This is a genomic window from Streptomyces sp. Ru72, assembly GCF_002920635.1.
Classification (GTDB): domain Bacteria; phylum Actinomycetota; class Actinomycetes; order Streptomycetales; family Streptomycetaceae; genus Streptomyces.
Map to the genome: position 1 here is coordinate 1 of NZ_PQSR01000062.1, position 47,320 is coordinate 47,320.

Genomic DNA, 47,320 nt, shown 5'->3' on the forward strand with positions numbered 1-47,320 from the left:
GTCACCACGAGGGTGCGCCCGCCGTGGCGGGCCGCGGCCACGAGGGTGTTGCCCGCGTGGCTGGTGTAGCCGTTCTTGATGCCGATCAGCCCCGGGTAACGCTCGACACCGTCGGCGCCGGTCAGCAACCGGTTGGTGTTGCGGATCCCGTACGACCCGCCGTCGCCGGGGAACGTCGACTCCGCCAGGGAGCAGTACCGGGCGAAGTCGGGATTGCGCAGCCCTGCCCTCCCGAACACCGCGAGGTCGTAAGCCGACGACACCTGCCCGGGGGCGTCGTAGCCGTCCGGCGACACGACCTGGGTGTCGTAGGCGCCCAGTTGCCGCGCCTTGGCCTGCATCCGGCGGACCGTGGTCTGCACGCCGCCGTTGAGCGCGGCCAGCACATGCACCGCGTCGTTGCCGGAGTGCAGGAAGACCCCCTTCCACAGATCGCTCACCCGGTAGGTGAGCCCCTCTCTGACCCCGACGAGGCTGCTGCCCGGCCCGATGTCCGCCAGCTCCCGCTCGGTGACGGTGTGCCGGGTGCCGGCGGGCAGCGCCGGCAGCACGGTGAGCGCGAACAGGGTCTTGAGTGTGCTCGCGGGCGGCAGCGGACGGTGCGCGTCGTGCGCGGCGAGCACGTCACCGGTGTCGGCGTCGGCAACCAGCCACGACAGCGCCGAGACAGAGGGGACCTCGGGGGCTCCCGCGCGCGGCCGCACCTGAGTGCCGGGCCCGTACAGGAGCGGCGAATACGACGCGGCGGGCCCGGGAGCGCCCGAGCCGGTGCCCGTCAGAGCGGCGGCGGGCAGCGGCGTGAGGGCCGACATGCCGACCGCGCCGAGTGCGCAGCAGGAGAGGAGGGCGCGAGTGGAGAATCCGATGGTCATACCGTTCACCGTAGGAACGGTGAGCGGGCCTCCGCCCGGTCGGCGTGAGCCGAGTGGGGGCATCGTGCACCCGGATGCCTGACGCCGGGACGTGTTCGGCCGGCCGGATCAGCCGGACGGCAGCGTGGGCTGGACCTGACGCAGGAACGCCGCGTTGTCGGGCGTCGCCCGCAACCGCTCCAGCAGGGTCTCGACGGCGGGCTGCCCCTGGGACTGCAGCGCGCGGCGCAGCCCTCGTACGGTTGCCAACTCGCCCGGAGCCAGCAGGAGTTCCTCTCGGCGGGTACCGGACGCGGCGATGTCGACGGCCGGGTGGATACGGCGGGCGGCCAGGGCGCGATCGAGGCGCAGCTCCATGTTGCCGGTGCTCTTCAGCTCCTCGAAGAAGAACTCGTCGGCCCGGGAGCCGGTCTCGACCAGGGCGGTGGCCAGGATCGTGAGCGAGCCGCCCTCCTCGGCCAGACGGGCGGCGCCGAAGAAGCGCTTCGGGCCGTGCAGGGCGGATGCGTCGACGCCGCCGCTGAGGGTGCGGCCACCGGAGGCGGCCGCGTTGTTGTGGGCCCGGCACAGCCGGGTCAGAGAGTCCAGCAGGACGACGACGTCCCGGCCCTGCTCGACCAGTCGCTTGGCGCGCTCGACGACGGTTTCGGCGAGCGCGATGTGCTGCTTCGGCGTGCGGTCGAACGTGGAGGCGTACACATCACCCCGCACCGAGCGCCGCATGTCGGTGACTTCCTCGGGCCGCTCGTCGAGCAGCACGACCATCAGGTGGCACTCGGGGTGGTTCCCTGCGACGGCCGCGGCGATCTGCTGGAGCAGCACGGTCTTGCCGGTCTTGGGCGGGGCGACGATCAGCCCGCGCTGGCCCTTGCCGACGGGTGAGAGAAGGTCCATCACGCGTCCGCCCAGGCCCGACGCCGGGTGTTCGAGCCGCAGCCGCTCACGCGGGTGCAACGGGGTGAGGTCGCGGAAGTGCGGACGGCCTTGTAGTTCCTCGGGGAGCCGGCCGTTGACCAGCGCGACCTCGGTGAGGGAGCGCCCGGCACGGGTGCCGGCGAGAGCGTCGCCCCTGCGCAGCCCATGACGGCGGATCAGGGCGGGTGACACGGGAAGGTCGGTGGGCGAGGCGAGGCAGCTTTCGGCACGCAGATGCCCCTTCCCTCCGGCCTCGATGTCGAGGACTCCGGTGACGGTCCGAGGCGTCCGCTCCTGCTGGATCGGGGGGTGTTCGAGTGTGGTGGTCATGGAAGGCCTTTCAGGAAAGGGAGGGAAGGAGGGAAGGAGGGAAGGAGAGAGCCGGGAGGCGGCAGGGTCACGCCCCGCGACGGCGAGGAACGGCACCTCGGGTACGGCGTACAACGCACTGCCTGACGAGGTGGTGTCGGAAAGCCGGTGCGCCGGTCGGCAACGACGGGCGGAACGGCGAACGGGGAGAAACAGGCACCGGCGCCCCGGACGGGGCGTACACGAATGCTCACCGCACTGTAGCACTCGGCGGTTCTGTCGGGGAGAACACGGACGGGACGCGGTCTGTTCCCCGCTCAGGTGACGTCCGTGTCGTCCTGCGGAAAGCCGTACCGCCCGAGGAGCCGGACGAAGCAGGCCGCGGTCACGATCCGCCACTGCCGCAGCCCGGACGCGGTGCGCACGAAGCACACCACCTGCTCGTGCCCGCCCGGCCCGACCGGCTGCACAAGACGGCCGGACGGCCGTAGCTGCGCGACCAGCGGCTCGGGCACGTCCGGGAACGCGGCCGAGACGATCACCGCGTCGTACGGGGCGCGGTCGGGCACACCGCCGCTGCCGTCACCGACCCGCAACTCCACGTTCCGCACGCCCTGTCCGGTCAGATTGCCGCGCGCCTGCCGGGCGATGTCCGGTCGCATCTCCACGCTGACCACGTCGCCGGCCAGCCGGGCGAGCAGCGCGGTCTGGAAGCCGAGACCCGTACCGACCTCGAGGACGTGCTCGCTCCCGCTCAGCTCAAGGCTCTCGATCATCGCGGCGGACAGTGACGGCTGCGTGGTGACCTGCCCCTGCCCGATCGGAACGGGTGCGTCCCGATAGGCGGCGGCCGCCTGGGCGGCGGGGACGAACCGGGCCCGGGGCGTCGTCCGCACGGCCTCCAGCAGCCGCTCGTCCCTGATCCCGGCGGCTCTCAGGGCCCGTACGAGATCTTCGGGGCTGCTGGGTACGGAGTGCACGGGGGGCTCACCACCCTCACTGCCAGCGTATACCTGCGCTACGAGCCCCGATGGCGCCGCTTCTCGAGGAAGCGAGAGTCCACCGCCCGCCGGGCACTGTCGACTCCACCCCGGATACCGCCGGCGCCCGATCGGTGGCGGAGAACCCGTGACTCGCCTCGCCGCTGCGCGGGTTGACGACCACCGGAAAGCGGCCGCCTCGGACGGGTGTCCGATGTATGGCACCTCCCGGGAAGCCGCCCGATGCGAGCGGTGGGGGACGATCCCTTCCCGGGGTCGGTGCTGTCTTAAGCTGATGCCGATGTTCTCACCGCACGGTCCCACCCTCCGCGAGCTGACCGTCCAGGCGCTGTCGTCGGTCGAGCGCGGCTACGACCTGCTCGCGCCCAAGTTCGACCACACGCCCTTCCGGACTCCGGACGCCGTCCTGGACGCCGTCGAAGGGGAGCTGAAGGGTATGGGGTCCTTCGCGCACGGGCTCGACCTGTGCTGCGGTACGGGCGCGGGGACGGACGTGCTGCGCACGGTCTGCCGCGAGAGCGTCACCGGCGTCGACTTCAGCGCGGGCATGCTGTCCGTCGCACGCGCACGGGTACGGTCCGACGGACCGCCGCACGTCGCGTGGGTGCGCGGTGACGCCCGCGCCCTGCCGTTCGGACCCGTCTTCGACCTGGCGGTGAGCTTCGGCGCGTTCGGCCACTTCCTGCCGCGCGAGCTGCCCGGTCTGTTCGCCGAGGTGCACTCCGTCCTGCGGCCCGGCGGACGGTTCGTGTTCCCCATCGGCGCCCCGCCGTCCCCCGCCTCGCCCTGGTACTGGGCGCTGCTCGGCTTCGACACCGCGATGCGGGTGCGCAACGCCCTGTGGCGGCCCTCGTTCGTCATGTACTACCGGACGTTCCGCTTCGGTGACGTCCGGCGCGAGCTGACCCGCGCCGGATTCACCGTGGAGCACCGGGCGCTGACGGACTTCGGCCACCGGCCCGACGGCAGCCCGCGCTGCCGGCTGATCGTGGCCACCCGGACCTGACCGGGCCCGCGCCGGCCTCGGCCGGATCTTCCCGGCGTCAGAAACGCGACGGCAGCCAGCGCAGCTTGACCCCCTGCTGGTGGGCGCCCCCGCCCTCGTGGTCGTTGAAGTCGTACACCTCGATCGTCTTCTCCTCGTGCGCCCACGCGTTGAACGCGGCGAACACCGTCGACGGCGGACACGTCTGGTCCTCCAGCGCCGCCGAGAACAGCGCGGGCGCCCGGCCGCGCGCGGCGAAGTGCACGCCGTCGAAGTACGACAGCGTCCGCATCACCTGCTCGGTACGGCCGCGGTGCGTCTTGAGGTAGCTGCCGATCTCCCGGTACGGGTGGCGGTCCGTGATCGTCGTCGCGCGCGGGAAGTCGCACAGGAACGGCACGTCCGGCGCGACGGCCACCAGGTCCGGGACGAGACCGCCGACCGCGATCGTGATACCGCCGCCCTGGCTGCCGCCGACGGCCGCGGTACGGGAGGCGTCGGTCAGCGGATGCGCACGGGCCGCCTCCACGGCGCGCACGGCATCCGTGAACACCCGCCGGTAGTAGTAGCTTTCAGGGTCCTCGATCCCGCGCGTCATGAACCCGGGGAAGGACGGTGCGCTGCCCACCGGGTCCGGCGTCTCACCGCCGCCCCACCCGCTGCCCTGCCCCCTCGTGTCCATCACGAAGTGCGCGAAACCCGCCGACGCCCACAGCAGATGCTCGTGCGGAAGGGCACGCCCGCCGCCGTAGCCGACGAACTCCACGACCGTCGGCAGCGGACCCTCGACGGAGACCGGCACGGTCAGCCACCCCTTCACCGGGTGGCCGCCGAACCCGGCGAACGTCACGTCGTAGACCTGAACCGTCCTCAGCCCCGTCTCGACGGGCTCGAAACGGGCGCCCAGGTCGTGCTCGCGGGCCTCCTGGAGCGTCTTCGTCCAGAACGCGTCGAAGTCCGCGGGCTCGGCGGACGCACTTCGGTACTTGCGGAGTTCGTCCAGCGGCAGGTCGAACAGGGCCATGAAAAACCACCTTTGACGTCGGGTGCGGATGATCACACCGTACGGTGGCCGTCACAGACCCGCCAGACCCTCATCGGCCTCCCTGTGAGCGCGGTCAGGCCGTCCGCCGCCCCCACTCGGGCCCGGTGCGGGCCCACTCGGCCTCCCACTCCGCCATGCGGTGCCGCTCGGCGACCCGCCTGGTCACGGCGCGAGCCAGGAGTACCGTCCCGGCCATGCCGCCCGCGGCCCACACACCGGCCGTCAGGGCGTGCTGCCACACCGCGCCGTCACTCGGTGGCGGGGCGACCCCGCGATCCTGGGAGTCCAGCCACACCGGCACCCGGTCGCCGCTGCGCGAACCCGCCGGGACCTCGGCGATCGTGGCCAGCGTGCCCTTGCCCGGCTCGCTCCAGCGCACCTTCGCCGGGAACAGGGGCTGCTTCCCGCCCTGGGTCGCGGGCGCGGCGGCCGGCGCGTCCTCGGCGAGCACCGCGGTCACCTGGTGACGTTCGGCGCGCTGGGCCACCTGCGTGGCGTGCCCCTGCTGGTACGCCCGCCAGCCCACGGCCGTGCCGACGAGCGGCGCCCCGACACACAGCAGCACGGCGACGATCAGCGCCGTCCACGCCTCGACGACATCGCAACGGCGGCGCAGCGGATTGCGCTTCCAGCGCCAGCCGCGCACCCGGGTTCGCATCTCGACCTCCTTGCCGCCGTGCCCCGCCGACGGGTCGGTGCGCGGCGGGCGTCGCCACTTAGCGCAGGGCCCGGGGTACCTTCCGTGGCCGGGGGCGGACCGTCCCCGGCGGAACGTGTCCGACACGAAGCGGCGTGTGAAGCGGCTTTTATGCCCATTCTCCCTCTCGGGCGAAGTTCCCGGACCTGTGGCCACGAAACCTTGGCCGCCACCGCGGCGACACCCCGCTCCCGGTGCGCCGGGACGCTCTCCGGGGCCGGTCGTTGCAGGCGTATGAACTCTCCCGGCGCCCGGGAATAGCCGCCCGGTGATCTTCCTTGCGCTGTAGTGGCCGGGACCGGTGGCTCCTGCGACGGGTGGTCCGGCGACAGCGAAGGAGAGTGAGGCAGGACATGCCCAAGGCGTACGCATACACCCGCTACGGCGGCCCCGAGACGGAGACGTTCATCGACGCGGACCGGCCCAGCCCCGGCCCCGGACAGCTCCTCGTCGCGGTGCGGGCGGCGGGCGTCAACCCCGTCGACTGGAAGCTGCGCTCGGGCTTCCGGCGCCCCGGCGACAGCGGCACGCCCGAGTTCCCGGTGGTGTTCGGCAGCGAGGCCGCCGGCGTCGTCGAGGAGATCGGCGAGGGCGTGACCGGTTTCGCCGTCGGGGACGCGGTGTTCGGCAACACCGTGGCCGGCGGATACGTCGAACATGCGCTGCTGCCCGCGACGGTGACCGCGCATGTGCCGAGCGGCCTGTCCCTCACGGACGCAGCGGTCCTGCCGGTCGCCGCGGCCACCGCCTACGACGGCATCCGGCAGCTCGGCCTGCCCGCCGGTGCGACCCTGCTGGTCACCGGCGCCGGCGGGGGAGTCGGCGTCGCGGCCGTGCAGATCGCCCGCGCCTTCGGCCTGCGCGTCGTCGGCACGGCGAGCGAGGGCAAGAAGGACTTCGTCGAGCAGCTCGGCGCCGTCCACGTCCCCTCGGGCACGGATCTCGCCGCGCGGGTGCGGGCGGCCGCACCGGACGGCGTCGACGGCGTCTACGACCTCGTCGGCGGCGACGTGCTGGAGGAGACGGCGACCCTGCTGACCGACCGCTCCAAGCTGATCACGGCGGGGGCGGTCCCGGAGGACGTCGAGCGGCTGGGCGGTGCACGGGTGGAGCGAGCCCGTACCGCGGCAGTGCTCGGAGAGGTGGCACGGCTGGTCGTGGCCGGCGACCTGAACCCGTATGTCACACGGACCTTCCCGCTCGAACAGGCCGGGGAGGCCCTGCGCCTGGTGGAGGACGGGCACGCCCGCGGCAAGGTCGTGATCGAGGTCGCGGCATGAGTGAGAACGTGCTCGACAACCCGGCGCTCACCTCCCTCACCGGCCCGCACGCCCACTTCGCGGAGCGCCGCGGCCGCATCCTGCGCTACCCCGTCGACGTGTCGCCGTGGGTCGCTCTGCCGGACGATCCGGACGCCGACGACTGGGCCGACCTCGCGGCACTGGCGGGTCCTGGCGCGCAGGCCCCGCTCCCCGGCTTCCGCGGGGAGGTCCCGGACGGCTGGGAGATCACCTTCGCCCTGGACGGCGTGCAGCTCGTCGACGACGGGATCGCCGCCGCGCCCGACCCGGAGGCCGTACGGCTCACTGCGGCCGACGTGCCCGAGATGCTGGACCTGGTGGCGCGCACGCGGCCCGGCCCGTTCCTGCCGCGCACCATCGAACTGGGCACCTACCTGGGCATCCGCCGGGGCGGGGCGCTGGTCGCCATGGCGGGCGAACGGCTGCACCCGCCGGGCTGGACCGAGATCAGCGCCGTGTGCACCGATCCGGCGTTCCGCGGGCAGGGCCTGGCCACCCGGCTGGTCCTGGCGGTCGCGCACGGCATCCGCGAGCGTGGCGAGACCCCGTTCCTGCACACCGGCGCGGGCAACACGGGCGCCATCCGCCTCTACGAGTCCCTGGGCTTCCGCCTGCGGCGGACGACGAGGTTCCTGTCGGCGCGGGTTCCCGAGCGGCTGGGGGACGAGCAGGTGGTGGGGACCTGACGGCGGGCCCCGGGGGTTCGCCGCAGGCGGGCCTCTCCCGTCGCTCGCCGTCAGCCTGCTGCCGGGGTGGGCGGCCCGACGGGTGTGGTGGCGGCCGCGGCGTTGTAGCGCAGCAGGTAGGCCGCGAAGCGTTCCAGGTCCTGCTCCGGCCAGCCCGCGAGCCGCTCCCGGAAGGCCTCCCGGCGGCTCTCCGTGACCTGGGCGAGAATCCGCGTGCCGGCCTGGGTCAGCCGCAGCACCTGGACCCGGTGGTCGTCCGGATCCTGCCGCCGCTCGATCAGCCCGGCCCGCTCCAGCGCGGTCACCTGCCGGCTCACCGTGGACTTGTCCAGGGCGTAGTGCGCGGCCAGGTCGGTCGCCCGGCAGCCGCCGCTCTCCTCCAGGTGCCCGAGCAGCGTGTACGAGACCAGGGACAGCTCCGGGTGCATACGGCCGGCCGAGGCCCGGGCGCGCCGGGCGAACACCGTCATCTCGCGCTGAATGGTCTCGACGGCGGCGTCCGCGGCGGACGCGGCGATGGCGCGCTGTGTCTGCACGGGGACCTCCCTCGTCGCTCAGTTGTAGAATACAACTTGAGCCGGCGCGGTCGTCTCCGCGGGGGCGTCTCCGCGGTCGAAGGGGGCTTGCGCGAACGTCCCTCCTGCTAGGGTGTTCGTCCTGGCCGCGGACCGTCCCGGCCGGTGTGGCCGAGGAGGTGAGTCCCATTACCGCTGTGTCGGCTCGGGTGCTCTCCCACCTCAGGACGGCGCGGACCACCGCCGCCGGCTGACCGCGAGCGCGCCCTTCGGTCCACCGGAAGGCTTTCTCGGCTCCATGCCACCACTGTCACGTTCCCACCTCGTCTCCGCGCTGCGTTCCGCCGGCTGTGTCTTCGCCGAGGACGAGGCGGAGTTGATCCTGTCCACCGCCCGCACGCCCGACGAGGCCGCGCGCATGGTCGACCGGCGCATCCTGGGGCTTCCCCTGGAACACGTCCTGGGCTGGGCCGAGTTCCACGGCCTGCGCATCGCGATGGAGCCGGGCGTCTTCGTGCCCCGCCGACGCACGGAGTTCCTTGTCGAACAGGCCCTCGCCGTCTCTCGCGGCGCCCGTCTCGTCGTGGACCTGTGCTGTGGCTCGGGGGCGGTCGGCGCGGCACTGGCGGCCGGGCTCGACCGGCCCGAACTGCACGCCGCCGACATCGACCCGGCCGCCGTGCGCTGCGCCCGCCGCAACGTCGCCGCGTACGGCGGCCGGGTCCACGAGGGCGACCTGTTCGCCGCGCTCCCGGACGAACTGCGCGGCCGTATCGACGTCCTGACCGCCAACGTCCCCTACGTCCCCACGGACGAGGTCGCGCTGCTGCCGTCGGAGGCCCGCGACCACGAGCCCCTGACCGCCCTGGACGGGGGCCGCGACGGCCTGGAGGTGCTGCGCCGGGTCACCGCCGAGGCGTCCGCCTGGCTGGCACCCGGCGGCCGTCTGTTCGTCGAGACGAGCGAACGCCAAGTCCCCTCCGCGATCGAGGCGTTCACCCAGGGCGGCCTCGACGTCCGGCTCGCCGTCTCGGCGGAGTTCTACGCGAACGTCCTGATCGGCACCCGCCGCTAGACCCGGCAGGCAACGTTCGCCCGTCAAGGAGCGGCGTCCGGTGCCTGCTCTGGGGGCACCCCCTGCTCGAAGAGCTTGGGGGAGTGCCGGGCCGGGCGTCGCGACGGGGCGAGCGTCGCCTGCTGGGGCGCTAGTTGGCCAACGAGTCCAGGAACTCCCGGACGATCGCGTTGAAGGCGTCGGGCCGTTCCATGTTGGGGTAGTGCGCGGTGCCTTCCACGAGCGTGGCCCGGCCGTGGGCGACGGTGCGTACCAGCCGCTCGGCCATGCGGATGTGGTCGGGTGAGTCGACACCGCCGTTGACGGCCAGCACGGGTACCTCGATCTTCGCCGCGCGGGCCCAGGTGTCGGTGAGGCGGACCCAGTGGTCCGGCTCGTCGCGGGTGTGCTTGGCGATCGTCGACCGGGCCATCTCCCGTACCCGCCGGTCGACTTCCGCGTCGACGTCCTCGGCCGTGCGCTGCGGTCCGTACGTGAACCGTGCGAGCGCGTCCACGAAGGCGTCGATGTCGCCTGTGCCGAGCGCCTGCCAGTACGCGGAGTTGGCGGCCTGCGTCCACGGGTCCCGGAAGTCGGGCTCACTCGTGCCGACGCCACTGACGACGAGGGCGCCGACGAGGTCCGGGTGTTCCAGGGCGGTGTCCACCGCGATCGCTCCGCCCATCGACAGCCCGACCAGGGTCGCGGGGCCGGTGCCGAGGTGGCGCAGCAGCGCGGCGAGGTCGTCGGTGTGGCGGAACGGCCGCGTCGCGTTCGAGGACGCCCCGTGGCCGCGCGCGTCCGGGGCGATCACCCGGTGGGTCCGCGCGAACACCGGGATCTGGTCCTCCCACATCCGGTGGTCGAGGAAGCCACCGTCAGCAGCACCAGCGGCGCCCCCGCACCCACGTCGCGGTACACCAGCGGGCCGTCGTCGGTCTCGAAGGTCTTCAGTGTCTCCACCGTGTCCGTCATGACAACCAAGGTGTCAACTTCTCGAGAGTTTGACAACCTAGGTGTCATAATCGGCGGTGTGACCGAACAGAACGCGCCACTCGCCCCGGATGCCCTCGCCCCCCGTCTCATGGAGGTCTTCGCCCTGGTGGGCCCGCTGTACCGGCGGGTGCAGCGCAAGGTGGAGCAGGCCGAGGCGATCGAGGGCGTCTCCGTCGGCGTACGCGCCGTTCTGGCGCTGCTGTGCGGCCACGGGCCCATGACCGTCCCGCAGATGGGGCGCGCTCAGGCGCTCAGCAGGCAGTTCGTGCAGCGGATGGTCAACGAGGCGGCGGCGCGCGGGCTGGTCGAGAGCCTCCCGAACCCCGCCCGCAAGCGCTCCCCGCTGTTCCGGCTCACCGGCGAGGGGCAAGCGGTGATCGACGCCGTCACCGCCCGCGAATACGCCCTGCTGCGGCAGGTGCGCGGCCACCTCACCGAGGCCGATCTGCAGGCGTGCCTGCGCGTGCTGACCGGGATGCTCGACCTCTTCGACGACGTGGACGTGGACTGAGGCGGCCGGTCACTATGACCTCTCCGGGTTTATGCAACTAGTTGCACAAACTGGTGGCCGTCGTCTACAACAGACGCACGACACGCCGCACGGAGGGCCCCATGAGCCGCTACCCGCACCTGCTGACCCCGCTCGACCTGGGCTTCACCACGCTGCCCAACCGCGTGCTCATGGGCTCGATGCACGTGGGCCTGGAGGAGGCCGAGCGCGGCTTCGAGCGCATGGCCGCGTTCTACGCGGAGCGGGCGCGCGGGGGAGTGGGGCTCATCGTCACCGGCGGTATCGCCCCCAACGAGGCCGGGCGCCCGTACGAGGGCGGTGCCAAGCTCACCACCGACGCGGAGGCCGAACAGCACCGCGTCATCACCGACGCCGTGCATCGCGAGGGCGGGCGGATCGCGATGCAGATCCTCCACTTCGGCCGCTACGCCTACCACCGCGACCTCGTCGCGCCGAGCGCCCTCCAGGCGCCCATCAGCCCGTTCGTCCCGCATGCCCTCACCGACGCCGAGGTCGAGCAGACCATCGACGACTACGCGCGCGCCGCCCGCCTGGCCCGGCAGGCCGGGTACGACGGCGTCGAGATCATGGGCTCCGAGGGCTACCTCATCAACGAGTTCATCGCTGCGGGCACCAACCGGCGCACCGACCGCTGGGGCGGCTCCTACGAGAACCGGATGCGGTTCCCGGTCGAGATCGTGCGCCGCGTCCGCGAGTCGGTCGGCGAGGACTTCATCGTCGTCTACCGGCTCTCCATGCTGGACCTCGTCCCCGGCGGCTCGTCCCTGGAGGAGGTCGTCACCCTCGCCAAGGCGGTCGAGGCCGCCGGAGCCACGATCATCAACACCGGCATCGGCTGGCACGAGGCCCGTATCCCCACCATCGCCACCTCCGTGCCGCGCGGCGCGTACGCCTGGGTGACCAAGAAGGTCATGGGAGCCGTCTCGGTGCCGCTGGTGACGACCAACCGCATCAACACGCCCGAGCTGGCCGAGCAGTTGATCGCCGAGGGGTACGCCGACATGGTGTCCCTGGCCCGCCCGATGCTCGCCGACCCGGACTTCGTCGCCAAGGCCGCGGCCGGGCGGCCCGAGACCATCAACACCTGCATCGGCTGCAACCAGGCCTGCCTCGACCACACCTTCAGCGGGCAGATCACCTCCTGCCTGGTCAACCCGCGTGCCTGCCACGAGACCGAACTCGTCCTCGCCCCGACCCGGCTGCGCAAGCGCGTCGCCGTCGTCGGCGCCGGCCCCGCCGGACTGGCCTGTGCCGTCTCCGCCGCCGAGCGCGGCCACGACGTCACGCTCTACGAGGCGGCGGGCGAGATCGGCGGCCAGCTCAACGTGGCCCGCAAGGTGCCGGGCAAGCAGGAGTTCGACGAGACCCTGCGCTACTTCCGCACCCAGCTGGACCTGCGCGGCGTGGACGTCCGGTTGAACACCCCTGTCGCCGCCGGTGATCTGTCCGGATACGACGAGATCGTCGTGGCGACCGGTGTCACCCCCCGCACCCCCGACATCCCCGGCGCCGACCACCCCCGCGTCCTCGGCTACCTCGACGTGCTGCGGGACGGCGCGCCCGTCGGTGACCGCGTGGCGATCCTGGGCGCGGGCGGCATCGGGTTCGACGTCGCCGAGTACCTCACCGACGGCGGCGACAAGGCGAGCGAGGACCCGGCAACGTACTTCCGCCACTGGGGCTCGACATGGACTACCGCGCCCCGGGCGGCCTCGCCGCACCCGAGCGCCCCACCCCGCCGCGCACCGTCCACCTCCTCCAGCGCAAGACCTCCAAGGTCGGCGCCGGGCTCGGCAAGACCACCGGCTGGATCCACCGCACCGAGCTGAAGCACCGGGGTGTGACCATGGTGCCGGGTGTCGGCTACGACCGGATCGACGACGCCGGGCTGCACATCACCGTGGACGGGGAGAGCCGCGTCCTTCAGGTCGACACGATCGTCCTGTGCACCGGGCAGGAGCCGCGCCGGGACCTGTACGAGGAGCTTCTCGCCGCGGGCCGCACCCCGCACCTCATCGGCGGTGCCGACGTGGCGGCCGAACTGGATGCCAAGCGTGCGATCAAGCAGGGCACGGAGCTGGCCGCGGCACTGTAGGAGCCGGAGCCGGTCCCTAGGATGAGGCCATGTCCCTCCCGCACGCGATCCTGACCGCCCTGCTGGAGAAGCCGTCGTCGGGGCTCGAACTGACCCGTCGGTTCGACCGGTCGATCGGCTACTTCTGGTCGGCCACCCACCAGCAGATCTACCGGGAGCTGGGACGCCTCGAGAGCGACGGCCTGATCCGCGCCCTGCCCGCCGAACAACCGGCCCGCGGGCAGAAGAAGTCGTACGAGGTCCTGCCGGCCGGCCGTGCCGAACTCGCCCGCTGGACGGCCGCCTCCCAGGACCCCAAGCCCCACCGGGACGTGCTGCTGCTGCGCCTGCGCGCCGCCGCCGTCGTCGGCACCGAGGGGATGGAGGCGGACCTGCGCCGCCATCTCGACCTGCACCGGCGTCAGTTGGCCGAGTACCGGGAGATCGAGGAACGTGACTTCGGGCCCGGACGTGACGCGGCGCGGGACCGCCTCCAGCACCTCGTGCTGCGGGCGGGCATCGACCTGGAGACCTTCTGGATCCAGTGGCTCACCCATGCCCTGGAGGAGTTCCAGGAGCTGCCCGCACCCGATTAGCGGATCCGTCCGCACCCGGACAGCCCAACCGGGTCCCGCGGGCGGGGCGGCATTGGCCGGGGCGCGCGCGGGCTACGTATGCTGGTGCCCTGCGCGGCGTGAACTCACTTGCCTTACAAGGCAGTTCGTGCCGACGGCGCGGTCCGCTGTCGTCGCTGATCCCGCGCCGGCGAACGCGGCCGAGGGCCGGGGCCGTTCCGCCCCCGCCCTCGGCCGCACCATCCCGACGACCGGGTGTCCCGTCACTCCTTCCGGTAGGAGTACGCCTCCCTGGCCGCCGCCTCCACCGCCGCCAGATCGGCGCCCGTCGACGCTGTGACCAGCGCGGCGACCGCGCCCTCGACGAACGGGGCGTCGACGGCCCGGGTGTTCGGCGGCAGCTCGTCGCCCTCCGCGAGCAGCGCCTTCACGGTGAGGACCGCGCTGCCCAGGTCCATGAGGATCGCGACCCCAGCCCCCCGGTCGACGGAGGCCGCCGCGGCGGACACCAGCTCGGAACTGGTTCCGAACCCACCGTCCGCCGTGCCGCCCGCCGCGGCGACGGGCGCGGTGGCCCCGCCTCCCGACAGCGCCTTCGCCAGTGTCGCCACCGACTCGGCGACCGCCGGGCTGTGCGAGACGAGCACGATCCCGACCATCTTCTCCGTGACGTCACTCACCGGAGGCCTCCACGAGCGCCGCGATCAGCAGGGCGGAGGAGGTGGCGCCGGGATCCTGGTGCCCGATGCTTCGCTCACCCAGATAGCTCGCCCGGCCCTTGCGGGCCTGCAACGGGGTCGTCGCCACGGCACCCTCCTCGGCGGCGGCCGCCGCCGCCCGGAAGGAGGTGGCGAGCGCGTCCACCGCGGGCACCAGGGAGTCGACCATGGTCTTGTCGCCGGGCGCGGCCCCGCCGAGCGTCATCACCGCGTCCACGCCCGCCCGCACGGCGTCCGTCAGCTGTTGCTCGGTCACCTCGGTGGCGTCCCCGAGAGCCTTGCCGGTGCGGCGCAGCAGCGTCCCGTACAGCGGGCCGGAGGCACCGCCGACCGTCGAGATCAGCTGACGGCCCGCGAGCTGGAGAATCGCACCGGGGGTGTCCGGCGCCTCCTTCTCCAGCGTGGCCGTGACAGCGCGGAAGCCGCGCTGCAGGTTGCTGCCGTGGTCCGCGTCGCCGATCGGTGAGTCGAGCGCGGTCAGCCGCTCGGCCTCGCGGTCGACGGACGCGGCGGCCGCCGTCATCCAACGGCGGAAGAAGTCGGCGTCGAGCACTGCATCTCCTTGCCTGATACGAACGTTGACCTCACTCGTCTGCCCCACGACCGGCCCGGCGGACAGATCGCTCACAGGCCCCAGCGCAGCGCCGGCGTGCTCACCGGCGCGTCCCACAGCCGCAGCAGCTCCTCGTCGATCTGACACAGGGTGACCGAGGCGCCGGCCATGTCGAGGGAGGTGACATAGTTGCCGACCAGCGTGCGGGCCACCGGGACGCCACGCTCGGACAGCACCCGCTGCACCTCCGCGTTGTAGCCGTACAGCTCCAGCAGCGGGGTGGCGCCCATGCCGTTGACCAGGACCAGCACCGGGTTGCGCGGCTGAAGGTCGTCCAGGACGGCGTTCACCGAGAAGTCGGCGATCTCCCCTGAGGTCATCATCGGGCGCCGCTCACGGCCCGGCTCGCCGTGGATGCCGATGCCCAGCTCCAGCTCGCCGGGCGGCAGGTCGAAGGTGGGGGTGCCCTTGGCGGGTGTGGTGCAGGCGCTGAGGGCGACACCGAAGCTGCGGGAGTTCTCGTTGACCTGCCGGGCGATGGACTGCACCCGTTCCAGCGGCTGTCCCTCGTCGGCCGCGGCCCCCGCGATCTTCTCCACGAACAAGGTGGCGCCGGTGCCGCGCCGTCCCGCCGTGTAGAGGCTGTCGGTGACGGCGACGTCATCGTTCACCAGGACCTTCGCGACCTGGATGCCCTCGTCCTCGGCGAGCTCGGCCGCCATGTCGAAGTTCAGCACGTCGCCGGTGTAGTTCTTCACGATGAACAGGACGCCGGCGCCACTGTCCACGGCGGCCGCCGCACGCACCATCTGGTCGGGCACCGGAGAGGTGAACACCTCGCCGGGGCAGGCCGCCGACAGCATGCCGGGGCCGACGAAGCCGCCGTGCAGCGGCTCGTGGCCCGAGCCGCCGCCAGAGACGAGCGCGACTTTTCCGGCGACCGGGGCGTCACGCCGTACGATCACCCGGTTCTCCACATCGACGGCCAGCTCGGGGTGCGCGGCCGCCATGCCCCGCAGCGCGTCGGCGACCACCGTCTCCGGGACATTGATCAGCATCTTCATGGGAGCCTCCTGCGTCCACTCGCTGTCGGCAGTATCGATGTTCGGGCCGCGGTGGTCACGTGTGCGGACGTTCTTCAGCGCGTCCGGCCTGCGCGGGCTGCTCAGCATGAGCATGACCGCTTTCCTGGTTCGAATACCTCGACAAGTGTGATCTGTCTTACCTTCTTCTCGCATTCCCAGACTGAATACGGACATTCCGGAAGCCCGGCTGACCTGCGCAAAGTGGGGGTAAAAGAAATCCCCCTGGAAGAGTCAAATTTCAGGTGACGACCTTCTGTCGAACGGGTCTCGGTTCCTAGCCTGAGCCGCCAATTGCGCGTTAATTCTCTGCTCGGATAGTGAGAGGCCCTTGACATGGTGAACCTGGACCATGCAGCCCCCGATGCCACCCGCGACCGGACCGGTCTACGGCGTGACGTCGGTCTGATCGGACTGATGTGGGCCTCGGTGGGGTCCATCATCGGCTCCGGCTGGCTCTACGGCGCGCACGACGCGGTCATCCAGGCCGGCCCGTCGGCGATCATCTCGTGGGTGATCGGCGCCGTCGCGATCGTGCTGCTGGCGCTGGTGCACGCGGAGCTCGGTGGCATGTTCCCGGTGGCGGGCGGTACGGCCCGCTACCCGCACTACGCCTTCGGCGGACTGGCCGGTATGTCCTTCGGCTGGTTCTCCTGGCTGCAGGCCGCGACCGTGGCCCCCATCGAGGTCATGGCCATGATCGGTTACGCCGGTCACTGGTCCTGGGCGCAGCACTTCCAGCACGCCGACAAGACCCTGACGACCAGCGGACTGCTGGTGGCGATCGTGCTCATGGCGCTCTTCGTCGGGGTGAACTTCTTCGGCGTACGGGCACTCGCGCACACCAACAGCGCCGCGACCTGGTGGAAGATCGCCGTCCCGCTGGGCGCGATCTTCGTCATGGCCGCGACCCACTTCCACCCGGCCAACTTCCACTCCGAGGGCTTCGCACCCTTCGGCGCCAAGGGCGTGCTCGCCGCGATCAGCACCAGCGGCATCATCTTCGCGCTGCTCGGCTTCGAACAGGCCATCCAGCTGGCCGGCGAGAGCCGCAACCCCAAGCGGGACCTGCCGCGCGCCACGCTCGGCTCGGTCGCGATCGGTGCCGTCATCTACGTCCTGCTGCAGGTGGTGTTCATCGCCGCGCTGCCGCACAGCACCTTCGCGCACGGCTGGGCCCACCTCGCGTACAAGGGCGACACCGGCCCGTGGGCCGGCCTCGCGACGCTGGTGGGCCTGGGCTGGCTGGCCTGGGTCCTCTACCTCGACGCGGTCATCTCCCCCGGCGGTACCGGCCTGATCTACACCACCGCCACCTCCCGGGTCTCCTTCGGCCTGGCGAAGAACGGCTACGCGCCGAAGATCTTCGCCAGGACCGACTCGCGCGGTGTGCCGTGGTTCGGTCTCATCATGTCCTTCGTGACAGGTGTGATCTGCTTCCTGCCGTTCCCGAGCTGGCACAAGCTGGTCGGCTTCATCACTTCGGCGAGTGTGCTGATGTACGCCGGTGCGCCGCTGGCTTACGGCGTCTTCGCCGACAAGCTGCCGCACCGTGAGCGGCCGTACCGGCTGCCGGCCGGCAAGGTGATCTCCCCGCTGTCGTTCGTGGTGGCCAACCTGATCATCTACTGGTCCGGCTGGGACACCCTGTGGCGGCTCGGCTTCGCGATCCTCCTCGGCTACGTGCTCCTCGGCGGCTACGCCCTGTACGCCAAGAGCAAGGACCTGCCGGACGCGCCCCGGCTGAACTGGAAGGCCGCCCAGTGGCTGCCTCCCTACCTGGTGGGCATCGGCCTGATTTCCTGGCTCGGCGGCTTCGGTGGCGGCAAGGGCGACATCGGCCTGTGGTGGGACATCCTGGTCATCGCGGTCTTCTCCCTGGTCATCTACTACTGGGCGAAGGCCACCGCCTCCCAGCCCGAGGAGATCGAGCGGAGCATCGAAGAGGTCGTGGTCACCGAGGCCCCGGCCCACTGACCCGAACCCGGACGTGTCCCGTCGGCCACAGCCACCCGGCCGTGGCCGACGGGACACCGTCATGTCCGGGCGACGTCCCGCAGACCACCGTCACCGGGGAGTGCAGGTGAGACGGAAGCCGGCGAAGTCGGCCGTGAACGCGGCGTCGACCAGGTCGCGGGCGTGGATGCCCGCGAAGGCGCCGGTGAACCGCAGCCGGGAGCCGTGGTCGTCGGACAGCCGGCTGAAGTCGAGCGGCGGCCCGACCGGTGTACGCGTGCCCGCCCGCAGGTACCAGAACCGGGCCTCGGCGCCGTCGACGGTGACGCCCAGCGTGACCGGGCCGCGCGCGTCCACGTCGGCCAGGGCCACCTGCCGGAGGTCCTGCTCGTCCCGCTCCACCAGGCTGAGCACGGTACGGCCGGCGCCCCGCCACTGCTGGCCCCGCTGCGGTTCGCCGTCGGGCTCGGCCCAGGTCAGGTCGAGCGACAGATAGGACCGGGTGTCGTACCAGAGGACGAGTCCGGCGGCCTGGGTGAACGTGAGTGGTGCCGCCTCCACCGTGACCTCGGCCTCCGCGCGGTGCTCGGTGATGCGCTGGGCGAGCAGGCTCTGCGCCCACAGCGACTCGGGCCCCTGACGGCCGCGCAGTCGGATCCAGCCCGGACGGCTGGTGGTGTCGGCCCAGGAGGGGTCCGGGTATCCGCGCAGGGTGCTCCAGGGCCAGGACAGCGGCTCGGGCCGCGCGGCCGGCGACCCCGGGTCGGCGTGCGTGGGGACGTCGACCTCGACCAGAGGGTGCAGGCCTCCCTGCCGCAGCCGGGGCCAGCCCTCCGCGTCCCAGGTCACGGCCTGGATCGCCGTCTCGCGGCCGAGGGTGCACCGGGGACCGTCCGGGGTCCGCAGCGGACGGGCCGCCAGATGGCTCATGACCCAGGACCCGTCCGGCGTCTCGACCAGCTCCGCGTGCCCCGCCTTCTGCAACGGCAGCGAGGGATCGTCCCGGCTCGTCAGCAGGGGCTCGGCGCACAACTCGTACGGACCGGTGATCGTGCGGCTGCGCGCCATCCGCACCCCGTGCTCGAACCCCGTCCCGCCCTCCGCCAGGACGAGGTGGTACCAGCCGTCGCGCCGCAGCAGCTTGGGCCCTTCGACGAGCCGTTCGTGCTGGAGGAGCAGATGCGTGTCTCCGAGCGGTGCGAGGGTGTCACGGTCCAGTTCGGTGAGGACGATCCCCGCGAAGCGCTGTCCGCCCGGACGGTGGTCGTTCTGCAGGTTCAGCAGCCACAGCCTGTCATCGTCGTGAAAGAGCGCCGGATCGAAGCCATGGCTGGCGACCCGGCGAGGCACACTCCACTTCCCGTCCACCTCGGTCGCCGTGGTGACGTATGTGTCCATGTCGAAGTACGGCGTTCCGACCGAACGCACGATCGTGTACACCATCCAGAACCGTTCACCGTCCCAGCTCAGTGAGGGCGCCCAGAGGCCCCCCGAGTCCGGGACCCCGGCGAGCGAGTCCCCCGGGGCGGCGCCGCGCACATGGCCCGCGTACGCCCAGTGCGCCAGATCGCGGGAACGGTGGATCGGGATCGTCGGGAACCACTCGAACGAACTCGTGGCCACGTAGTACCAGTCGCCCACCCGGACCAGCGAGGGGTCCGGGGCGAAGCCGCGGATGACGGGATTGCGCAGCACGGTCACTTGAGGGCTCCCATCGTGACGCCGGTCCGCCAGTAGCGGCGCATCGCCACCATCATGATCGCCATCGGCACGATGGACAGCAGTGCGCCGGTCAGCACGAGACCCGTCAGGTCTATGCCGGACTCCATGCGCGTGCCGGACCAGTTGTACAGGCCGAGGTTGAGGGTCCAGTTCTCCTTGCCCCGCAGCACGGTCAGGGGGAGGAAGAAGGCGTTCCAGGTATTGACGAAGGCCAGCAGGAACACCGTCGCGCCGCCCGTCGTCATCATCCGCAGCGCGATGCTGAAGAAGATCCTCAACTCACCGGCGCCGTCGATGCGGGCCGCCTCCAGCAGCTCGTAGGGGATCGTGGCCTCGGTGTACACCTTGGCCAGGTACACGCTGAACGGGTTGATCAGGCAGGGGATCAGCATCGCCCAGGGGGTGTCCACCATGCCGATCGCCGAGAACAGCAGGTAGAGGGGGAGGGTCAGGAGCGCGATCGGGATCAGGAACGAGCCCACGACGCACGCGAAGATCACGCTACGGCCGGGGAACTCGAAGCGGGCCAGGCCGTAGCCCGTGGCGAGGGCGACGAGTGTGCCGCCGAGGGAGCCGACGCCCGCGTACAGCAGCGAGTTCGCCGTCCAGCGCAGGAAGATGCCGTCCTGGTAGGTGAACACCTGGTGCAGGTTGTCCCAAAGATGCCAGCCTGAGAACCACAGGCCGTTGCTCTGGTACAGCGCGGTTCGGTTCTTGGTCGCGGCGACGAGCAGCCACCACACCGGGAACAGGCTGTAGACGCTGGCCAGGATCAGCCCGAGGAGCAGGAAGCGCTGACCGCCCCGCCCGCGGGAGGCAGCGTCCGGGCGCGTCAGGCGCCGGACGCTGCGGGCGGGGGGCCGCTTGGCGGGCGTTTCGGTCAGCACCATCAGTCGGCCTCCTTCGAGGTGAACCGGTAGAAGAGGAAGGAGGCGACGCCCAGGATCAAGGCGAGCAGCACCGACAGGGCCGCCGCGTAGTGGTAGTTGCCGGAGTTGAACGCCTGGTTGTAGATGATCATGATCGGGGTGAAGCTGTCGCTGACCGTCTGCGGGGTGACGTTCCGGAACAGCGCGGGCTCGTTGAAGATCTGCAGCATCTGGATGATCGACAGCAGACCGGTCAGGACCAGCGCCCCGCGCACGTACGGGATCTTGATGCTGCGCGCGATGCGGATCTCGGAGGCACCGTCCAGGCGGGCCGCCTCGAACAGTTCGCGGGGCACGCCCTGCAGCGCCGCGTAGAGGATCACCATGTTGTAGCCGATGCCGTGCCAGGTCAGCAGGTTGCCGATGGACGGCCACACCATCGACGGCGCGAAGAAGTTCCAGTGGAAGCCGAGAAGCTCGCCGAGCGGGGTGAGCGGACCGACGTCCGGGCTGTAGAGGTTGACCCACATGATCGCCGCGACCACGCCGGGGATCATGTACGGCACCAGCAGCAGGATCCGGAAGCGGCCGGCCACCTTGGAGGTGACCGCGTCCAGGAGCAGCGCCAGCACCAGGCTGATGAACAGCATCACCGGGATCTGGACGCAGGCGAAGACCACCACCCGCAGGATGGAGCCCATGAACGCCGAGTCCGTCAGGCCCTTGGTGTAGTTGTCGAGCCCGGTGAACTCCGTCGTCGAGCCGCCGAGCCCCAGCCCGGACTGCTGCTCGCGGAACAGCGACTGGTAGACGGCGTAGCCGATGGGGAGCAGGTAGAGGAAGACGAAGCCGAGCTGGAAGGGCACCGTGAACGCGGCACCCTTCCAGCGCATGGAGCGAATCATCGAGTCCGCCTCAGCCCTCGACGCTGATGCCGCGGGACTTCAGGTCCTTGACCGTCCACTCCTGCATGTGCGCCAGGAGGTCGGTGACCTTCTCCTGCTTGTTGACGACCTTGGCCCAGCCCGCCTGCATCTCCGTGAACATCGCGGTCCAGTCCGGGCCGAAGGTCCAGTCGGTGGTGACGGTCTTCAGGCTGTCCCTCACGACCTGCTGGGCCGCCTGGTAGTTCTTGCCGAGCAGCTTCTCGGAGGTCGCCTCGGCGACGTACGAGTCACTGTCCGCCAGCGCCGGGAACACGCCGTTGCCGGTCTCCGGGCTCGCCATCGTCTTGACCGCGGTCTGGTCCGTGGACATCCACAGCGCCGCCTCGGCGGCCTTGTCCTGGTTCTTGCACTGCTTGCTCACCAGGGTCACGCTGCCGGTCAGGTTGGTGCCGGCCGGCGTCTTGGGCGCCTCGCCCTTGAACGCCGGCCAGGGGGACAGGGCCCACTTGCCGAAGGACTTGGTGAAGTTCGCGACCATGCCGGACTGCTGCCAGGTGGAGATCTGCCGGGTCGCGGTGCCGCCGTTGTCGTAGTTGCGCTGCACGGCCGCGTAGTCGGCGAACGACAGCTTCGAGTTCAGGTCGTTGTCGATGATCTCCTGGATCACCTGGGCGGCCTTCAGGGACCCCGGGTCCTGGAAGTTCACCTTCCAGGAGTTGCCGTCGATGGCGTACCAGTGCGCCCCGGCCTGCATCGCGAGCACCTCGAGCGTGCTCGGGTCCTCGCCGGCGAAGTTGGTGATCTTGATGCCGTGCTGCTTCAGCACCTTGCCGGCGGCGATGAAGTCGTCCCAGGTCGCGGGGGCCTTCAGTCCGTACTTCTGGAAGATGTCCGTGCGGTAGATCGTGAAGTTCGGCGCCGAGCTGGTGGGAACGCCGTACATCTTGCCCTGCACCTGTGCGCTCGCCCAGGAGCCGGGGTTGAACTTGTCCTTGCTGGACTCGACGTACCGGGTGATGTCGGCGAGGGCGCCCTGCGACACCCAACTGGTCACGTACTCGGCGGTGTTCTGCACCAGGCAGGGCGCGTTGCCCGCCTTGACGGCGTTGGTCAGCTGCTTCTGCATGGTCAGCTGATCGGTGACCTTGGTGTACTTGAGCTTGATGTCCTTGTGGGAGGCGTTGAACGCCTTGACGACGGCCTCCTGGCCGTTGGCCCAGCCCCAGAAGTCGAGGGTGACCGGGCCGGACGACTTCGACGACGCGTCGCCGCCCGAGTCGGATCCGCCGCAGGCGGAGAGCAGGCCCGTCAGCGCGATACCCGCGACGGCGGCGTGGGCGAACCTTCTCCGGGAGCTGGTGAAGTTCATCTGACCGTGATCCTTCGGAATGTAGGCGTTCTCAGATCGAGAGGACGGCGGCTCGGTGTTGGCCAGGAACAGCGGCCGGGAAACCGTCGGCTCGCGGTTGCGGGGGGTCGGCCAAGTCGAATGGGTAGTAAGCGGTTGCGGTGGACCGTAGGACGAAACGACGTCCCTAGCAAGAGGTCGAGCGGAAATCGTTACGGCCGGTTGTCCGTCGGGTAAGGCGGGCAGCCCACCGCGACGCGCCGTGCCGGCTCGTCGTCTTCGCAGGTCAAAGCCGCTTGAGCGGGACGCGCACGCAGTCTGTCAGGTGCAGTGAGCGGTTCGGGGAAAGTCTCTCGAGGTGTGCTGAAACCGTTTACGAAACACTCGGCAGCCCGTGCTACGGCCGTCGCTTCGGCGGCTGCACCGAGTTGCGCACGACGACGTGGGTGCCGAGCACCAGATGGTCGCCGTCGCTTCCCTTTCGGCGGCCCGCGCCGCTCTCGCGCCGGTCGGCCACGGCGCGCAGCGCGACCCGGCCCATCTCCTCGTACGGCACGTGCACGGTGGTCAGTTGAGGGGTGAGCTGGGAGGCGAGCGGGATGTCGTCGTAGCCGACGATGGAGACGTCCTCGGGCACGCGCAGGCCCGCCGTGCGCAGCGCCTGCATGGCACCGGCGGCGACCACGTCGGTCCCGGCGAGGACGGCGGTGAAGTCCGGCGTGTCGTGCAGGGCCGCCTCGACGGCCGTGTACCCGTGCTCGTCGTCGTACGGGCCGTGCCGCACCAGGCCCGGGTCGAACGGCACCCCGTACGCCTCGAAAGCCCGCTGTGCGCCCCTCAACCTGCCCTGTGCGGTGGTGAGTTCGGCGGGACCGGGCAGTACCAGCACACGGCGGTGCCCGGCCGACAGCAGATGGCTCGCCATCGCGTAGGCGCCGCCCTCGTTGTCGTAGTCCACCGTCGTCGCGGGCACGTCGCCCTCCAGCGGCGGCCTGCCGACCAGCACCAGGTGAGAGCCGGCCGCGTCCAGGGAGCGGGCGAAGCGGGCCATCCTCAGCTGGTACTCGTCGTAGTCGTAGGCCCCGCCGAGCAGGACCACCGCGGCCACGCCCTGCTGGCGCATGAGGTTCACCAGCGCCAGCTCCCGCTCGGGGTCGTCCCCGGTGGTGCCCACCAGTGACAGCCAGCCGCGCAGCGAGGCGGCACCCTCCACGCCCTTGGCGACGTGAGCGAAGGCGGCGCCCGTGATGTTGTTGAGCAGGATCGCGACGGTCGGTGTGCCGCCGCCGGCCAGCGAACGGGCGTGGGCGTTGGTGACGTAGTCCAGGTCCCGTACGACCTTCATCACCCGGCGGCGCAGCTCGTCGGAGACCGGGTAGTTGCCCGACAGGACGCGCGACACGCTGGCGACCGACACACCCGCCCGTTCCGCCACGTCGCGGATGGTGGCTCGTCCTGACTCGGCCGGCGCCTTGCGCTGACTCACCGTTGCGGCTCCTTCACCGTATGGGCCCTGGCATCGGGCGGTCCGGGGTCCCGCCGTCCGTCGATGCCGAAACCGTATCCCATGGCTGCTCCGCACCGGACCCGGTCGCCGGAGCGCGCTCAGGCGACACGGGCCAGATCGGCATGGTGCACCTCGTGGGCCAGCGGCAGGCCCGCGACCAGGCGTTCGCACTCCGCCACGACGATGCCGCCGAGTCGTTCCAGCTCGTTTCCGAGCGAGCCCGCGATGTGCGGGGTGAGGAAGACGTTGGGAAGTCTGTACAGCGGGGAGTCGGCGGGCAGCGGTTCCGGCTCGGTGACGTCCAGGATCGCGCTCAGGCGGCCGGAGAGCAGCTCGTGGGTCAGGGCACCGTGGTCGACCAGCGCGCCCCTCGAGGTGTTGATCAGCACGCCGCCGTCCCGGACCAGGGCGAGCCGCTCGCGGTTCAGCATCCGCTGGGTCTCGGGGATGTCGGGGGCGTGCAGGCTGACGATGTCGCTGCGGCGCAGCAGCTCGTCCAGCGGGAGGGACTCGGCACCCAGCGCCTTCGCCTCGTCGGCCGACACGTAGGGGTCGTAGAGGAAGACCGTGAAGTCGAACTGCCGCAGCAGCTCCAGCAGCCGGCGGCCCACGCGGGAGGCGCCGATGACGCCGACCCGGCGGCCGAGGTTGCCGGTGGCCGCGGTCTGCGCGGGGGAGGGGTAGGCGTGGGTGTGCCGGAACCGCTCCCGGTGCCCGAAGGCGTCCTTGCCCGCGAGCAGGATCATGGCGAGCGTGTACTCCGCGACCGGCAGCGCGTTGCCGGTCACCGCGCTGGACACGGTGACCCCTCGCTGCCACAGCGCCTCGCCGACCAGCGAGCGGACGGAACCCGCGGCGTGCAGGACGGTGCGCAGCTTCGGCGCCGCGGCGAGGACGTCCCCGTCCAGGTGCGGGCATCCCCAACCTGTGATCAGTACCTCGGCCCGGGCCAGCGCCGGTGCGGCCGCCGGGTCGGTGAAGTCCTCGACGACGAGCGAGGCGTCGATGTCGGCCGCCTTCTGAAGCCGGGCCATGAGCGGCGGGGGGAACAGCAGGGGGAGGTGCACCGGATCCATGGCGAACACGGCCCTGGGCTGCTGGGCGCTGGGCATGACTCTCCTGAGGCGTGTCGGTAACGTTTTCTGAAAGCGTCTTCTACCGTAGTTGCGGCCCGGAGGCATGGTCAATCGGTGAGACCGGCCGTTCGGACCGGAAGTCGGCTTTTCCTGGTCGGGAGGCGAACGCCCAGGTCAGCAAGGGTCTTCATGCCGGTCGGGTGGACGAGACGGCAACGGATGGCGCCCTGACCGCCGGCGTGCCGAGGGGCTCGGGGGCGGGGCACGCAACGGGTTTCCGCCGTTCAGCGGGTCGTGCGCGTCCGTGGTCACAGCCCGTCGTCAGGGGGCCGGCCGGATCCTGCGCATGCGGAACCGGCCTTCCAAGGCCTCCCAGACGGCGTCCGGCAGTCGGGGTGTCTGACCTTCGGTCGCACGAATCCCCAGATCAGCGGCCTTTGCTTCCGAGGGTGCGAGGCGGTCGGCGGGTTCACCACGACCGCCTGCCGTGTTACACAGACTTTTCGAAATTCTGCGGAGCCCCTTGACGTGCACTGCGTCCCGGATGAAGCTCAGCCCACTCGGTCGCAGCAAACGGTTGCTACCCGTTACTCCGGCCGGCTCGCGCTGCGTTGCCCCGCGGCTGCGGTCGTGCCGCGTTTCCCCGAAGCAGAAGGTGAGGCGTTCATGCGCTCCCACGCCGGTGCTCCCCCCAGTCGCCGTCGCTTCCTCGCCCTGGCGGCCGGTGGCGCCGTGGCCGGTGCGGCGGCCCTCAGCGGGTGCGCACTGCAGGTGGCTGGTGCCGCAGACAGCCGGGGCGGCGGCGACTCGGTCACGGTGATGACGGGCGACGGTGACATCACCGATGATCAGATCAAACAGGCCCAGAAGGAACTCGGCATCAGGATCATCCGGGTCAAGTACGACGTCACCCGCTTGATCGCCATGATCACCGCGGGCAAACCGCCGGAGCTGGTGCGCGGCGTCGGCGCCACCGACGGCCCGTACTTCGCCGCACGTGGCGTCGCCGAGAACCTGAACCCGTACTTCGCCAAGAGCACGGTCCTCAGGACCGACGACCTCGACCCGGTGAACGACCTGTGGCGTTGGGACGGCAAGACCCAGGGCAAGGGTCCTCGCTACGGCATGGCGAAGGACTTCTCCCAGGACTCCATGTACTGGTACGACACGGCCCTGTTCGACCAGAAGAGCGTCGGCTACCCGTCCGCCACCGAGCCGATCACGTACGAGGAGTGGCTGGAGAAGGCCAAGCAGCTCACCCAGCGCAAGGGCGGCCAGACCAGGGTCTTCGGCGGCAGCTACAACGGCCTCGGCATCACCATCAACCTCGCCGCGCTGACAGCCGCCGCCGGCGGCAACCTGTTCACCGACGACTACGCCACCATCGACTTCTCCAGCCCAGAGGCGCGCAAGGCGCTCACCTGGTACGTGGACTACGCGAAGGCGGGGGTCGGGCCGAGCCTCATCAACCCGAACCCGGACGCCTGGGACGGCCCCACGTACCTGGCGAACCGCATGGCGATGACGAACTCGGGCTACTGGCTCGGCGGCCTGATCAACACCGACGAGAAGGTGGCGAAGGTGTCCCGGCTCGCCCCGGCGCCCCGCTTCGCGGGCGGCCCCCGCATCAGCGCCTGCCAGGGCGGTACCGGGTTCTGGATGCCGCAGAAGGCCCACAACAAGGAGGCGGCCTGGCGCGTCTTCGAGTGGTTCTTCGGCCAGGGCCCGGCCAAGGACCGTGCGACGGGCGGCTTGGGCATCCCCACCCTGAAGTCCCTACGTCCTCTGATGCCCCGTCAGGAGGACTACCAGAAGCAGGTCATCGCGGTGCAGGAAGCCGAGCTGAAGCATTTCTCGGTTGTCTCCTTCACGCCGTACGCCAAGGTCGATGCCCTGGACGCGATCACCAACCTGATCATTCCCGCGGCGATGCGGGGCCAGATGTCCATCGGCACGCTGATCGACCAGCTCAACGACAAGACGAACGAAGAGATGAAGCGCGGAAAGGAGCTGGTGTCATGACGGCCGACCAGCTGGCCACCGTCGCCGAGCGGCCCGGCCACGCCCAGCGCGCAGACCGCGCTCGGACCGCGCGGCGGCAGACCTCCGTCGCGGCGCGGCGGCACCGCGCGTTCTACATGTTCACCGCGCCCTGGATCAGCGGTTTCCTGCTGCTGACCATCGGCCCCATGGCGTTCGCGCTGTGGCTGAGCTTCACCACGTTCGACGGCCTCTCCCCGAACTGGCACTGGATCGGCCTCGCCAACTACCGAGAGCTGCTGAGCGACTCGGTCACCTGGGGCGCCCTGGGCCGGACCGGTCTGTTCGCGGTGACCTCCGTGCCCCTGTCGATCGTCGCGGGTCTCGCGCTCGCGGTCCTGGTCAACCGGCCGATCAAGGCCCGCGGCATCTTCCGCACCCTGCTCTACCTGCCGGCCGTCGTACCGCCGGTCGGCGCGGGACTCATCTTCAAGCAGCTCTTCGACACCAACTCCGGCGCCACCAATGGCGTCCTCAACATCTTCGGGCTCGACGCCGTCGCCTGGCTCAGCGACCCTTACGCCCGCTACGTGCTGCTGATGACCGTGCTGTGGGGGGCGGGCAACGTCATGATCATCTCGCTGGCCGGACTTCAGGACATCCCCCGCGAACTCCACGAGGCCGCCCGGGTCGACGGCGCCGGCGCCTGGCGCACCTTCCGCAACGTCACCGTGCCGCTGCTGTCGCCGGTGCTGCTCTTCCAGGCCGTGACCGGCGTGATCGCCTCCGTGCAGACCGTCATGCCGCTGCTGCTGGCGTCCATGCCGCCGCCTGGGGGCGTCACGTCCGTCCCGCAGTCCAACTACCTGTACATGATGCATGTGTTCGCGGAGTACTTCGCCTACGGCCGTTTCGGCTACGCCTCCGCACTGCTGTGGGTGCTGTTCGTGCTGATCCTCATGGTGACCGGACTCATCTTCAAGACCACGTCCGGCGTGGTGTTCTACAACGTCGACCCGGAGGCGAAGAAGTGACCGTCCGGCTGCCTCGCCTCGCCCTGTACGCGGCGCTCGTCGTCATCACCGGCCTGTTCCTCGGCCCGTTCGGCTGGCTGGTGATCACCGCCCTGAAGTCCCTCCCGGAACTCGCGGCCTCGCCCGTGCACTGGTGGCCCGACCACCTCCAGTGGGGGAACTTCAAGGAGGCGTTCACCAATGTCGACTTCCTCGGCTACGCCCGCAACTCCCTCATCATCGCCCTGATCTACGCCACGCTCGTCACCTTGAGCTCGGCATGGGTGGGCTTCGGCTTCGCACGCCTGTCCGCACCCGGCAAGAAGCAGCTGTTCGGAATTCTGCTCGGCACGATGATGCTGCCGCAGATGATCACGCTCTTCCCGACCTACCTGATCTTCGCGAAGCTCGGCATGGTCGACACGTACTGGCCTTGGGTGTTGTGGGGCATGTCGGGCGCCCCGTTCCTCATCTTCCTCTTCCGGCAGTTCTTCGCCGGGATGCCGCGTGAGCTGGAAGAGGCCGCGATCGTCGACGGCTGCGGCTGGGGCGGTGTCTTCTGGCGGATCTTCCTGCCGCAGTCCTGGCCGGCGCTTGCCACCAGTTTCGTCATCGCCTTCACCTGGAGCTGGGGCGACTACATCGCTCCGATGCTGCTGCTGTCCAACGACCGCTCCACGCTCGCGGTCGCCATCTCCACCTCGTACGTCAACGCCCAGGGCCTGCCGGTCAACAACTTGATCGCGGCGGGCACCGTGATGTACGTCGTGCCCATTCTGCTGATCTTCCTCGTGGCCCAGCGCGGCTTCGTCACCGGGATGTCCACCTCCGGTCTCAAGTGACCGCCTCCTTCTCCCTGTCTGTCTCTCATCTCCCCGCTCAGTTAAGGAACTTCTCCATGAACGACACCCAGGGCACCGGCATGACCCGGCGCACGGTTCTCCAGGCCGCGGGCGCCGCTGCAGCCGCGTACTCCCTGGTCGGCGCGGCGGCCGCCACCGCGAGAGCCGACGACACGCCCGCATCGACCGACAAGCTGGTGGTCTACCCCATCCCGAGCGGGGTCCCGACCAACCTGAGCTACTCCGTCAAGGCCCGTACCCCGGGCGGCGACTGGCAGACGGTGCCCGTCTACCGCGCGAGAGCGAAGCAGATCGACGCGAACACGGGCAGCGGTCCGGTGTTCAACTCCTCGGTCGCCATGTTCGACTTCCAGGGCACCGTGGAGGTCGCCGTCACGTCCGCCAAGGGCACGATCGGCACCGCGCGGATCCGCCCGCTGTCGTACGGCACCCAGTTCACGGTGGACGGCGCGACGATCGGCTTCACCCTCACCGAGCCGCGCAACCTCTCCATCGAGGTCGACGGCGACATTTTCAACAACCTGCAGCTGCACGCCAACCCGATCGAGACCAACGTCCCCGATCCCGACGACGAGGACGTCCTCTACTTCGGCCCCGGCCTGCACAAGACCACCAACAACGTACTGACCGTGCCCAGCGGCAAGACGGTCTACCTGGCCGGAGGTGCGGTGCTGACGTCGCAGGTGGCGTTCCAGAACGTGGAGAACGCCCGGCTGCGGGGCCGCGGCGTGCTGTACAACTCCCCGAGCGGCGTGCTGGTCGAGTACTCGAAGAACATCGAGATCGACGGCGTGACGGTGCTCAACCCCAGCAGCGGCTATGCGATCACCGTGGGCCAGTCCCAGCAGGTCACGATTCACAACTTCCACGCCTACAGCCACGGCCAGTGGGGCGACGGCATCGACATCTTCTGCAGCCAGGACGTCCTGATCGACAACGTCTGGATGCGCAACGCCGACGACTGTATCGCGATCTACGCCCACCGCTGGAACTACTACGGCGACTGCCGCAACATCACCGTCCGCAACTCCACCCTCTGGGCGGACGTCGCGCACCCGATCAACGTCGGAACCCACGGCAACACCGACAACCCGGAGACCCTCGAGAACCTCGTCTTCAGCAACATCGACATCCTCGACCACCGCGAACCGCAGATGAACTACCAGGGCTGCATCGCGCTCAACCCCGGCGACAGCAACCTGGTGAGCAACGTCCGCGCCCAGGACATCCGGGTGGAGGACTTCCGCTGGGGCCAGCTCCTCAACATGCGGGTCATGTTCAACACGACGTACAACACCTCCGTCGGCCGGGGCATCGACGGCGTCTACATCAAGAACCTCTCCTACAACGGCACGCACGCCAACCCGGCGATCCTCGTCGGCTACGATGCGGACCACGCCATCAAGAACGTCACCTTCCAGAACCTCGTCATCAACGGCAAGTTCATCGGCAACGGGATGAGGAAGCCCGGCTGGTACACGTTCTGGGACATGATGCCGGGGTACGCCAACGAGCACGTGATCAACACCCGGTTCCTGAACTCCACCGACGCCACCTCCACGAACGCGCCCCAGATCACCAGCCCCGACCAGGCCGCCGGCACCAAGAACCAGGTCTTCAACTACCTGATCACGGCAAGTGAGCTGCCGACGTCGTTCAGCGCGGCGGGACTGCCGAAGGGGCTGGACATCGACACCGGCACCGGCCTGATCTCCGGCGTCATGAGGGACAACGTCGGCTCCTTCGACGTCACCGTGTCGGCCACCAACAGCGTGGGCACCGCGACCCGGACCGTCACGCTCACCGTGCAGCACCCGTGATGCGGCATCACTGATCCAGGAGACACCCCCGTGACCCCCGTGCTTCCCCTCAGCAGACGCTCGTTCCTTGGCGCGGCGGGGTTCGTGCTCGCCGCCGGAGGCGGACTGCTGTCCGCCTCCGCCGCGGCGGCCCGGGCCCAGGCCGACACCACCACGCTCCGGGCCTTCACCCACCCCGGACTACTGCACAGCGCCGACGACCTGGCCCGCATGAAGGCAGCGGTCGCCGCCAAGGAATCCCCGATCTACGACGGCTTCCTCGCGCTCGCGGCCCACTCGCGCTCGAAGCCGACGTACACGATCCAGAACACCGGCCAGATCACCTCCTGGGGCCGTGGCCCCACCAACTTCCAGAACCAGGCCGTCGCCGATTCGGCCGCCGCCTACCAGCTCGCCCTGATGTGGCGCATCACCGGAAACCGCGCCTACGCCGACAAGGCCCGCGACATCCTCAACGTGTGGTCGGCCTCCCTGACGGCCATCACCGGGGCCGACGGTCCGCTCGGCGCGGGTCTGCAGGCGTTCAAGTTCGTCAACGCAGCCGAGCTGCTCCGGCACAGCGACTACGACGGCTGGACGGACTCCGACGTGGCCCGCTGCGAGGACTCCTTCCTCACCGTCTGGTATCCCGCCGTCTCCGGTTACATGCTCTACGCCAACGGCAACTGGGACCTGACATCCATTCAGTCCATCATGGCCATCGGTGTGTTCTGCGAGGAGCGCACCCTCTTCGAGGACGCCCTGAGGTTCGCCGCCGCCGGCGCGGGCAACGGCAGCGTCCTGCACCGTATCGTCACCGACGCCGGCCAGGGCCAGGAGTCGGGCCGCGACCAGGGCCACGAGCAGCTCGCGGTCGGCCTCATGGGCGACGCCGCACAGGTCGCCTGGAACCAGGGCGTCGACCTGTGGGGATTCGACGACAACCGCATCCTGGCGAACGCCGAATACGCCGCCCGCTACAACCTCGGCGGCGACGTCCCCTTCGTCCCCGACCTGGACCGCACCGGCAAGTACATCAAGACGGCCGTCTCCGCCATTTCCCGCGGCACCCTCCCGCCGATCTACGAGATGTACTACGCCCACTACGCGGGCGTCCGCGGGCTCGACGCCCCCTACACCAAGGCGGCCGTCTTCCGCGGCACGGGCGGCGCCCGCGTCGTCGAGGGCAGCAACGACGACCTGCCCAGCTGGGGCACCCTCACCTACGCCGGTACGACCGCGCCCAGTCCCACCGTCCCGGCCGCCCCGGCGGGTGTCACGGCAATCGGCGGCGGCAAGTCCGTCACCGTGACCTGGCTGCCGACCGCGTGGACCGACACGTACACGGTCCTACGGGCCACCGCCCCCGACGGCCCCTACGAGCAGATCGCGACCGGGGTCGACAAGACGACGTACACCGACAGCGACGCGCGCGGAGGCCGCGTCCACTACTACACCGTCACCGCCACCAACTCCCAAGGCGGCAGTGCGAGCTCTGCCTGGGCGGCGGCCGCCGCCGGGCTCCCCGAGTCCTGGGCGACGCAGGACGTCGGCGAGGTGACGATCCCCGGTTCGGCCGTCTTCGACGGCGAACGGTTCGTGCTGGAGGCGTCCGGCACCGCCGACACCTACCGTCTGGCCCACCTGCCGCTGGCCGGCGACGGCACGATCACCGCCCGGGTCGTGTTCCCCCTCAGCTCCCAGTACTCCAAGATCGGCGTCACCCTGCGCGCCTCCCTGGACGCGGACGCGGCCCACGCCTCGATGCTGATCCAGGGGCTGCCGCTGCACACCTGGAGCGGCGTGTGGACCGTACGCCCCCAGAACGGGGCCGGCATCTCCGCCACCGGAAGCACGCCCGTGCCGCCCTCCCAGCAGCAGGCGATCACCTCGAGCGCCGGCTTCCCGATCTCCAACCTCGGCACGCTGCCCGAGTCGGCGACCCCGCTCGAGGCCCCGTACGTCGAGGGCGCGGGCGACGGCTATCGGATGCGCATGCCCTACTGGGTGCGGGTGACCCGCCGGGGCGACCTCTGCACCGGCGCGATCTCGCCGGACGGCATCCGCTGGACCGAAGTCGGTTCCACCCGGGTCGAGTTGGGGCACACCGCATACGCGGGTCTGGCCCTCACCTCGTGTCTCGGCGTCGACCAGGACTACGCCGAGACCGGTACCGGCGCCTTCGACAACGTCAGCGTCACCTCCCGCACCCGCGGCGAGGTCTGGTCCGTGCCGCGTCCCGCCCGCACCGCCACCGATCTGAGGGCCACCGCGGGCGCCGACGCGGTGGAGCTGGCCTGGACCGACCCCGACCTCGCGGGCCGCTACAAGGTGCTGCGGTCGACGCAGGCCGACGGACCGTACGAGACGATCGCCGCCAGCGTCGGACCGGTCGGCTTCGGCGCCCGTATCCGGTACGCGGACGCCACCGGCACGCCCGGCACGACGTACCACTACGTCGTCGCCAAGACGAACTGCGCCGGACGCGGCCCCCTGTCGGACCCGGCCACCGCGACCATGCCGACGCCGTCGGTGCCACAGGTCACCTCCGCGACGGCGGCGTTCGCCAACAAGGGCGTACCCTTCCGGTTCCTGCTGCGAGGTTCGCACGAGCCCGTTCGGTTCGCGGCGGACGGCCTGCCCGACGGGCTCGGTGTCGACAAGCGCACCGGCCTGGTCTCCGGAACGCCCGACGAGACCGGTGAGTTCAGCGTCACGACCACCGCGGGCAACGCGGCCGGTGACGCCACCGGCACCCTCACCCTCACGGTCGGCACCCCGCCGCCGGACCCCTGGACGTACGGCGACCTCGGGGACGTCGTCCTCGACGACCGCGCCTTCGGCACCTTGGGCGTGGTCGCCATCCAGACCCCCGGCAGCACCTCCTACGAGGACGGGACCTTCGTGGTGAGGGGCGCCGGGACCGACCTCAACGCCAACAGCCAGGGAATGACGGGCCAGTTCGTACGACGGCCCGTCACCGGCGACTGCGAGGTGACCGCCCGGCTGGTCTCCCGCAGCGGGGTGAGCGGCGACCGGGTGGGGCTGCTCATGGCCAAGTCCCTGTCGCCGTTCGACCAGGCGGCCGGGGCCATCGTCACCGGCGGCACCAGCGCCCAGCTCATGCTGCGCACGACCGTCGCCGGAAAGTCCGCCTTCACGGGCAACGCGGCGGTCACCGCCCCCTGCCTGCTGCGGCTGAAGCGCGCCGGGACGAGCTTCGCCGCGTCCGTCTCCACCGATGACGGCGTCACCTGGACCGCCCTCGCCGTGGGCGACATCCCCGGCTTCGGTGACGCCCCCTACTACGTGGGCCTCGTGGTCTGCTCACGCAACCCGCTGGCCCTCGGCACCTCCCAGTTCGATGAGGTGAGCATCACCACGACATAGATCCCCCCACGGATCGGAGATGCACGAATGAGCCGCGAAGATCTCCACCCGGCACCACAGTCCCCCCACACAGGGCCCAGTCGGCGGGGCGTCCTGCGCGCCGCCGGCGGGCTCGCCGCCGCCGGCCTGATCAGCGCCGCCACCATGCGGTCGGCGGGAGCCGCCCCGACCACCTGGACCCACCCCGGCGCCCTGCACAACTGGGGTGATCTCAACCGGGCCAAGGTCAAGGTCGCCGCCGGCACCACCCCCTGGTTCTCCGGCTGGCAGCGCCTGACCGGCAACTCCCACTCCGCGTCCACCTGGACGCCCAACCCCCAGTCCATCGTCTACCGGGGTTCGGGATACCCCGAGAACTACGGGATCCTCTACAACGACATCGCCGCCGCCTACCAGAATGCGCTGCGCTGGTGGGTCGCCGGCACCAGCGCCAACGCCGACTGCGCCGTCAGGATCTGCAACGCCTGGTCGAAGACCCTGACCTCGATCCAGGGCAGCGCCGACCGGTTCCTCGCCGCCGGCATCTACGGCTGGCAGTTCGCCAACGTCGGCGAGCTGATGCGCGACTATCCGGGCTTCGACCTCGCCGGGTTCAAGAAGATGATGCTCAACGTCTTCTACCCGATGAACAACGACTTCCTGGTCCACCACAACGGCGCCTGCATCACGAACTACTGGGCCAACTGGGACCTGTGCAACATGGCGTCCGTTCTCGCCACAGCGATCCTGTGCGAGGACGGCGCCAAGTACGACCAGGCCGTCGACTACTTCTACAGCGGCGCGGGCAACGGCTCCATCAAGCACGCCGTCCCCTACCTGTACACGGACTCGGCCGGCTACGCCCTCGGCCAGTGGCAGGAGTCGGGCCGCGACCAGGGCCACACCATGATGGGCATGGGCCAGATGGGCGCGATCTGCGAGATGGCCTGGAACCAGGGCACCGACCTGTACAGCTACGACAGCAGGAGGTTCTTCAAGGCGGCCCAGTACGTCGCCAAGTACAACATCGGCCAGGACGTGCCGTACACCACCTACACCTGGGGCAGCGGCACGACCTGCGCCCAGAACGCGCAGACGGTGATCTCCTCCTCCTCCCGCGGACAGATCCGCCCGGTGTGGGCGATGCTCCACTTCCACTACAACCGGCGCCTGTACCTCGACGACAAGTACATCTCGGCGATGTACTACAACCTCGTCGCCCCCGAGGGCGGCGGCGGTGACTACGGCTCCACCAGCGGCGGCTACGACCAGCTCGGCTTCGGCACGCTGACGTACGCCAAGTAGCACACAGCAGGGCCGCACGGGCCCGCCGGCATCGGATCACCCGACGGGCCCGTGCGGAAAACAGGGCGGCTGGGGGTGCGGATGCGGGTCCTGTTCCCTAGCGTGGCAGGGGTCGAAGTCTCCGGCTGGAGGGATCTGTCATGGCCGTGCCCCGGATCGTGATCGTCGGCGGCGGGTTCGCCGGCATGGAGACCGCGCGGCGACTCGAGCGGATTCTGGGGCCCGCCGAGGCGCGCCTCAGGCTCGTCGCGCCCTACAGCCACCAGCTCTATCTGCCCCTGCTGCCGCACGTCGCGTCGGGAATCCTCACCCCGCAGTCGGTCGCGGTCCCACTGCGCCGGCTGCTGCACCGTACGCTGCTCGTGCCGGGCCAGGCGGTCGGCGTCGATCCCTCCGCCAAGGCGGTGGTCGTGCACAAGATCAATGGCGAGACGACCGTCGAGCACTACGACTACCTGGTGCTGACGCCCGGCAGCGTCACGCGCCAGTTCGACATCCCAGGGGTGGACCGGCACGCGGTGGGCATGAAGACGCTGGCCGAGGCGGCCTGGGTACGCGACCACGTCATCTCCCAGCTCGACCTCGCCGCGGCCAGTTCCGACCCGATCGAGCGCGAGACCCGGCTGCAGTTCGTGGTCGTCGGCGGCGGCTACGCCGGCACCGAGACGGCCGCCTATCTGCACCACCTCACCACCGCCGCCGTCAAGCGCTACCCGGGCCTGGACCCGTCCCTGGTGAAGTGGCACCTCGTCGACATCGCACCCAGGCTCATGCCGGAACTCGGCGACCGGCTGGGCGCGAAGGCGCTCGCCATCCTGGAGCGGCGCGGACTGCACGTCTCCCTCGGCGTCTCGGTCGCCGAGGCCACGGCGGACACCGTCACTCTCACCGACGGCCGCAAGCTGCGCTGCCACACCCTCATCTGGACCGCGGGCGTCGCCCCCAGCCCGCTGATCGCCACGCTGGACGCCGAGACCGACCGCGGCCGGCTGGTCGTCCGGGACGACCTGGCCGTGCGGGGCCTGGACGGCGTGTTCGCCCTCGGTGACGCCGCGGCGGTACCCGACCTCGCCAAGGGCCCCGACGCCATCTGCCCGCCGACCGCCCAGCACGCCATGCGCCAGGGCTGGAAGGCCGCGAAGAACGTCGCTGCGGCGCTGCGCGGCGCGCCGCTGACCCCCTACCGGCACCGGGACCTCGGACTCGTCGTCGACCTCGGCGGCGTCCAAGCCGTGTCCAAACCGCTCGGCGTGGAACTGACCGGCCTCCCCGCGCAGGTCGTGGCGCGCGGGTACCACGTGGGCGCCCTGCGCACGGTCCCGGCCCGCCTGCGCACCCTGACGAACTGGACGCTGAACGCGATGGCGGGCTACGACTTCGTGCGCACCGGCTTCCAGGCCGGGCGCCCGGCCACGCTCAAGGACTTCGAGCGGACCGACGCCTACCTCACGCCCGACCTGATCGCCTCGCACACGGCACCGAAGGCGGTCGATCGACGGTCGACTGACGTCGACTGACGCGGGTCAGGTGCCGGTCGACCCGGGTCAGGTGCCGACCGGCACGGGTCAGGTGCGGTCGCCCTTCGGCTTGCCCTGCTGATCGGGTGTCCCGTGCGGCGGCGGGCTCATGGGTTCCGGCGAGGTCGCCGGCGACACGGGCGAGCCCCCACTGCTCCGGCTCGCCTCCGGACGCAGGCCCGCTGCGTCACCGGACGTCGGCTCGGCGCCGGCGCGCAACTGCTCCAGCCGGGCCGTGAGCAGCTCGGTCACCGGGACACGGCCCGCGTGCTCACGCTCGTACGAGAGCAGCTGCTCCACCTCGTCCGCGTTCAGAGCACGGATACGGCTCTCCAGGCTGCCGAGCGGCAGCTCGTCGTAGTCGGGCAGCGGCAGGGTGCCGCGGCCGGGCTCAGCCATGGATCTTCCCTTCCCTCTGTGCGACGGCCTGACGTGGGACGCGGCTCACCGCGACCGTGCGGACCGGGTACGCGAGCGGTTCTCCTTGCGGATCGCGTCCAGCAGCTCCGTCTTCGACATCCGGGACCGCCCGTCGATGCCCAGGCGCTGCGCGACGTGGTAGAGGTGCTCCTTCGAGGCGTTCTCGTCGACGCCCTCTCCGCTGCGCCCGCCCTGCTGCCGGGGCCGCGCCGACCGGGGGTCCGAGGGCCCCTTGCGGCCGCCCTCCTTGCGCTCCCAGTGGTCGCCGACCTTCTCGAAGGTGTGCTTGAGCGCGCCGTACGCCACCCGGTGCGCCCGCTCGCCCTCGCCGTAACTCTCGACCGCCGAGTCGTGCGCCTTGATCCAGGTGCGCTGCGCATCCCGGGAGGAGCGCTCCAGCGTCGACGGCAGTTCCTGTCGTCCGGGCACGGATCCACCTCCTCGTCTCGTGGCTCTCTGTGCCCCACGAGTGCCCTGGGGCCCGACGGGAAAACGGGTGCAACCCCCGCGAACGCCGGTTTGACGGGGTCGCCATCGGCTACCCGCGCGGTGTGACAGCCACGACTTCGCACACGACTTCGCAGCAGGATCCGATTCGGTTTCTCGAGGATCGCTTCGCGTGCGCACAGGCGTGCACGGAGTGCGCGCGGGCGTGCGCCTTGCGCGCGAGCCTCGCCGAACCGGGCGGCACTCAGAGCCAGGAACGTCTGCGGCGCACGGGCATCATGTGCGCGGAGGTCTGCGACGCGACCTGCCGCGTGCTGTCCGCGCACGGCAGTCAGGACGAGGACGACATCCGCGGCCAGGTGACCTGGTGCCGGGCGGTCTGCCTGGACACCGCGCACGTCTTCGACGCGGACCCGGGTGGCGAGGAGGGGGCGCGGGCCTGTCGCGCGGCCGCCCGGGCCTGTTCCGACTTCCTGGAGACCCTGGGCTGATTCGACCCGGCCACTGACTGGTCGTTCCGCACACCGACTGGTCGTTCGTACACCGACTGGTCGTTCCGGACGGCGGACTGGTCGTTCTGGACGCCCCGCCGGGCATTCCCCTCCCTCGGCATTCCCAATTTCTGGAACACGTTCTACGGTGTCCGCCGTCAGGACCGGCCCGGGGAGCCTGGAGGCGCCGTGCATCTCGACTACACGCCCGAGCAGCAGCGGCTGCGCAACGAGCTGCGCGGGTACTTCGCGCGGCTGGTGCCCGCGGGTGCCTACGCCCGGCACACCGACCCGGCGGAGCAGAAGCGGTTCTACCGCGACACCATCCGCCGTCTCGGCGGTGACGGATGGCTGGGCGTGGGCTGGCCGAAGGAGTACGGCGGGCGCGGGATGACCGCCATGGAGCAGTTCGTCTTCTTCGACGAGGCCGCCCAGGCGGGAGTCCCGCTGCCACTGATGTCGCTCAACACCGTCGGTCCGACGCTCATACGGTTCGGCACGGACGAGCAGAAGGACTACTTCCTGCCGAGGATCCTCTCCGGGGAGATCGACTTCGCGATCGGCTACAGCGAGCCCGGCGCCGGCACCGACCTCGCCTCCCTGAAGACCCGAGCGGTCCGCGAGGGCGAGGTGTACGTGGTGAACGGGCAGAAGATCTGGACTGTCTCCCGCCGCGTGGGCGAGGAGAACCACGGCTGGCGGCTGATCACGAACCAGTTCAACCACGAGCGCGTCACCCTCGCCGCCCACGGCACCATGGCCGTCCGCGCCCTGCACGACGTGCAGCGCTGGGCCACGGAGACCACGCTCACCGACGGCCGCCGGGTGATCGACCTGTCCTGGGTGCGCCGCCGCCTGGCCCTGACGCACACGAAGCTGGACGCCATGAAGCTGCTGAACTGGCAGATGGTGAGCGCGGTCGAGGAGGGCACGCTCACCCCGCAGGAGGCGTCCGCGGTCAAGGTCTACGGCTCCGAGGCCCGCCGTGACGCCTACGCGTGGCTGATGGAGGTCCTGGCGGCCGCGGGGCCGCTGAAGGAGGGCTCGGCGGGCGCCGCGCTCCACGGTGAACTGGAGCGCGGCTACCGCTCGGCGGTGATCTTCACCTTCGGCGGCGGGAACAACGAGATCCAGCACGAGATCATTTCCTGGATCGGCCTCGGCATGCCCCGCGTGCGCAGGTGACGACCTGTGACGAGGATTTTCAGTAGGCACAGAAGAGGGATGGCTGGCACCACGATCACAGGTGTTGTCAGAGGTGCCGGCGCATCACCTCGATGCATGTGGATCGGGCCGCGTTCGATCGGTCCCGGGGTACGGGATTCCGAGGTTCATGCCGCGCCTGCTCGGGCAGGGGCTTGCCGGTCCGGTCGGGGAAGGCAGGAGCTGTGTCGAGCCAGTAGGGGATCTGCTTCATGACGTACGTCCTCGGGTCTTCTGGTAGTCCAGGGGGGTGTTGTCCGGGTCCCCGCTTCAGCAGCCGAGCAGGGCCGGCAGGCCGGACAGGTCGGGCAGCTCGTCGAAGGGCTGGTAGTCGGCGCTGCCGCGGGCGCCGATGGAGCCGTTGTGGCCGTAGCGGTTGATCCACACGCGGCGAGCGAGGCCGAGGTCGCGGGTGGGGATGAGGTCGTACTCCCAGCCCTGGGCGACGTGGATGACCTGGGCGGGGTCGATGTCCATGGTCTGGAAGGCGTACTCGAAGGTCTGCCGGGACGGCTTGTACGCCTTGGCCTGCTGGGCGGTGATGACATGGTCGAACTCGACGCCCATGTTGGCCAGGTTCTGGGCGATGAGGTCGTCGTCCGTGTTGGAGATGATGGCGATCTCGTACCGGGACTTCAGCGCCCGCAGGGCGGCCGGGACCTCGGGGTGGGGGCCGAAGGTGGGCACGGCCGCGACCAGGGCCTCGCCGTCGGACTGCCGGTACTCCAGGCCGTGCAGACGCATCGCTGTCTCCAGGCTGGCGGGCAGCAGCTCGCGGAAGGGGCGGTATGCCTCCAGGACGGCGTGGAACCGCATGATGCGGAAGTCGTCGAGGAACTCGTCGACGTTCAGACGGTCCAGGTCCAGCCGGTCGGCCAGGACTTTCAGCGTGGTGGGGCCGAGCTGGAAGTCGACCAGGGTGCCGTAGGCATCGAAGGTGACGATCTGGCGCATGATATTAAACCCCTTTACGGGCATATGGGACATTCCGCTTGCCGGGAGTCACGATCTCGTCGAGTGCGGCCAGGTCGGCCGCATCGGAAGTTCAGGAGGCTGCCGCCGGCGTTGGGGCGGCGACCTGTTTAGGGGGCCTGGGGGCTGAGGAGGTGCCCGAGGGGCCGCCGCTGGAGGACGAGCCCCCGAACACGACGGGGACGGCGAATGCTGATCAGGTAGTCGGCGGCAGCATCATTGCTGCTCCGATGCGATGAGCCTCTCTCCGGCTTGAGGCGATGCGTCAGTGAAGCACTGCGGAGAATCCGGCGACAAGGGACGTGAGGCCGCGAGATCGACTGCGTATTTTGTGCCTGTGCACAATTTCCTGTCAGGGTCCGATGCAGTTCCGCTCGAACCGAATGGTCTCTGAGAGGCACCGCGAGCGGCTCCGGACTGCGGCCGCTCGGCGCCGCTGCCCGGCGGCGCGACCGGGCTGTCGGCCGCCAAGGCTGCCGTCCACATGAAGGGCATGCGGCCTCTGACCGACGCGCTTCGGCTCCAGCTCTCCCGGTCGCGGCCCCGGCCGGTTGCCTCGTCCCGTCCAGCGATCGGTGGATCAGGACATCGTCGCCCGGAAGCGGGCGCCCGCGTCCGTCTCCAGCCAAGCCAGGGCGAGGACCAGCCGGGCGGCATCGTTCGGTCGGGACAGCTTCAGCCCGGTCGCCTCTTCCGCAGCCTGCAGGCGATTGCCCACCGTGTTCCGGTGACGGTAGGTGCGTGCGGCCACCTCGGCGACCGAGCCCAGGTCGAGGTACCAGCGCAGGGTCTCGACGATGCTGTCGCGGTCGCGCAGCTCGAGCAGTGGGCGCAGCACGCCGGTGGCCATCGCACCGGTGAGCTCCTCCTGCGCCGACATGATCGCCCCGATCCAGTGACCCTCCACGTGCCGCACTCCGGGCTGCGCGGAGCTGCGGATCGCGGCACGTGCGAACCGGATGCCCCGCGCCGTCAGCGCCAGGCCGGGGACTTCCGCGACGCCGCAGCGCCACGGGGCGAACGGCCGCAGCATGGCAAGCATGGCCTCTTCATCGCGCCGTCCGTGACCGATGATGCCGAGGAGCTCGTCGCCCATCCATCCGAAGTGACGCAGCAGGCCGCCCCGACGCAGCGCGTCGTCGACCTGGGACACAGCCGGGTCCCCGGTAGGAACGGATTCGACTACGACCACGGTCAGGGCGACGTTCTCGGAGAAGCCCAGCAACGTGGAGGCCTCGGCGACGATGGAGGGATCCTGCTCCCCTTCCAGGACCAGGCGGGTGAAGGCGCGGTTGCGCACCTCCGTACGATGGCTCGCCAGGTCGCGCTCGGTGCGGCGGTAGGCGTCGACGACCTCGACGCTGTTGGCGTCCGTCGCCTCCCAGACGCGGATCAACCCGTCGAGGAAGTCGGGATCGGCGCTGATGCCACGTGCTCGCCCCTCTGCGAGCACGGCCTCCCACAGGGTCCTGAGGTCCAGCTGGAAGGAGTGCATCAGAGCGGTCAGGGGAAACGCCTGCTCCGCTCGCTCGCGTCCCACGTCCTCGGTGGCGCGCGAGACCGTCCGGGGCACGGGACCGCCGGCCAGCCGGGTCAGGGCGAGTTCGAGGGTTCGTCGCATCCCCTCCCGTTTCTGGACCGGGTCCCAGTCCGCCGATGCGTAGGCGGGCTCCTCGGCTTCCAGTCGTTCGAGAGCACGAGAGGTCAGTTCGTCGAGTCGTTCCTCGAGGAGCCGGCGCGCGATCGCCTGCACGGCGTCGTGGCGGGCCCCGCCCTGACGGCGTCCCGGGCCGCTCATGAGGACCGCCTCTCCCGACGACAGCCGTCACCGGACGGATCCGGGGCCGTCTCCGGGTGATGCCGCTGACATGCCGGTGGGGCTTCCTGGCAGTGATTGTGCACAAGCACAAAATACGGGGTCGATGTCGCGGCCTCGCGTCCCTTGTTGCCGGATTCTCCGCGGTGTTTCATCTGACGCATCACCTCGGGCTGGAGAAAGCTCGTGACATGACCACGCACGTGGAGCAGCTATGGCACTTCCGTAAGCATCTGATCCTCAGTCCGTCACCTTGAGTAGGCGCTGCTGAGGACGCCGCGTTCCTCGGGTCAGTGTCAGCGGTTCGCCAGGCAGAGCGGGATCGAGATCACCCAGGACTCCCCAGAGACTACGTCGAGCTCAAGGCGAGGGTCGAGGACCATGAGGACACCGCTGGATCCCGCCCAGGCGCTGCGCGGGGTGCTCGCCGCCAACGTCACCTGGGACGTCATAACCGCCGCCGCGTGAGCAGATGACCGGTCTCGATGAGCGCTCCGCCTTTGACGGACGGCTTACCTCGGACCTGATGCCGACCAGGTGCTGGAGCCCGTCCTGGCCCGGGCCCGTGCGGCCGTCGGAGTGGGGCATCGAGGCGAAGCACCGAACGGGGGAGTTCGCCCTGGACCTGTCGGTCGTCGACTTGGCCAAGGCCTGCGCAGCCCGTGAAGCGATCGAGACACAGCCGCGGCGGCTCTGCCCGCCGCCCCCGGGAACCGCAATCGATCGGACCGTCCGGGAACTGGCTGACAGCGTCGCGCAAAGCCGACACGGGTGGCGGCGGGGGACTGGCCCCGACCTGAGCGTCGTGACACAGGCCCACGGTGAGTGATGAGCGACTTGACGACGAGAGAGAGAACGCACCGATGACCTCAGCGACCACCACCGGCCAGGACGGAACGACCATCCCCGGTCACACCGGCCAACTGCCGGGCCCGCTCCTCGATCACGTGCTGCGGCAGTCCTTCGGACTCGAGGGATATGTCCAGCACCCCCTGGGAGGGGAGGTCGACCAGAACGTCCGGATCACCGGCGACGACGGCATGCGCTACTTCGTACGGGTCACCCGCGCGGAGCCGGACTCGGCCGACGTTCTCTGGCAGAACTCGCTCCTCCAGCATCTGGCCTCCACCGTTCCCGACCTTCCGGTTCCACGGCTGATCCCGACACGCGAGGGGAAGTTCCTTGCCGCCGTCGTCCACGAGGGCCGAACGCACGTGGTCCGCGTGATGAGCTGGCTTGGGGGCCGGGTCCTGGCGGATCTCGACGACCACCCCGCAGCGCTTCTGCGCCAGCTGGGAGAAGCCGCTGGGCGGCTGAGCCTCGGACTCTCCAGCGTGGAGCCACCGGTGGGCTTGGAACCGCACGACTGGGACATGCGCCGGGCCGCTGAGATCGTCGAGGCGTCGCTGCACGCTGTACAGGACGCGGACCGGCGGGAGTCGGTGCGCACGATCATGGGCTGGTACGACGATCTCCTGCCGGCATGGGACCGACTGCCGCGGAGCGTCGTACACCAGGATCTCAATGACGCCAACGTCCTCGCCGACGCTGACGAGGACGGGGTGCTGCGGATCTCGGGCATCGTCGACCTGGGCGACTCGCTCTACAGCGTGCGCGCGGCGGAGGTGGCGATCGCGGCGGGCTACGCCATGGTCCGCAAGGCCGACCCGCTCGCTGCGGCGGCCGAAGTCGTGGCCGGCTTCCACTCGGTGCTCCCCCTCACGGCTGAGGAACTGGCGGCTGTCTATCCGTTGGCGGCCGCCCGGCTGTGCATGAACGCCGTGACCTGGACGCGCCGGGTCGCCGAGAGCGACACGCCGTACGGGCGGACCCGCATGCGACACACCTGGCCGGCGATCGCGCAGGCGGCCGAGGTTTGCCCCGACGTCGCCGAGGCGACGTTCCGGGTCGCGTGTGGGCTCCCCCCGACGCGGGAGCAGCGGGGTTTGGAAGAGGTCCTGGCAGAGGCGGCCCGAGACGGTGCCCCGCACGCACCGGCCCCGCAACTGCTCGACCTGCGACCGGCAAGTGATCTCTACGACGAAGTCGACTGGCACGACGCGAGGGCGGTGCGCGCGAGCATCGACGACGTCCTCGACGGACGACGGCGGCGGGGCTATGTGCCCCACCTCAGCGCATCGCTGCTCCTGGGGGGCCGGCGCCGCCCGGGAGCCGACGAGCCCGCGACGGTTCAGGTCGGCGGCTCGCTGATCGTGGCCGACGCCGAGGAGGTCGCCAGCCCGCTGTCCGGCATCGTCGAAGCCCGCGGTGGCGCAGGGATGCCGTTGGTACTGCGACATGCGGTCGAAGGGCTGGAGTTCTGGACGTGCTGGTGGGGACTCGACGACACGCCGCCCGTCGCGGCGACAGTCCCGGCCGGGGCGCCGTTGGGACGCGCCGGCGCGAGCCAGGAGACGGACCCGCTCGGGCCCTGCGTCCAGGTGCAGGTCCACCGCACCGCGCGGATGGCCACGTGGCCACCCCCTCGTGTGGTGCCGCCCTCCGCACGGCAGGTGTGGAGCCACCTGTCACCCGACCCCGCCCGGCTCCTCGGGTTCACCGAATCCCCCGCCGCGGCCCCCACCATCGACGACGTCGTCTCAGTGCGCCGTCGCCACATCGCTCGCTCCCAGCGCAACTACTACCGCACCCCGATGAACCTTGTGCGTGGGCGGGACGTGTGGTTCCACGACGAGGACGGCCTGGCCTATCTGGACTCGCTGAACAACGTCACCCACGTCGGCCATGCCGAGCCACGCGTGACGGCCGCCGCCACCCGGCAGCTGCGCAAGCTCAACACCAACAGCCGTTTCGTCTACCCGCAGATCGCCAGTTACGTGCAGAAGCTGGTAGCCACCCTGCCCGACCCGCTCGAGGTCGTCTTCCTCGTCTGCACCGGCAGCGAGGCGAACGACCTGGCGCTGCGGATCGCCCGCCAGGTGACAGGTCGTCAGCACATCGTCAACATCGACGGCGCGTACCACGGAAACACCGGCGTGGTGACCGGGATCAGCCCGAACCGTTACAAGGGCCCCGGCGGCGCCGGTGCGCCCGCGACCACCCACGAGGTCGTCATCCCGGACCGCTACCGCAGCACCTACGGGTACGACGACACGGACGCCGGAGTCAAGTACGCGCGCGACGCCGCGGCTGTCATCGAGCGGATCACGGCCGACGGCCGACCCCCGGCCGCCTTCATCGCCGAGTCCCTGATGGGATCGGGTGGGAACATCGTGTTCCCCGACGGCTACCTCGACGGCGTGTTCACTGCTGCAAGGCGGGCGGGCGCCCTGTGCATCTCCGACGAGGTCCAGGTCGGCGTCGGACGACTCGGGCCCTGGTGGGGGTTCGAGCTCCAAGGGGTGGTCCCGGACATCGTCACGATGGGCAAGCCGCTCGGGAACGGGCACCCCCTCGCCGCGGTGGTCACGACTCGGGAGATCGCCGACGCGTTCGACACGGGCATGAAGTACTTCAACACCTTCGGCGGCAACCCGGTCTCCTGCGCGATCGGCGAGGCCGTGCTCGACATCGTCGAGCAGGATGGGCTGAGGGGGAACGCCGTGAGCGTGGGCGGGTACTTCGCCCAGTCGCTGCGCGAGCTCCAGCAGCGCCAACCGCTCATCGGTGACGTACGGGCCGCAGGGCTCTACCTCGGCGTCGAACTGGTCCGCAACCGCACCACCAAGATGCCGGCCACTGAGCAGGCCTTCATGGTCACCGAACTCATGAAGGAGCGAGGCGTCATCGTCTTCCCCAATGGCGTGCACGACAACGTGCTGAAGATCAAACCGCCCATGACCTTCCGCCGCGAGCACGTGGATCTCTACGTCGCCGTGCTGGACGAGGTCCTGTCCCTGCCCGAGCTGCGCTCGGCCGTTCAGTCCTGAGAGGGGTAACCGTCTACTGAGGCAGGGAACGAGAGTGGCCCGCGAAAGCGAGAAGTGCCCCGCGGGCCGGCTTCTCCGGCCAGGACTTCAAGCTCTCGCCCGCCGTGGGCGGCATCGCCGCGGGCCTCGCCCTTCAGGGCCGCGCCTCCCAGTCGATCGACTTCATCACCACAAACGGCCGTTCCACGGCCTGAGTCAGAAAGACAAAACACATGACCCTGACCATCGGCCCGCTGCGTGCCGAGCCCGGCCAGAAGACCCGCGGGACCCTGCCCGCCGACCTGGGCACCACGACGGTGGACGTCCCCCTGATCCTCGTCAACGGCTCCCGTCCCGGCCCCAAGATCGTGATCACCGGTGGCGTCCACGGCGGCGAGTTCATCCCCGTCGACGCCACCACCCGCCTGGCCGGGCTGCTGGAACCGGACGAGATCGCCGGCCGGCTGGTGATCTGCCCCGTGGCCAACCCCCCGGCCGTCTACGGCGGACGGCTCAACATCTCCCCGCTGGACGGCGTCAACATCAACCGCGTCTTCCCCGGCGACAAGGACGGCGGCCCCACCGACCGCATGGCGGCCTGGCTCTTCGAGCACCTGATCGACGGCGCCGACGCCTACGTGGACCTGCACAGCGGCGGCATCGACCAGCACCTGCTCGACTTCGTCGGCTACCGCCTGACCGACGACGCCGAGCTGGACGCGAAGAACGAGGCGATGGCCCACGCGGTCGGATACGAGCGGGTCATCTTCGGCACCAGCGCCGACGGCGGCAACAGCCACGCTGCGGCGAACCGGCAGGGCATCCCCGCGATCCTCGTCGAGACCGGCCAACTCGGCGACCGCGACCCCGCCACCGTGCGCAGGCTGATCGACGCCCTGTACCGGATCCTGCACCACCTCGGCGCCATCGAGGCGTCGGATCACATCAAGCAGCCGACCGTGCAGCCGCGCGACTGGATC

37 protein-coding genes and 2 pseudogenes are annotated in these 47,320 nt (G+C 70.4%); 19 read left to right on the plus strand and 20 right to left on the minus strand.

Annotation, left to right across the window (positions count from 1 at the left end):
• From C3488_RS25270 to C3488_RS25280, 3 genes are all read right to left on the minus strand, one after another.
• On the minus strand, positions 1-872 hold an 872-nt coding region (locus C3488_RS25270; protein ID WP_103843114.1), incomplete at its 3' end, for a D-alanyl-D-alanine carboxypeptidase family protein.
• Positions 873-980: 108 nt separating this feature from the next.
• Complete coding sequence (gene rho, locus C3488_RS25275; RefSeq protein ID WP_103843116.1) at positions 981-2,117, minus strand: transcription termination factor Rho; 1,137 nt, start codon at positions 2,115-2,117, stop codon at positions 981-983.
• 296 nt (positions 2,118-2,413) lie between these two features.
• Positions 2,414-3,076, minus strand: coding sequence for a protein-L-isoaspartate(D-aspartate) O-methyltransferase (locus C3488_RS25280; protein WP_103843118.1), 663 nt, complete (start codon positions 3,074-3,076; stop codon positions 2,414-2,416).
• Between the two features lie 301 nt (positions 3,077-3,377).
• Between C3488_RS25280 and C3488_RS25285 the strand changes: the two genes are divergently transcribed.
• Positions 3,378-4,103: a class I SAM-dependent methyltransferase gene (locus tag C3488_RS25285; protein ID WP_103843178.1), complete on the plus strand. Its 726-nt coding sequence runs from the start codon at positions 3,378-3,380 to the stop codon at positions 4,101-4,103.
• A 37-nt stretch (positions 4,104-4,140) separates the two neighbouring features.
• On the opposite strand, the gene C3488_RS25290 is transcribed toward C3488_RS25285, so the two are convergent.
• Entirely contained in the window at positions 4,141-5,106 is a 966-nt protein-coding gene (locus C3488_RS25290) for an acetylxylan esterase (protein ID WP_103843120.1), read from the minus strand.
• 94 nt (positions 5,107-5,200) lie between these two features.
• On the minus strand, positions 5,201-5,785 hold the full coding sequence (locus C3488_RS25295) for a hypothetical protein (RefSeq protein ID WP_103843122.1): 585 nt from the start codon (positions 5,783-5,785) through the stop codon (positions 5,201-5,203).
• A gap of 392 nt (positions 5,786-6,177) precedes the next feature.
• Here C3488_RS25295 and C3488_RS25300 point away from each other — a divergent pair, with 392 nt between their 5' ends.
• Together C3488_RS25300 and C3488_RS25305 are read left to right on the plus strand one after the other, a co-directional pair.
• Positions 6,178-7,104, plus strand: coding sequence for an NADP-dependent oxidoreductase (locus C3488_RS25300; RefSeq protein ID WP_103843124.1), 927 nt, complete (start codon positions 6,178-6,180; stop codon positions 7,102-7,104).
• Positions 7,101-7,811: a GNAT family N-acetyltransferase gene (locus C3488_RS25305; protein ID WP_103843126.1), complete on the plus strand. Its 711-nt coding sequence runs from the start codon at positions 7,101-7,103 to the stop codon at positions 7,809-7,811. Before C3488_RS25300 ends, C3488_RS25305 begins: the two co-directional genes overlap by 4 nt.
• A 50-nt stretch (positions 7,812-7,861) precedes the next feature.
• Here C3488_RS25305 and C3488_RS25310 read toward each other — a convergent pair whose 3' ends face one another.
• On the minus strand, positions 7,862-8,281 hold the full coding sequence (locus C3488_RS25310) for a MarR family winged helix-turn-helix transcriptional regulator (protein ID WP_181139189.1): 420 nt from the start codon (positions 8,279-8,281) through the stop codon (positions 7,862-7,864).
• A 343-nt stretch (positions 8,282-8,624) separates the two neighbouring features.
• Here C3488_RS25310 and C3488_RS25315 point away from each other — a divergent pair, with 343 nt between their 5' ends.
• A complete protein-coding gene (locus tag C3488_RS25315; RefSeq protein ID WP_103843129.1) occupies positions 8,625-9,401 on the plus strand; it encodes a putative protein N(5)-glutamine methyltransferase in 777 nt (258 codons plus the stop codon).
• A 130-nt stretch (positions 9,402-9,531) separates the two neighbouring features.
• On the opposite strand, the pseudogene C3488_RS25320 reads toward C3488_RS25315, so the two are convergent.
• A pseudogene (locus C3488_RS25320) lies at positions 9,532-10,355 on the minus strand (alpha/beta fold hydrolase).
• Positions 10,356-10,464: 109 nt separating this feature from the next.
• Between C3488_RS25320 and C3488_RS25325 the strand changes: the two are divergent.
• The 3 genes and pseudogenes from C3488_RS25325 to C3488_RS25335 all read left to right on the plus strand — a co-directional run bounded on the left by C3488_RS25325 (position 10,465) and on the right by C3488_RS25335 (position 13,578).
• The gene (locus tag C3488_RS25325; protein ID WP_374955457.1) at positions 10,465-10,887 is read left to right on the plus strand and encodes a MarR family winged helix-turn-helix transcriptional regulator; all 423 of its coding nucleotides are present in this window, start codon (positions 10,465-10,467) and stop codon (positions 10,885-10,887) included.
• Between the two features lie 101 nt (positions 10,888-10,988).
• A pseudogene (locus tag C3488_RS25330) lies at positions 10,989-13,003 on the plus strand (FAD-dependent oxidoreductase).
• A 29-nt stretch (positions 13,004-13,032) separates the two neighbouring features.
• A complete protein-coding gene (locus tag C3488_RS25335) occupies positions 13,033-13,578 on the plus strand; it encodes a PadR family transcriptional regulator (RefSeq protein WP_103843133.1) in 546 nt (181 codons plus the stop codon).
• 242 nt (positions 13,579-13,820) lie between these two features.
• On the opposite strand, the gene C3488_RS25340 is transcribed toward C3488_RS25335, so the two are convergent.
• The 3 genes from C3488_RS25340 to dhaK all read right to left on the minus strand — a co-directional run bounded on the left by C3488_RS25340 (position 13,821) and on the right by dhaK (position 15,893).
• Complete coding sequence (locus C3488_RS25340; RefSeq protein ID WP_181139187.1) at positions 13,821-14,237, minus strand: PTS-dependent dihydroxyacetone kinase phosphotransferase subunit DhaM; 417 nt, start codon at positions 14,235-14,237, stop codon at positions 13,821-13,823.
• Positions 14,230-14,829 (minus strand): dihydroxyacetone kinase subunit DhaL, encoded by a 600-nt coding sequence (gene dhaL, locus C3488_RS25345; protein ID WP_103843135.1) that lies wholly within the window; start codon positions 14,827-14,829, stop codon positions 14,230-14,232. The genes C3488_RS25340 and dhaL overlap by 8 nt, the downstream gene beginning before the upstream one ends.
• 71 nt (positions 14,830-14,900) lie before the next feature.
• On the minus strand, positions 14,901-15,893 hold the full coding sequence (dhaK, locus tag C3488_RS25350) for a dihydroxyacetone kinase subunit DhaK (protein ID WP_103843180.1): 993 nt from the start codon (positions 15,891-15,893) through the stop codon (positions 14,901-14,903).
• A 354-nt stretch (positions 15,894-16,247) separates the two neighbouring features.
• On the opposite strand from dhaK, the gene C3488_RS25355 reads away from it, so the two are divergent.
• Positions 16,248-17,888 (plus strand): APC family permease, encoded by a 1,641-nt coding sequence (locus C3488_RS25355; protein WP_103843137.1) that lies wholly within the window; start codon positions 16,248-16,250, stop codon positions 17,886-17,888.
• Between the two features lie 90 nt (positions 17,889-17,978).
• On the opposite strand, the gene C3488_RS25360 is transcribed toward C3488_RS25355, so the two are convergent.
• From C3488_RS25360 to C3488_RS25385, 6 genes are all read right to left on the minus strand, one after another.
• Positions 17,979-19,568, minus strand: coding sequence for a family 43 glycosylhydrolase (locus tag C3488_RS25360; protein WP_103843139.1), 1,590 nt, complete (start codon positions 19,566-19,568; stop codon positions 17,979-17,981).
• On the minus strand, positions 19,565-20,479 hold the full coding sequence (locus tag C3488_RS25365) for a carbohydrate ABC transporter permease (protein WP_103843141.1): 915 nt from the start codon (positions 20,477-20,479) through the stop codon (positions 19,565-19,567). Before C3488_RS25365 ends, C3488_RS25360 begins: the two co-directional genes overlap by 4 nt.
• Positions 20,479-21,363, minus strand: a complete 885-nt coding sequence (locus C3488_RS25370) for a carbohydrate ABC transporter permease (RefSeq protein ID WP_103843143.1) — start codon at positions 21,361-21,363, stop codon at positions 20,479-20,481. Before C3488_RS25370 ends, C3488_RS25365 begins: the two co-directional genes overlap by 1 nt.
• 10 nt (positions 21,364-21,373) lie before the next feature.
• Positions 21,374-22,714 carry an ABC transporter substrate-binding protein gene (locus C3488_RS25375; protein WP_103843145.1) on the minus strand — a complete coding sequence of 447 codons (1,341 nt, stop codon included), beginning with the start codon at positions 22,712-22,714 and terminating at the stop codon, positions 21,374-21,376.
• A gap of 376 nt (positions 22,715-23,090) precedes the next feature.
• Positions 23,091-24,179 (minus strand): LacI family DNA-binding transcriptional regulator, encoded by a 1,089-nt coding sequence (locus tag C3488_RS25380; RefSeq protein ID WP_103843147.1) that lies wholly within the window; start codon positions 24,177-24,179, stop codon positions 23,091-23,093.
• Positions 24,180-24,298: 119 nt separating this feature from the next.
• On the minus strand, positions 24,299-25,312 hold the full coding sequence (locus C3488_RS25385) for a hydroxyacid dehydrogenase (protein ID WP_181139188.1): 1,014 nt from the start codon (positions 25,310-25,312) through the stop codon (positions 24,299-24,301).
• Positions 25,313-25,942: 630 nt separating this feature from the next.
• Here C3488_RS25385 and C3488_RS25390 point away from each other — a divergent pair.
• The 7 genes from C3488_RS25390 to C3488_RS25420 all read left to right on the plus strand — a co-directional run bounded on the left by C3488_RS25390 (position 25,943) and on the right by C3488_RS25420 (position 37,122).
• Positions 25,943-27,298 (plus strand): extracellular solute-binding protein, encoded by a 1,356-nt coding sequence (locus C3488_RS25390; protein WP_103843149.1) that lies wholly within the window; start codon positions 25,943-25,945, stop codon positions 27,296-27,298.
• Complete coding sequence (locus tag C3488_RS25395; RefSeq protein WP_103843151.1) at positions 27,295-28,290, plus strand: carbohydrate ABC transporter permease; 996 nt, start codon at positions 27,295-27,297, stop codon at positions 28,288-28,290. The genes C3488_RS25390 and C3488_RS25395 overlap by 4 nt, the downstream gene beginning before the upstream one ends.
• Positions 28,287-29,111: a carbohydrate ABC transporter permease gene (locus C3488_RS25400; RefSeq protein WP_103843153.1), complete on the plus strand. Its 825-nt coding sequence runs from the start codon at positions 28,287-28,289 to the stop codon at positions 29,109-29,111. Before C3488_RS25395 ends, C3488_RS25400 begins: the two co-directional genes overlap by 4 nt.
• A gap of 56 nt (positions 29,112-29,167) precedes the next feature.
• On the plus strand, positions 29,168-30,952 hold the full coding sequence (locus C3488_RS25405) for an Ig domain-containing protein (protein ID WP_103843154.1): 1,785 nt from the start codon (positions 29,168-29,170) through the stop codon (positions 30,950-30,952).
• 39 nt (positions 30,953-30,991) lie between these two features.
• Positions 30,992-34,321, plus strand: coding sequence for an alginate lyase family protein (locus C3488_RS25410; protein ID WP_103843185.1), 3,330 nt, complete (start codon positions 30,992-30,994; stop codon positions 34,319-34,321).
• 27 nt (positions 34,322-34,348) lie between these two features.
• Positions 34,349-35,605, plus strand: a complete 1,257-nt coding sequence (locus C3488_RS25415; RefSeq protein ID WP_103843156.1) for an alginate lyase family protein — start codon at positions 34,349-34,351, stop codon at positions 35,603-35,605.
• Between the two features lie 140 nt (positions 35,606-35,745).
• Complete coding sequence (locus C3488_RS25420) at positions 35,746-37,122, plus strand: NAD(P)/FAD-dependent oxidoreductase (protein ID WP_103843158.1); 1,377 nt, start codon at positions 35,746-35,748, stop codon at positions 37,120-37,122.
• A gap of 48 nt (positions 37,123-37,170) precedes the next feature.
• Here the strand turns inward: C3488_RS25420 and C3488_RS25425 are convergent, their stop codons facing one another.
• Complete coding sequence (locus tag C3488_RS25425; RefSeq protein WP_103843160.1) at positions 37,171-37,521, minus strand: hypothetical protein; 351 nt, start codon at positions 37,519-37,521, stop codon at positions 37,171-37,173.
• A gap of 45 nt (positions 37,522-37,566) precedes the next feature.
• On the minus strand, positions 37,567-37,971 hold the full coding sequence (locus tag C3488_RS25430; protein WP_103843162.1) for a ChaB family protein: 405 nt from the start codon (positions 37,969-37,971) through the stop codon (positions 37,567-37,569).
• Between the two features lie 122 nt (positions 37,972-38,093).
• Between C3488_RS25430 and C3488_RS25435 the strand changes: the two genes are divergently transcribed.
• Positions 38,094-38,480, plus strand: coding sequence for a ferredoxin (locus C3488_RS25435; RefSeq protein WP_103843164.1), 387 nt, complete (start codon positions 38,094-38,096; stop codon positions 38,478-38,480).
• 189 nt (positions 38,481-38,669) lie between these two features.
• On the plus strand, positions 38,670-39,665 hold the full coding sequence (locus C3488_RS25440; RefSeq protein WP_103843166.1) for an acyl-CoA dehydrogenase family protein: 996 nt from the start codon (positions 38,670-38,672) through the stop codon (positions 39,663-39,665).
• A 288-nt stretch (positions 39,666-39,953) separates the two neighbouring features.
• Here C3488_RS25440 and C3488_RS25445 read toward each other — a convergent pair whose 3' ends face one another.
• Positions 39,954-40,637, minus strand: a complete 684-nt coding sequence (locus C3488_RS25445; RefSeq protein ID WP_103843168.1) for a haloacid dehalogenase type II — start codon at positions 40,635-40,637, stop codon at positions 39,954-39,956.
• Positions 40,638-41,235: 598 nt separating this feature from the next.
• The gene (locus tag C3488_RS25450; RefSeq protein ID WP_103843170.1) at positions 41,236-42,453 is read right to left on the minus strand and encodes a CdaR family transcriptional regulator; all 1,218 of its coding nucleotides are present in this window, start codon (positions 42,451-42,453) and stop codon (positions 41,236-41,238) included.
• An 881-nt stretch (positions 42,454-43,334) separates the two neighbouring features.
• Here C3488_RS25450 and C3488_RS25460 point away from each other — a divergent pair.
• Positions 43,335-46,361 carry an aminotransferase class III-fold pyridoxal phosphate-dependent enzyme gene (locus C3488_RS25460; protein WP_103843174.1) on the plus strand — a complete coding sequence of 1,009 codons (3,027 nt, stop codon included), beginning with the start codon at positions 43,335-43,337 and terminating at the stop codon, positions 46,359-46,361.
• A gap of 212 nt (positions 46,362-46,573) precedes the next feature.
• Positions 46,574-47,320, plus strand: a 747-nt coding sequence (locus tag C3488_RS25470; protein ID WP_103843176.1) for a succinylglutamate desuccinylase/aspartoacylase family protein, incomplete at its 3' end; no start/stop codon positions are given.

Excerpts from the sequence above, each read along its gene's own strand:
- rho (WP_103843116.1), bottom strand. The coding sequence starts at position 2,117 with ATGACCACCACACTCGAACACCCCCCGATCCAGCAGGAGCGGACGCCT.
- C3488_RS25285 (WP_103843178.1), top strand. The coding sequence starts at position 3,378 with ATGTTCTCACCGCACGGTCCCACCCTCCGCGAGCTGACCGTCCAGGCG.
- C3488_RS25290 (WP_103843120.1), bottom strand. The coding sequence starts at position 5,106 with ATGGCCCTGTTCGACCTGCCGCTGGACGAACTCCGCAAGTACCGAAGT.
- C3488_RS25295 (WP_103843122.1), bottom strand. The coding sequence starts at position 5,785 with ATGCGAACCCGGGTGCGCGGCTGGCGCTGGAAGCGCAATCCGCTGCGC.
- C3488_RS25300 (WP_103843124.1), top strand. The coding sequence starts at position 6,178 with ATGCCCAAGGCGTACGCATACACCCGCTACGGCGGCCCCGAGACGGAG.
- C3488_RS25305 (WP_103843126.1), top strand. The coding sequence starts at position 7,101 with ATGAGTGAGAACGTGCTCGACAACCCGGCGCTCACCTCCCTCACCGGC.
- C3488_RS25310 (WP_181139189.1), bottom strand. The coding sequence starts at position 8,281 with ATGACGGTGTTCGCCCGGCGCGCCCGGGCCTCGGCCGGCCGTATGCAC.
- C3488_RS25315 (WP_103843129.1), top strand. The coding sequence starts at position 8,625 with ATGCCACCACTGTCACGTTCCCACCTCGTCTCCGCGCTGCGTTCCGCC.
- C3488_RS25325 (WP_374955457.1), top strand. The coding sequence starts at position 10,465 with ATGGAGGTCTTCGCCCTGGTGGGCCCGCTGTACCGGCGGGTGCAGCGC.
- C3488_RS25335 (WP_103843133.1), top strand. The coding sequence starts at position 13,033 with ATGTCCCTCCCGCACGCGATCCTGACCGCCCTGCTGGAGAAGCCGTCG.
- dhaK (WP_103843180.1), bottom strand. The coding sequence starts at position 15,893 with ATGAAGATGCTGATCAATGTCCCGGAGACGGTGGTCGCCGACGCGCTG.
- C3488_RS25355 (WP_103843137.1), top strand. The coding sequence starts at position 16,248 with ATGGTGAACCTGGACCATGCAGCCCCCGATGCCACCCGCGACCGGACC.
- C3488_RS25365 (WP_103843141.1), bottom strand. The coding sequence starts at position 20,479 with ATGGTGCTGACCGAAACGCCCGCCAAGCGGCCCCCCGCCCGCAGCGTC.
- C3488_RS25370 (WP_103843143.1), bottom strand. The coding sequence starts at position 21,363 with ATGATTCGCTCCATGCGCTGGAAGGGTGCCGCGTTCACGGTGCCCTTC.
- C3488_RS25375 (WP_103843145.1), bottom strand. The coding sequence starts at position 22,714 with ATGAACTTCACCAGCTCCCGGAGAAGGTTCGCCCACGCCGCCGTCGCG.
- C3488_RS25385 (WP_181139188.1), bottom strand. The coding sequence starts at position 25,312 with ATGCCCAGCGCCCAGCAGCCCAGGGCCGTGTTCGCCATGGATCCGGTG.
- C3488_RS25390 (WP_103843149.1), top strand. The coding sequence starts at position 25,943 with ATGCGCTCCCACGCCGGTGCTCCCCCCAGTCGCCGTCGCTTCCTCGCC.
- C3488_RS25395 (WP_103843151.1), top strand. The coding sequence starts at position 27,295 with ATGACGGCCGACCAGCTGGCCACCGTCGCCGAGCGGCCCGGCCACGCC.
- C3488_RS25405 (WP_103843154.1), top strand. The coding sequence starts at position 29,168 with ATGAACGACACCCAGGGCACCGGCATGACCCGGCGCACGGTTCTCCAG.
- C3488_RS25415 (WP_103843156.1), top strand. The coding sequence starts at position 34,349 with ATGAGCCGCGAAGATCTCCACCCGGCACCACAGTCCCCCCACACAGGG.
- C3488_RS25420 (WP_103843158.1), top strand. The coding sequence starts at position 35,746 with ATGGCCGTGCCCCGGATCGTGATCGTCGGCGGCGGGTTCGCCGGCATG.
- C3488_RS25425 (WP_103843160.1), bottom strand. The coding sequence starts at position 37,521 with ATGGCTGAGCCCGGCCGCGGCACCCTGCCGCTGCCCGACTACGACGAG.
- C3488_RS25445 (WP_103843168.1), bottom strand. The coding sequence starts at position 40,637 with ATGCGCCAGATCGTCACCTTCGATGCCTACGGCACCCTGGTCGACTTC.
- C3488_RS25450 (WP_103843170.1), bottom strand. The coding sequence starts at position 42,453 with ATGAGCGGCCCGGGACGCCGTCAGGGCGGGGCCCGCCACGACGCCGTG.
- C3488_RS25460 (WP_103843174.1), top strand. The coding sequence starts at position 43,335 with ATGACCTCAGCGACCACCACCGGCCAGGACGGAACGACCATCCCCGGT.